Origin of the sequence: Streptomyces sp. Ag109_O5-1 (assembly GCF_003814875.1) — a bacterium.
Classification (GTDB): Bacteria; Actinomycetota; Actinomycetes; order Streptomycetales; family Streptomycetaceae; genus Streptomyces; species Streptomyces sasae.
Genome location: NZ_RKQF01000001.1, coordinates 1,532,387 through 1,590,057 on the forward strand (window position 1 = coordinate 1,532,387; position 57,671 = coordinate 1,590,057).

At 70.2% G+C, this 57,671-nt stretch carries 44 protein-coding genes and 4 pseudogenes (2 of these 48 running past the window's edge); 24 read left to right on the top strand and 24 right to left on the bottom strand.

The window, feature by feature from the left end; genetic code table 11:
• The 3 genes from EDD90_RS06945 to EDD90_RS06955 all read left to right on the top strand — a co-directional run.
• Nucleotides 1–1,121, top strand: the final stretch of a protein-coding gene (locus tag EDD90_RS06945; RefSeq protein ID WP_123972257.1) for a hypothetical protein. Its footprint begins 1,270 nt before the window's first position; the window shows 1,121 of its 2,391 coding nt (coding positions 1,271–2,391); the start codon falls outside the window, past its left edge; it ends in the stop codon at nt 1,119–1,121.
• Entirely contained in the window at nt 1,118–2,443 is a 1,326-nt protein-coding gene (locus tag EDD90_RS06950; protein ID WP_260327682.1) for a S8 family serine peptidase, read from the top strand. Before EDD90_RS06945 ends, EDD90_RS06950 begins: the two co-directional genes overlap by 4 nt.
• Nucleotides 2,444–2,856: 413 nt before the next feature.
• Nucleotides 2,857–3,690: a PIG-L family deacetylase gene (locus EDD90_RS06955; RefSeq protein ID WP_123972258.1), complete on the top strand. Its 834-nt coding sequence runs from the start codon at nt 2,857–2,859 to the stop codon at nt 3,688–3,690.
• A 42-nt stretch (nt 3,691–3,732) separates the two neighbouring features.
• Here the strand turns inward: EDD90_RS06955 and EDD90_RS06960 are convergent, their stop codons facing one another.
• A complete protein-coding gene (locus EDD90_RS06960; RefSeq protein WP_123972259.1) occupies nt 3,733–3,966 on the bottom strand; it encodes a hypothetical protein in 234 nt (77 codons plus the stop codon).
• Entirely contained in the window at nt 3,963–4,598 is a 636-nt protein-coding gene (locus EDD90_RS06965) for a ParA family protein (protein WP_260327683.1), read from the bottom strand. Before EDD90_RS06965 ends, EDD90_RS06960 begins: the two co-directional genes overlap by 4 nt.
• Before the next feature lie 413 nt (nt 4,599–5,011).
• Between EDD90_RS06965 and EDD90_RS06970 the strand changes: the two genes are divergently transcribed.
• The 10 genes and pseudogenes from EDD90_RS06970 to EDD90_RS07020 all read left to right on the top strand — a co-directional run bounded on the left by EDD90_RS06970 (nt 5,012) and on the right by EDD90_RS07020 (nt 17,854).
• On the top strand, nt 5,012–6,217 hold the full coding sequence (locus EDD90_RS06970; RefSeq protein WP_185148964.1) for an Ig-like domain-containing protein: 1,206 nt from the start codon (nt 5,012–5,014) through the stop codon (nt 6,215–6,217).
• 491 nt (nt 6,218–6,708) lie between these two features.
• Complete coding sequence (locus EDD90_RS06975) at nt 6,709–7,047, top strand: antibiotic biosynthesis monooxygenase (protein ID WP_123972261.1); 339 nt, start codon at nt 6,709–6,711, stop codon at nt 7,045–7,047.
• Nucleotides 7,044–7,931, top strand: coding sequence for an NAD(P)-dependent oxidoreductase (locus EDD90_RS06980; RefSeq protein WP_123972262.1), 888 nt, complete (start codon nt 7,044–7,046; stop codon nt 7,929–7,931). Before EDD90_RS06975 ends, EDD90_RS06980 begins: the two co-directional genes overlap by 4 nt.
• Nucleotides 7,928–8,911, top strand: coding sequence for an amidohydrolase family protein (locus EDD90_RS06985; protein ID WP_123972263.1), 984 nt, complete (start codon nt 7,928–7,930; stop codon nt 8,909–8,911). Before EDD90_RS06980 ends, EDD90_RS06985 begins: the two co-directional genes overlap by 4 nt.
• Complete coding sequence (locus EDD90_RS06990) at nt 8,908–10,149, top strand: cytochrome P450 (RefSeq protein WP_123972264.1); 1,242 nt, start codon at nt 8,908–8,910, stop codon at nt 10,147–10,149. The genes EDD90_RS06985 and EDD90_RS06990 overlap by 4 nt, the downstream gene beginning before the upstream one ends.
• 1,347 nt (nt 10,150–11,496) lie before the next feature.
• Complete coding sequence (locus EDD90_RS07000) at nt 11,497–13,425, top strand: maleylacetate reductase and hydroxyquinol 1,2-dioxygenase domain-containing protein (RefSeq protein WP_123972265.1); 1,929 nt, start codon at nt 11,497–11,499, stop codon at nt 13,423–13,425.
• Between the two features lie 17 nt (nt 13,426–13,442).
• A complete protein-coding gene (locus tag EDD90_RS07005) occupies nt 13,443–15,215 on the top strand; it encodes an FAD-dependent monooxygenase (RefSeq protein WP_123972266.1) in 1,773 nt (590 codons plus the stop codon).
• Between the two features lie 12 nt (nt 15,216–15,227).
• Nucleotides 15,228–15,984: pseudogene (locus EDD90_RS07010) on the top strand (CoA transferase subunit A).
• Nucleotides 15,981–16,667: a 3-oxoacid CoA-transferase subunit B gene (locus tag EDD90_RS07015; protein ID WP_123972267.1), complete on the top strand. Its 687-nt coding sequence runs from the start codon at nt 15,981–15,983 to the stop codon at nt 16,665–16,667. Before EDD90_RS07010 ends, EDD90_RS07015 begins: the two are co-directional and overlap by 4 nt.
• Entirely contained in the window at nt 16,664–17,854 is a 1,191-nt protein-coding gene (locus tag EDD90_RS07020) for an acetyl-CoA C-acyltransferase (protein WP_123972268.1), read from the top strand. Before EDD90_RS07015 ends, EDD90_RS07020 begins: the two co-directional genes overlap by 4 nt.
• A gap of 20 nt (nt 17,855–17,874) precedes the next feature.
• Here the strand turns inward: EDD90_RS07020 and EDD90_RS07025 are convergent, their stop codons facing one another.
• Nucleotides 17,875–18,744, bottom strand: a complete 870-nt coding sequence (locus EDD90_RS07025; protein WP_123972269.1) for a helix-turn-helix domain-containing protein — start codon at nt 18,742–18,744, stop codon at nt 17,875–17,877.
• Nucleotides 18,745–18,927: 183 nt separating this feature from the next.
• Entirely contained in the window at nt 18,928–19,080 is a 153-nt protein-coding gene (locus tag EDD90_RS55150; RefSeq protein WP_185148965.1) for a hypothetical protein, read from the bottom strand.
• Between the two features lie 522 nt (nt 19,081–19,602).
• On the opposite strand from EDD90_RS55150, the gene EDD90_RS07030 reads away from it, so the two are divergent.
• A complete protein-coding gene (locus tag EDD90_RS07030; protein WP_123980980.1) occupies nt 19,603–20,802 on the top strand; it encodes a cytochrome P450 in 1,200 nt (399 codons plus the stop codon).
• A 531-nt stretch (nt 20,803–21,333) separates the two neighbouring features.
• Here EDD90_RS07030 and EDD90_RS07040 read toward each other — a convergent pair.
• The 5 genes from EDD90_RS07040 to EDD90_RS07060 all read right to left on the bottom strand — a co-directional run bounded on the left by EDD90_RS07040 (nt 21,334) and on the right by EDD90_RS07060 (nt 27,365).
• A complete protein-coding gene (locus EDD90_RS07040) occupies nt 21,334–23,079 on the bottom strand; it encodes an amylo-alpha-1,6-glucosidase (protein WP_123972271.1) in 1,746 nt (581 codons plus the stop codon).
• A 66-nt stretch (nt 23,080–23,145) separates the two neighbouring features.
• Nucleotides 23,146–23,961, bottom strand: a complete 816-nt coding sequence (locus tag EDD90_RS07045) for a carbohydrate ABC transporter permease (protein WP_123972272.1) — start codon at nt 23,959–23,961, stop codon at nt 23,146–23,148.
• Nucleotides 23,958–24,941 (bottom strand): carbohydrate ABC transporter permease, encoded by a 984-nt coding sequence (locus tag EDD90_RS07050; RefSeq protein WP_123972273.1) that lies wholly within the window; start codon nt 24,939–24,941, stop codon nt 23,958–23,960. The genes EDD90_RS07045 and EDD90_RS07050 overlap by 4 nt, the downstream gene beginning before the upstream one ends.
• Nucleotides 24,942–24,951: 10 nt before the next feature.
• On the bottom strand, nt 24,952–26,190 hold the full coding sequence (locus EDD90_RS07055; RefSeq protein ID WP_123972274.1) for an extracellular solute-binding protein: 1,239 nt from the start codon (nt 26,188–26,190) through the stop codon (nt 24,952–24,954).
• Between the two features lie 149 nt (nt 26,191–26,339).
• On the bottom strand, nt 26,340–27,365 hold the full coding sequence (locus tag EDD90_RS07060) for a LacI family DNA-binding transcriptional regulator (RefSeq protein ID WP_123972275.1): 1,026 nt from the start codon (nt 27,363–27,365) through the stop codon (nt 26,340–26,342).
• A 327-nt stretch (nt 27,366–27,692) separates the two neighbouring features.
• On the opposite strand from EDD90_RS07060, the gene EDD90_RS07065 reads away from it, so the two are divergent.
• Nucleotides 27,693–30,338 (top strand): cellulosome protein, encoded by a 2,646-nt coding sequence (locus tag EDD90_RS07065; RefSeq protein WP_123972276.1) that lies wholly within the window; start codon nt 27,693–27,695, stop codon nt 30,336–30,338.
• Nucleotides 30,339–30,365: 27 nt separating this feature from the next.
• Nucleotides 30,366–32,189, top strand: coding sequence for an RICIN domain-containing protein (locus EDD90_RS07070; protein ID WP_123972277.1), 1,824 nt, complete (start codon nt 30,366–30,368; stop codon nt 32,187–32,189).
• Between the two features lie 227 nt (nt 32,190–32,416).
• Here the strand turns inward: EDD90_RS07070 and EDD90_RS07075 are convergent, their stop codons facing one another.
• Nucleotides 32,417–34,045, bottom strand: a complete 1,629-nt coding sequence (locus EDD90_RS07075; RefSeq protein WP_260327685.1) for a carboxylesterase/lipase family protein — start codon at nt 34,043–34,045, stop codon at nt 32,417–32,419.
• Nucleotides 34,046–34,081: 36 nt separating this feature from the next.
• A complete protein-coding gene (locus EDD90_RS07080) occupies nt 34,082–36,529 on the bottom strand; it encodes a glycoside hydrolase family 3 C-terminal domain-containing protein (RefSeq protein WP_260327686.1) in 2,448 nt (815 codons plus the stop codon).
• A 186-nt stretch (nt 36,530–36,715) separates the two neighbouring features.
• On the opposite strand from EDD90_RS07080, the gene EDD90_RS07085 reads away from it, so the two are divergent.
• The 3 genes and pseudogenes from EDD90_RS07085 to EDD90_RS07100 all read left to right on the top strand — a co-directional run.
• Nucleotides 36,716–37,867 carry an ROK family protein gene (locus EDD90_RS07085; RefSeq protein WP_123972278.1) on the top strand — a complete coding sequence of 384 codons (1,152 nt, stop codon included), beginning with the start codon at nt 36,716–36,718 and terminating at the stop codon, nt 37,865–37,867.
• 540 nt (nt 37,868–38,407) lie between these two features.
• Nucleotides 38,408–39,313, top strand: a complete 906-nt coding sequence (locus EDD90_RS07095) for a helix-turn-helix transcriptional regulator (RefSeq protein WP_123972279.1) — start codon at nt 38,408–38,410, stop codon at nt 39,311–39,313.
• 179 nt (nt 39,314–39,492) lie between these two features.
• A pseudogene (locus EDD90_RS07100) lies at nt 39,493–39,705 on the top strand (IS1380 family transposase); the annotation flags it as partial.
• 200 nt (nt 39,706–39,905) lie between these two features.
• Here EDD90_RS07100 and EDD90_RS58885 read toward each other — a convergent pair.
• The 3 genes and pseudogenes from EDD90_RS58885 to EDD90_RS07115 form a co-directional block, all read right to left on the bottom strand.
• Nucleotides 39,906–40,067: pseudogene (locus tag EDD90_RS58885) on the bottom strand (TetR/AcrR family transcriptional regulator); the annotation flags it as partial.
• Between the two features lie 24 nt (nt 40,068–40,091).
• Nucleotides 40,092–42,707: a LamG-like jellyroll fold domain-containing protein gene (locus tag EDD90_RS07110; protein WP_123972280.1), complete on the bottom strand. Its 2,616-nt coding sequence runs from the start codon at nt 42,705–42,707 to the stop codon at nt 40,092–40,094.
• A 258-nt stretch (nt 42,708–42,965) separates the two neighbouring features.
• Nucleotides 42,966–43,538, bottom strand: a complete 573-nt coding sequence (locus EDD90_RS07115) for an SMI1/KNR4 family protein (RefSeq protein ID WP_123972281.1) — start codon at nt 43,536–43,538, stop codon at nt 42,966–42,968.
• Between the two features lie 582 nt (nt 43,539–44,120).
• Here EDD90_RS07115 and EDD90_RS07120 point away from each other — a divergent pair.
• The gene (locus tag EDD90_RS07120) at nt 44,121–44,336 is read left to right on the top strand and encodes a hypothetical protein (RefSeq protein ID WP_123972282.1); all 216 of its coding nucleotides are present in this window, start codon (nt 44,121–44,123) and stop codon (nt 44,334–44,336) included.
• A gap of 607 nt (nt 44,337–44,943) precedes the next feature.
• Here the strand turns inward: EDD90_RS07120 and EDD90_RS07125 are convergent.
• Entirely contained in the window at nt 44,944–45,576 is a 633-nt protein-coding gene (locus EDD90_RS07125; protein ID WP_123972283.1) for a type III effector protein, read from the bottom strand.
• Between the two features lie 127 nt (nt 45,577–45,703).
• Between EDD90_RS07125 and EDD90_RS07130 the strand changes: the two genes are divergently transcribed.
• The 3 genes and pseudogenes from EDD90_RS07130 to EDD90_RS07140 all read left to right on the top strand — a co-directional run bounded on the left by EDD90_RS07130 (nt 45,704) and on the right by EDD90_RS07140 (nt 47,064).
• A complete protein-coding gene (locus EDD90_RS07130) occupies nt 45,704–46,141 on the top strand; it encodes an Hsp20/alpha crystallin family protein (RefSeq protein ID WP_123972284.1) in 438 nt (145 codons plus the stop codon).
• Nucleotides 46,142–46,241: 100 nt separating this feature from the next.
• Nucleotides 46,242–46,562: pseudogene (locus EDD90_RS56855) on the top strand (DUF2267 domain-containing protein).
• A 67-nt stretch (nt 46,563–46,629) separates the two neighbouring features.
• Complete coding sequence (locus tag EDD90_RS07140) at nt 46,630–47,064, top strand: DUF2267 domain-containing protein (protein ID WP_123972285.1); 435 nt, start codon at nt 46,630–46,632, stop codon at nt 47,062–47,064.
• A 205-nt stretch (nt 47,065–47,269) separates the two neighbouring features.
• On the opposite strand, the gene EDD90_RS07145 is transcribed toward EDD90_RS07140, so the two are convergent.
• The 6 genes from EDD90_RS07145 to EDD90_RS07170 all read right to left on the bottom strand — a co-directional run bounded on the left by EDD90_RS07145 (nt 47,270) and on the right by EDD90_RS07170 (nt 54,211).
• The gene (locus tag EDD90_RS07145; RefSeq protein ID WP_123972286.1) at nt 47,270–47,974 is read right to left on the bottom strand and encodes a hypothetical protein; all 705 of its coding nucleotides are present in this window, start codon (nt 47,972–47,974) and stop codon (nt 47,270–47,272) included.
• Between the two features lie 152 nt (nt 47,975–48,126).
• Nucleotides 48,127–48,474 carry a DoxX family protein gene (locus tag EDD90_RS07150; RefSeq protein ID WP_123972287.1) on the bottom strand — a complete coding sequence of 116 codons (348 nt, stop codon included), beginning with the start codon at nt 48,472–48,474 and terminating at the stop codon, nt 48,127–48,129.
• Entirely contained in the window at nt 48,471–50,504 is a 2,034-nt protein-coding gene (locus tag EDD90_RS07155) for an acetoacetate--CoA ligase (protein WP_123972288.1), read from the bottom strand. Before EDD90_RS07155 ends, EDD90_RS07150 begins: the two co-directional genes overlap by 4 nt.
• A gap of 16 nt (nt 50,505–50,520) precedes the next feature.
• Nucleotides 50,521–52,134 carry a bifunctional 3-(3-hydroxy-phenyl)propionate/3-hydroxycinnamic acid hydroxylase gene (locus EDD90_RS07160; RefSeq protein ID WP_123972289.1) on the bottom strand — a complete coding sequence of 538 codons (1,614 nt, stop codon included), beginning with the start codon at nt 52,132–52,134 and terminating at the stop codon, nt 50,521–50,523.
• Entirely contained in the window at nt 52,131–53,069 is a 939-nt protein-coding gene (locus EDD90_RS07165) for a fumarylacetoacetate hydrolase family protein (RefSeq protein ID WP_123972290.1), read from the bottom strand. The genes EDD90_RS07160 and EDD90_RS07165 overlap by 4 nt, the downstream gene beginning before the upstream one ends.
• Nucleotides 53,066–54,211 carry a VOC family protein gene (locus EDD90_RS07170; RefSeq protein WP_123972291.1) on the bottom strand — a complete coding sequence of 382 codons (1,146 nt, stop codon included), beginning with the start codon at nt 54,209–54,211 and terminating at the stop codon, nt 53,066–53,068. Before EDD90_RS07170 ends, EDD90_RS07165 begins: the two co-directional genes overlap by 4 nt.
• A gap of 137 nt (nt 54,212–54,348) precedes the next feature.
• Here EDD90_RS07170 and EDD90_RS07175 point away from each other — a divergent pair, with 137 nt between their 5' ends.
• The gene (locus tag EDD90_RS07175; protein ID WP_123972292.1) at nt 54,349–54,984 is read left to right on the top strand and encodes a TetR/AcrR family transcriptional regulator; all 636 of its coding nucleotides are present in this window, start codon (nt 54,349–54,351) and stop codon (nt 54,982–54,984) included.
• 49 nt (nt 54,985–55,033) lie between these two features.
• On the opposite strand, the gene EDD90_RS07180 is transcribed toward EDD90_RS07175, so the two are convergent.
• The 3 genes from EDD90_RS07180 to EDD90_RS07190 all read right to left on the bottom strand — a co-directional run.
• The gene (locus tag EDD90_RS07180) at nt 55,034–55,663 is read right to left on the bottom strand and encodes a TetR/AcrR family transcriptional regulator (protein WP_123972293.1); all 630 of its coding nucleotides are present in this window, start codon (nt 55,661–55,663) and stop codon (nt 55,034–55,036) included.
• Nucleotides 55,664–55,778: 115 nt separating this feature from the next.
• Nucleotides 55,779–56,825: a zinc-binding dehydrogenase gene (locus EDD90_RS07185; protein ID WP_123972294.1), complete on the bottom strand. Its 1,047-nt coding sequence runs from the start codon at nt 56,823–56,825 to the stop codon at nt 55,779–55,781.
• Between the two features lie 162 nt (nt 56,826–56,987).
• A protein-coding gene (locus EDD90_RS07190; RefSeq protein ID WP_123972295.1) for a bifunctional cytochrome P450/NADPH--P450 reductase crosses the window boundary here: on the bottom strand, nt 56,988–57,671 show its 3' portion. Its footprint extends 2,538 nt past the window's final position; only the last 684 of its 3,222 coding nucleotides appear in the window; the start codon falls outside the window, past its right edge — the gene reads right to left on this strand; the stop codon is at nt 56,988–56,990.

Below are 57,671 nucleotides of genomic sequence, written 5' to 3' on the forward strand. Positions count from 1 at the left end.
CCGACCCCTACCGCTACGACCTCACCGGGCACCTGTCCGACCAAGTGGCGGCCGACCAGCGGATCACGGTTACCGGCAGGCAGCTCGCCACCGTCCGGGAACGCTACGTCCGCGACCCGGCGGCCTCCCCGGACGGCATCATCACCAGCGGCGAACTCGGCTCCGGACTCCCGGCCGCCTTCTCCGCGGCCGTGACACAGACCATGCCCGCCCGCGTCACCGACTACCTGAGCAGCAACAACGGCGGGATCTGGGTCCAGCAGTCCTTCCCCGGCACGAGCCTCGCCTTCAACTCGGGCAACCGCACCTTCGCCCCGGGCCGCACCTACACCCAGGACTGGGCCCGCGGTCCGATCGGCCTGGGCCTTGGCCAGTACACGAGCGGTCCGTTCGGCGGCTCGGACTGCGCAGCCTGCCTCGCGGACGGCAAGCTGCTGGTCTTCCTCACCGCGACCGACAGCGAGCCGGACCACAACGGTGACATCAGCGTCTACGACGAACAGCCGCACGCCTTCCACGCCCAGCTGTACCGAGACGGCACGCTCCTGGACGACAGGCCCGGCAACACGGCCGTCTACGTCGACGGCCAGACGGCGTCCGACGCCCGCTACCGCATGGTCGCCGACCAGGACTTCTCAGGCGACACCACCCTCAGCCAGTCCACCACCGCCCACACCGAGCTGACCTTCGGCCTGCCTACGGCGAGTGACACCGACTCCCTCCTGCCGGCCCCGTTCACCTGCGAAGGGCAGTCGCCGACCACGCCCTGCCAGGTCCTGCCGCTGCTCACCGCGCGCTTCCACCTGGCCGCGGACGACGAGAACACCAGTCACCGGACCGCCCAGAGCATGGGTCTGACCATCGGTCACGTGACCGTCGGCGGGGCCGGTTCACGGGCGGCGATCACCTCCGCCGCGGTGCAGGTCTCCTTCGACGGCGGCCAGACCTGGCAGAACACGGTCCTGCACGGTTCCAAGGGCCACTACCGGGCCCGCTGGACCAACCCGGACTCCGCACGCGGCACCAGTCCGGCGATCCGCGTCACCGCCGCCGACGCGGACGGCAACGCGCTCACCGAGACCGTCACGCACGCCTACACCGTCGCCGCCACCACGTCATGACCGCGCCCGCCCCCCATCAGGAGAACCAGGAGAACGATCCCCGGATGACCACCCGCCGGATACACACAAGCCGCCTGCTGCGCACCACCCGGGCCGCCGTGACCGCCCTGCTCGCGGCCCTCGCCATGCCCGCCGTCGGCACCGCCCAGGCGGCCGGCGGCACCACGGCGCAGCCGCATGTCGAACGCGCCTGCGGCACCGCTCCCGCCGGGCATGCCCGGTGCTTGGCCCTCGTACGCACCGACGTCCACGGCGGCCTGGGTGTTCGCGGACCGGCCGGGGCCGCCAAGGTCCGCACCGGTGTGAGCACCGCTGCGACGGACCTCCCGGAGGGCTACGGCCCGGCCGACCTGCGCTCGGCCTACCGTCTGCCGTCGGCCGGCGGCGAGGGCCAGACCATCGCCCTGGTCGACGCCTACGACGATCCGACCGCCGAGGCCGACCTCGCGGTCTACCGCACGACTTACGGACTGCCCCCGTGCACCACGGACAACGGCTGCTTCCGCAAGGTCGACCAGCGCGGCGCCACCGCTCCCCTGCCGCAATCCGGCGCCGCCAGCGGCTGGGCCACCGAAACGGCGCTCGACCTGGAGATGGCCTCCGCCGCCTGCCCCCGGTGCCACATCCTGCTCGTCGAGGCCGACGAACCCGAGATGGCGGACCTGGCCGCCGCGGTGGACACCTCCGTCGCCCTGGGCGCCACCGAGGTGTCCAACAGCTACGGCGGCACCGAAGCGCACGGCACGACCGCCTTCGCCAAGGACTACAGCCACCCCGGCGTGGCGGTGGTCGCCTCTTCCGGCGACTCCGGCTACACCGTCCCGGCCTTCCCGGCGGCGTACTCCAACGTCATCGCGGTGGGGGGCACCTCGCTCACCCGTGCCGACAACGACCGCGGCTGGCAGGAGTCCGCCTGGGCCGGGTCGGGCAGCGGCTGCTCGGCCTGGGTCGACAAGCCGGCCTGGCAGCAGGACACCGACTGCCCCGGCCGCACGATCGCGGACGTGTCCGCCGTCGCCGACCCCGACACCGGCCTCGCCGTCTACGTCACCTCCGTGCCCAGGGGCAGCGGTGGCTGGACGGTCGTGGGGGGCACCAGTGCATCGGCGCCGTTCTTGGCCGGAGTCATCGCACTCGCCGGTGACCCCGCCGCCTTCCCCGACGCCTCGCGCCTGTACTCCGCCGGTGCGGCGAGCCTCAACGACGTGGCGGCCGGCTCCAACGGCACCTGCGACGGCGACTACCTCTGCACAGCGGTTCCGGGCTACGACGCCCCCACCGGCAACGGCACCCCGAACGGACTGTCGGCGTTCCAACGGTGAGAGCCGCAGATCACTGAGTGCAGAAAGTGCTGGCCGGGATCGCTCCCGACCAGCACTCCGTTGGTGAAGGGCTGCGGCGTAGCGCGCCTCCGCGGTGTCATCCTGAGCCGGCACCGCGGCGGTACAAGGGATCGTCGCTGCGGGCACCGGCGCGAGCAGCCGGCGGCTCACCGAGCAACAGTTCCGGTGTTCCCGTGTGCGGCGGGAACAGCAGGTGCGGCCGGCTCTGTTGCACCGGCCGAGGGACCGGCGTCGCGCGGGCGGGGAAGACGGAGACCGACAGATCATCCTCTCCGACGTGATCCGGGGCCCTCGGGTCCGCGGTGCCCCCGATGATCTGCTGTCGAGGGGCGCCCGCTCATGTACCGGCCGCGGACTCGGACCGAGGCCCTATCACGCAGGAGGACTGTTTCATGAACGACCGGCCGTTGACGCTCATGGCGGTACACGCCCACCCCGACGACGAGGCCACCGGAACGGGAGGCGTCCTCGCGCGGTACGCCGCGGAGGGCATTCGCACGGTCCTCGTGACGTGTACCGACGGCGGTTGCGGTGACGGGCCGGGGGGCGTCAAGCCTGGCGATCCGGGGCACGATCCGGCAGCCGTCGCCTTGATGCGGCGTCAAGAACTCGAGGCGAGCTGCGACATCCTGAAGATCAGTCATTTGGAGACGCTGGACTACGCCGACTCCGGAATGATGGGCTGGCCGGCCAACGACGCCCCCGGATCCTTCTGGCAGACACCCGTGGAGGAGGGCGCTGCCCGACTCGCGGAACTCCTGCGGCGCTATCGACCCGACGTGGTCATCACCTACGACGAAAACGGCTTCTACGGCCACCCCGACCACATCCAGGCCAACCGCATCACGATGGCAGCACTGAAGATGACCGCGCCGACACCGAAGGTGTACTGGACGACGGCACCACACTCGATGATGCGACGGTTCGGGGAGACCATGCGCGAGTTCGGTGCGGACGTACCGGAGCCGGACCCCGCTGAGGCCGCCGCCATCGCAGAGATCGGACTCCCCGACGAGGAAATCACCGCCTGGGTGGACACCACCGCGTTCGGCGGCCAGAAGTACGATGCGCTGGCCGCGCACGCCAGCCAGGGCGAGAACATCTTCTTCCTCAAGATGGGCCGGGAGAGGTTCACCGAGTTGATGGGCGTCGAGACCTTCGTACGTGTCCAGGACACCACCGGCGCGGCCACGCCCGAGAACGACCTCTTCGCCGGCCTGCGCTGATTCGTCTGCCCACCGGGGCCCGGGAAGGCTTGTACGACTGCGTCACCCGGGTCCCGACGCACCTCGCAGGGGTCGCAGGGCGGCGGCGCCGGCCCGCATCATCGCGGAGACCGGTGCCTCTGCCCATTGCACGAGGTCACGCGGCAGGCCGGTGTCGAACTCGATGGTCACCCGCACGTATCGGGTGTGCAGCCGAGCGACTTTGACGGGACGCGGCAGGACGGCGTCGGGTCCGCGCTGCAATGCGGCCCGGTAGGTGTCCTTGCGCTGATTCATGTCTTGTCCTGTCGCTTGACGAGTTCTTCTGCGAGGTCCTTGTACGCCGATCCTTTGGCCACCACCGGACTTCCGAATGACTGGGCGTACAGGTCGAGCCGCGGAATGTGGGTGGACAGCACGTCGAAGCCCCGCTCGGTGAGAGCTTCGCGGGCGTCGGCGTCGGGACCGGTCCGCGTGGCGTCGGCCCGGTTCGTTCGGTTCAGCAGGACGGCGGCGTGGGCCGGGTGGGCGCGCAGGGACTGTACGTCGCCCATCTCGCCACCGATGGGCGCCATGCGATCGAGCTCGATGGGAGCCGGAGTCACCGGCACGATCCATTCGCTTGCGTATCTCATGATGCTGCGGGTGATGTGCGCGTGGTCCTCCATCTGCGGAGCGTCGAACACGACGGCCTGCCGGTCGCCCAGGAAGTCGTTCACGCGCCGGTGCACGTCGCCCACCGGCAGAGCGACCACAGGAAACGGGAAGCCACCTGCCAATTCACTCCAGCGCAGCGCGGAGGAAGCGGGGTCGCTGTCGACCAGCAGCGGTGGAACACCCGACTCGTGAAGTGCGTGGGCCAACCAGACTGCGCTGGTCGTCTTTCCCACCCCGGGCTTCAGGTTCACAAAGGCGTAACTCAGCGTCACACGGGTCAACGTAGGGTCGCGAGCGGCTGCCGACCGTCGACCCGGGGCACACCGTGCCGTCGTTCACCCTGCGGAGCCGGTGAATCATTCGTATGGCCCTGTGATGCTCGCCTGCAAACGCGCGGCGATGCAGCGGCAAGGGCACCACGCCCATCGCAGCGTCCCCACCATGGCCCGCGCCGAGCGGCGAAAGCAGATCGGCCACGCGCCATCCGGCCGCCTAGCAGAGCCTGGGGGGAGCTCTCGCGACGCGTGGAATTCGCCACAATTCACTCCCTTCAGGGCAGATCAATGGTTAAAAATAGTTCTTTAATCCAAATTGTCACCCCTCCGGTGAACAGCTCCGGAGATTTCAACGACCAGCGGCATGGGAGAAGCGTTTGATCGCGCTAAGTAAGCGACACACCGGACTGATGGCCATGACCGGCGTGCTCGGCGGCGTACTCGCACTCACGGCCCTCGGAGGTACCAGCAACGCCGCCACCGGCGGCGACGCCGCCGGGAATCAGCCGACATCGCACGCGCGGGGAGCTCAGGCGGGCACCCAGGACGCTTCCGACGCCCGAATAAAGATCACGCCCGGACAAGGTGCCTACGGCGTCGGAATCAACGACCCCGTCAACGTCACGGTCAGCAACGGCACGCTCACCAAGGTGACCATGACCGCCGTCGCGACCGGCGCCGAGATTCCGGGCACCCTGTCCGCGGACGGCACGTCCTGGAAGCCGAACGGCCCGCTGGAGCGGGCCACCAGATACCAGGTCGCCGCAGAGGCCGAGGACGCCAAGGGCCGCTCCGTCACCGCGAACGCCACGATCACCACGGTCTCCCCGGCCAACGACTTCATCGGGCACCTCTCCCCCGAGGACGGCTCGACCGTCGGTGTGGGCATGCCGGTGACGGTCAGCTTCGACAAGGCGATCGGCGACAAGGCCGCCGTGGAGTCGGAGATCCAGGTCAGCACCAGCAGCGGGCAGCGGGTCGTCGGTCACTGGTTCAACGACGCCCGGCTGGACTTCCGCCCCGAGAGCTACTGGACGCCCGGCTCCACCGTCACTGTCAAGCTCACCCGCCACGGCATCCAGAAGACGGTCACGTTCAAGATCGGCCGGAGCCAGATCAGCACGGTCGACGCCAGGACGAAGCAGATGACCGTCGTACGGGACGGCAAGACGATCAGGACCATCCCGGTCTCGTCCGGCAGCCCGGAGCACCCGACGCACAACGGTCAGATGGTCATCTCCGAGAAGTTCGAGCAGACCCACATGAACGGTGCGAGCGTCGGCCTCATGAAGGACGGCAAGCCCGCGTACGACATCGACGACGTACCGCACGCCATGCGCCTGACCGCCTCGGGCACGTTCATCCACGGCAACTACTGGGCGGCCGACTCGGTCTTCGGCAAGGCCAACACCAGCCACGGCTGCATAGGCCTGAACGACGTCAAGGGCGGCGGCGACGGCAAGCAGCCCGCCGCGTGGTTCTTCGACAACTCGATGCCCGGCGACGTCGTGATCGTCAAGAACTCCGAGGACAAGACCGCGCTGGCCCCGGACAACGGCCTCAACGACTGGAACATGGCCTGGAACGAATGGGTCTCGGGCGGCGCGACCGGCTGACACCGCGTCACTCCACGCAGAGGAACCTGAATCCCTTCCGCCGGGCGGCAGCCGACCATCTCGGCCGCCGCCTGCGGCGTCAGGGCGCTGGTCGCGATCTCTGTACCTGCGGCGAGTACGGCATCAGCAGGTTCTTCGTCTGCCGGTCCGAGCCCGGCGCCTCCGTGACAAGGAACAACCCTTCGAGGCCGGGAACCGCTCGCACGCCGGGTAGCGGCCCCACTCGTCCAGCTCCCGCGGGCGGTTGCCGATCCCAGAGGGGCCCCGATCTCCCGACACGCACCGGGGGTTGCAGACCCCCATTCGAGTGCGGCCATTTGAGCCCGGTAGTCGGCCAAAACGCACCGCCTCGTCACTCACCCGTACAGAGCAATCACGGACCGTTGTCCCCTTGTCCCCATTGGCCCGTGCCCCATTCGGAGTTGCGTCCGCACGGGGGGCATGAGGCCGTGGAAGTCGTGTCCTGCCGGATCTCACCCTCAGGAGGAGACATGGGCACGAGGAACAACGGACGGCCGGCCGACAAGCTGAGCGTCGTCTTCACCGTCCGAGTGATCGAGGGCGGCGAGCAGGGGTTCCTGGATCTGTACGACCAGCTCCGCAAGTCCGTCGCCCGGACCCCCGGCCACATCGTCGAGAGGCTGGGAGCACCCGTGGACGACTCCCGGCAGTGGGTCATCACCAGCGAGTGGCAGACGGCCGAGCACTTCTTCGCCTGGCAGCAGAGCGCGGAGCACCGCGCACTGGTGGCTCCGCTGCGCGAGTGGGTCGACTCGACGCAGTCGCTGCGGTTCCGGGTCGTCAAGGAGACCAAGGGAGTGACGTCATGACGCGCACCGCCAACGGCCCCGTCGCCGTACTCGGGCTCGGCACGATGGGCGCCGGCCTGGCCACCCGCCTCCTGGACCGGGGAATACAGGTCCGGGTCTGGAACCGTACCGCGGAGCGGGCCGAACCGCTTGCCGAGGCAGGCGCCTTCGTCGCCGCACACCCGGCCGACGCCGTCGAGGGCACGAGCGCCGCCATCTGCGTCGTCGCCGACGGCGAAGCCCTCGGCTCCCTGCTGCGCGGACCGGACGGCGTCCTGTCCAAGGGCTCCTACCCCGGGGTCCTCATCTGCGCCAGCACCGTCTCCCCCGAAGAGGTCCTCCAGATCGCCGGGGACATCCCCTCGGTCGTGGACGTCGGCATGCTCGGCAACCGCGACCATGCCCGTGACGGCGAGCTCCGGCTCTTCGTCGGCGGCGAGGAGCAGACGTTCGACGCCTGCCGCCCGCTGCTGGAGGCGCTGGGCAAGGAGGTCGTCCATCTGGGCGCACTCGGTTCCGGCATGCGGATGAAAATCTGCCTCAACCTCCTGATGGGCATCGAGGTGCAGGCCCTGGCCGAGGTCACCGAACTGGCGACCGCCTGCGGCCTCGACCGGCAGCTGGTCCTCAAGACCATCGCGGGCAGCGGCTTCGCCTCTCCGGTCATGGCATTCAAGTCGAGGCGCCTGGGTTCCGGTCGCTTCGAAGAGCCGGACTTCCGGCTGCGGCTGATGGCGAAGGACCTCATGCTCGCTACCAAGCAGGCGGCGGCAGTCGGCCTGAGTCTGCCGCTGGCGACCGCCGCGGCAGAGACCCACGTCCATGCCACCGAGCAGGGACTGGGCGACCAGGACTGTGCCGCGGTCACCCGCGCACTCACACCGAAACCGGGTAGCGACACGTGATCATCGACATCCACGGGCATCTCTCCCCGCCGGAGGCGGCCAAACGCTTCCCCATGCCCCCGAGCCTGACCGACGTCGACGGCATGCTCGCCGCTCGCGCCGAGGCCGGCATCGACCTCACCATCATCGGCAGCCCCGTCGGCGCCGGAGCCATGGCGCGGGTACCGGGCGTGGACAACTACGCGCAACCACGAGACCGGCTGCGCAGTTTCCACGCCTGGATGTCGGGGCTGATCGCCAGGTTCCCCGACCAATTGCGCGGCTATGTGTACGCCAACCCGTTCGGTGACGACGATCACCTCGATGGGGTGCGGGAGACCTTGGAGGACCCGGCCTTCGTCGGTCTGATCACCACGTCCAGCGTCCACGGGGAGCTGCTCGGCTCCCCGCGCGCCGACTCCTTCTTCGCGCTGGCCGCGGAGGCGGGAGTTCCGGTCCTGGTACACGCCCCCGCCGAACCGGTCGGCACGGAACGGGTCGACGAGATCGGCTTCGTCGAGCAGATCGGCCGGTTCGGCGACGTCACCATGGGCATGGCCATGATCGCCTTCGCGGGATGGCTGGACAAGTACCCGGATCTACGGCTGATCGGCGCGACCGGCGGCGGCGCGATGGCGCTGCTGCCGGAGCGCCTGCAGACGGCGGCGCGCCCCCGGCACTGGGCCGGGGCCGCATCGCCCTCCGGCCGGCCCGAGGCGGCCTCCGCCCCGCCGGCGGGGCGGAGACCGGCGGCCGACCCGGTCGCCGCGCTCCAGCGCATGTACGTCGACACGAGCCCGTGCAGTCCGGCGCATCTGAGCCTGAACGCGGAGGTGCTGGGGCCCGAGCGGATGCTGTTCGGTACCGACTCCCCGCCCTTGGCCGTGCCGCTGGAGGAGCAGATCCGCATGATCGAGAAGCTGCCGGTCGACAGGGCATCGCAGCAGCTCGTCCTCGGTGGCAACGCCGAGGCCGTCTTCGACCTCAGGAGTCGTCCGTGACCACCACGCAAGAGGCCGTCACCGCGGCCGAACGCTGCACCCCGGAGTTCCGGCGGGACCCTCACCCGGTCTACGCCCATCTCCGCGACGCGGCCCCGGTCTGCCCCATGAGACCGCCGCACGGCAACGAGACGTATCTGATCACCCGGTACGAGGACGCGCGGGCCGCCCTGGCGGATCCGCGGTTGAGCAAGGACATGTACGGGGCCATGGACGCCTACCGGAGGATCTTCGGTGATTCGTCCGTCGCGCTGGACGACAACATGCTCAACTCCGACGGGCCCAAGCACACGCGGCTGCGCCGGCTGGTCAGCTCCGCGTTCACCCCACGGCGGGTGGAGGCTCTGCGGCCGAAGATCCAGGACATCGTCCGGGGCCTGCTCGACGAGTGCCCGACCCGGGAGCCCTTCGACCTGTTGCCGGTCTTCGCGTTCCCGCTACCGATCATCGTGATCTGCGATCTGCTGGGTGTACCGCCCCGGGAACGGTCACGGATGCAGAACCTGTCCTCCGCGGTGGCTCAGAGCGGATTCAACGAGGAGGCCAAGAAGGCCCAGCAGAGGGCGGAGGAGGAGCTGCACGCGTACTTCTCGGATCTCATCGCCGCCAAGCGGAGGCGTCCGGGTGACGATCTCCTGAGCGCGCTCACCGCGGTCCGGGACGACGACGGCGGGCTGACCGGGAACGAGCTGGTCTCCACTGCGTTCCTGCTGATGTTCGCGGGTCACAAGACGACCGCGTACCTGATCGGCAACGCCGTGCGTCATCTCCTGTCCCATCCCGAACAACTGCGCGCCGTGCGGGAGAACGGGGAGCTGATGCGTGCCGCGGTCGAGGAACTGGTGCGCTACGACGGCTCCGTGGAGAGCGGGACGTTCCGTTACGCGACCGAGGACGTGGAGTACGGCGGGACCCGGATTCCCAAGGGCGCCCTGGTCCAGGTCGCGCTCAGTTCGGCCAACCGCGATCCGCTGAAGTTCGACGCCCCGGACGAGTTGAACGTGATGCGTCCGGGCAACGCGCAGGACGCGCATCTGGGGTTCGGGCACGGCAGCCACTACTGCCTGGGAGCCCCGCTGGCCCGGCTGGTGACGCAGCTGGCGCTCACCGCCCTGTTCGACAGGTTCCCGAGGATGACTCTGGCCGACCCTCGCGCGGAAACACTGTGGCTGGAGGTTCCCTTCCCGGCCTTCCGCGGCCTCGCGGAACTTCCGGTCGTGCTCGATCCTGCCGGGTGACCGACGCGCAGGGGGAGGACTACTTGGTGGTCGGCCCTGTGCGCCCCCAGGCTCCGGACTGTCCTGAGTCGGGTGGAGTCGAGTTGCTTGGTTTCAGGCTACCGGCGGGGTGCGAAGTTCGTACTCCACCGGGTCGAGCATGCCCAGCGCAGAGTCCGCGCTGTCGGTGTGCCAGCCGCGTCCGCCACCGTCTGCGGACCGATCCCAACCCGGCCTGAAGTGGGCCCCGACCTGCATTCAGGGCGGTGAGCGGCGTTGGAGAGCGGGACGATGCGCACCCGATGGAGACGAAGGGACCGACGAGCGAAGGAGCGGTGGGGTTGGTGAACATCCGCCCCGCCCTCTGGTGCGCGATGCGGTAGACGCACGCGCCCTTCACCATGCCCAGCGGGCATATCCGGCACGCGAGCTCGCCTGACGCCCGCCCGCTGGACTCGCAGGTCACCGCGCGCACGAACAGGCGGGCACAGTCGCGCGGCAGGTTCGCCCGGAAATCAGAGCATGAGCAGGGTGAGGGACATGCCCACCGCCGACAGTGGCGACGGCCGAGGGGGTACCCCGGGCGTCGACCGTGGGCTGCTCGACTGGTGGATGCTGGTCATGCAGGGTTTCCACGCCACTCAGGACGTACTCGCCAGCGAGCTGGCCGAGCGCTTCAACCTCCGCCAAGGCTCCGCAGAGGTGCTGGTACGCCTGCTCGCCGCCCCCAAGCACCGGATGCCGATGACACGCCTCGCGTACGAGGCCCGCATGTCCAGCGGCGGGTTCACCAAGGTTGCCGACCGACTCTGCGCGGCCGGTCTGACCCGGCGCATGTCGGGCGGACGAGGACCGACGCCTTACGTAGCTCGAACTGACCGACCAGGGCAAGGACACCGCGCGGGCCGTCTCCCAGGCGGTGACGGAGATCCTGCGTGCCCGCGTCCTCACCCCCCTCGGACGCGACGGTCTGGGCACGCTCGCCGATGCCATGCGCACACTGCACGACGCCAACGGCGATCCCGGGAAGTGCGGGCGGCATCTGCAACGCCCCCACGTCTTCTGCCGGTTGACACCTGTGGGGCGTGCGTGCCGTCCCGGCTGCTCGGCCACAGCCGGGAGAGGCGACGTCCGGCTGACCGGTCCGCCAACCCGGTCAGGCCCCGTCGGCACTTCCGTGCCGCCCCGACACGCAGTGTGATGCACACGCCGGATGAGACGACCGCTCCCCCGGCGGTCCGGCCCAGCACACATGCGCGTTTCGTGCAGTGGAGCGCCCGGATCGTGCAGGAATTCACGCGGATGTCATTCGCATACTCGGTGGCACAAGAGACCGACGCGACCCGATGACACGCGGAGGCAGAGTTCATGCGGACGTTCGTCTACACATCCCACCCCGCGCGGGTGGTCTTCGGTGCCGGCACCGTCGGGCGCCTCGGCGAGGAGGTCGAGCGGCTCGGCTGCTCCCGGGTGCTGCTGTTGTCCAGCGGGCCCCTTGCCGCGGCCTCCGCGCGGGTTCGCCAGGCGCTCGGCGGCCTTCTCGTGGCCGAGTTCGGCGGCGCGGCCATGCACACCCCGGTGGAGGTGACCCAGCGCGCCCTCGACGTGCTCAAAGAGGCCGCCGCGGACTGCATCGTCGCCGTCGGGGGCGGTTCGACCACGGGTCTGTCGAAGGCGCTGGCACTGCGCACGGGGCTGCCGCAGGTGATCCTGCCGACCACGTACGCCGGCTCCGAGGTGACCCCCGTCCTCGGCGAGACCCGGGACGGGCGCAAGGTCACCAGGTCGTCTCCGGACATCCTGCCCGAGACCGTCGTCTACGACATCGACTTCACCCTCACCCTGCCGCTGCCCCTGACGGTCACGAGCGGCGTCAACGCGCTCGCCCACGCCGTCGAGGCCCTGTACTCGGCCGACGCGAACCCGATCACCGACGGGCAGGCCCTCGACGCGATCTCCCGCATCGCCCGGGCGCTGCCCCGGCTCGCGGCCGACCCGGCCGACCAGGAGGCGCGCGCCGACCTGCTGCACGCGGCCTGGCTCGCCGGTACCTGTCTTGCCACCGTGGGGATGGGCCTGCACCACAAGCTCTGCCACACCCTCGGCGGAAGCTTCGGGCTGCCGCATGCCGAGACGCACACCGTCGTCCTGCCGCACGCCATGGCCTACAACGCGCCCGCGGTGCCCGGTGTGATGCGCCGCATCGCCGACGCGCTGGGCGTGCCCGACGCCCCCAGCGGCGTGTACGACCTGGTCGCCTCCCTGGGCGGCCCCACCTCGCTGCGCGACCTGGGCATGCCGGAGTCCGCGCTGCCCCGCGCTGCGGAGCTGGCCGCCTCCACGCCGTACCCGAACCCGCGTGAGCTGACCCGCGAGGGCATCGCGGAGCTGCTGGCCGGCGCCTGGCACGGGCGTCGCCCCGAGGGTCCCCCCTCCACGCAGGCCCGGCTGGCCCGTCTCACCGAGCGGGTCGTGGCGAGCTTCGAGCAGGCTTCCGACCCGCGCGTGCGCACCCTGCTGAGCGACCTGGTCCGGCATCTGCACACCTTCGTCGCCGCCAATGACGTCACCGAGGACGAGTGGCAGTACGCCATCGACTTCCTGACCCGCACCGGCCAGATGTGCAGCCCGACCCGCCAGGAGTTCGTGCTGCTGTCGGACACCCTCGGCGTCTCCAGCGCCGTGGATCTGCTCACCAACTCCCGTACGCCCGACACCACTCCGTCGGCGGTGCTCGGTCCCTTCTATGTGGAGGGCCCGCCCGAGACCGCCCACGGCGGGGACATCTCCGCAGGACTGCCCGGCGTGCCGCTCTGGGTGGACGCGCGGGTCACGGACACCGCCGGCGAGCCCGTCAAGGACGCGGTCGTGGACGTGTGGCAGTCCAACGCGGACGGCTTCTACGACGTCCAACTCCCGGAACTGGACGGGCCGGTGCTGCGCGGCCGACTGCGCACCGACGCCGAGGGACGGATCGCGTTCTGGTCCATCCTGCCCTCGGAGTACCCGATCCCGGGAGACGGGCCGGTCGGGCAGATGCTCGACGCGATCGGGCGCCACCCCTACCGCGCGCCCCACCTGCACTTCATGTTCGACGCGCCGGGCCACCGCCGACTCATCACGCAGCTGTTCGTGTCAGGCGGCGCCTACATGGACAGCGACACCGTCTTCGGCGTCAAGGACGAACTCATCGTCGACTTCGCGCCGCAGGCCGGCCCCACCCCCGACGGCCGCCAGGTCGACGGCGAGTGGCGCCGGCTCGAATACACCTTCCGTCTCGCCCCCCTGGCCGGATGACCGAGGAGCACCCGCCCATGACCACGACCGAGGCACACGACATGTACGACACCGACGTCCTCGTCGTCGGCAGCGGCCCCGCCGGGGGCTCCGCCGCACTGCTGCTGGCCACCTATGGTGTCCGCACCCTGCTCGTGACGAAGTACGGCTGGCTGGCGAACACACCGCGGGCACACATCACCAACCAGCGCACCATGGAGGTGCTGCGCGACCTCGGAGTGGAATCCGAGGCGCTGGCCGTCGGCAGCCCGTCCCACCTCATGGGCGACACGGTGCTGTGCACGTCGCTGACCGGGCCGGAGATCGGCCGCATCCGCAGCTGGGGCACGGGGCCAGCGACGGCCACCGAGTACGCGTCGAAGAGCCCCTGCGAGATGATCGACCTGCCGCAGACCTACCTTGAGCCGATCCTGGTGAACAACGCGGCGGCCCGGGGGGCCAAGGTCCGCTTCGACACCGAGTTCGTCAGTTTCACGCAGGACGCCGACGGCGTCACCGCGCTGCTGCGCGACCGGGTGCGCGGCGACGAGTTCACCGTACGCGCCCGCTACCTGATCGGCGCGGACGGTGGGCGCAGCGCGGTCGCGGAACAGCTCGGCCTCCCCTTCGACGGCCGCATGGCCAAGGCCGGCAGCATGAACATCGTCTTCAAGGCCGACCTCACCCGGTACTGCGCCCACCGGCCGAGCGTCCTGTACTGGGTGATGCAGCCCGGCGCCGAGACCGGCGGCATCGGCATGGGTCTGGTGCGCATGGTCCGGCCGTGGAACGAGTGGCTGCTGGTGTGGGGGTACGACATCGAGCAGCCGCCGCCGCAGGTGGACGAGGAGGCGGCCCGGCAGATCGTGCGCGACCTGATCGGCGCCCCCGAGCTGCCGGTGGAGATCACGTCGACCTCGCTGTGGACCGTCAACCACAGCTACGCCTCGGAGTATTCGTCCGGGAGGGTCTTCTGCGCGGGCGACGCGGTGCACCGTCACCCGCCGTCCAACGGACTCGGCTCCAACACCTCCGTCCAGGACGCGTACAACCTCGCGTGGAAGCTCGCGATGGTGATACGCGGCGAGGCCGGCCGCGAACTTCTCGACACCTACTCCGCCGAACGGGCCCCCGTCGGGCGGCAGATCGTCGAGCGGGCCAACCTCAGCCGCGACCAGTTCGGTCCGATCTTCGATGTGCTCGGCATCGGCGGTGGCGGTGACGAGGCGGCCATCGCCGACGGGCTCGCGGCGCTGGACGCGCCGACTCCCGAGGGTGCCAAGAAGCGGCGCCGGCTCGAAGAGGCGATCCAGCTCAAGAACTACGAGTTCAACGCGCACGGCGTCGAGATGAACCAGCGTTACGTCTCCTCCGCGGTGCTGCCCGACGACAGCCCCGCCGAAGTCTGGGAGCAGGACCAGGAGTTGACGGCCCGGCCGACGACCCGGCCCGGCGCGAAACTGCCGCACGCGTGGCTCGTCGACGCCGACGGTGAGCGTCTGTCCACGCTGGACGTCGTGGGCGACGGCACCTTCACCGTGCTGACCGGTCTGTCGGGCGGCGTCTGGGACACCGCCGCGACCGCGTGCCGGGCAGAACTCGGCGTGCCGCTGCGGGTGGTGCGCATCGGTGACGGCAACTTCCGTGACGCGTACGGCGAATGGAGCCGGGTCAGCGAGATCGCCGAGGACGGCGTGCTGCTCGTGCGCCCCGACGGCTACATCGCCTGGCGCCGTGCCACCGCCCCCGAGGCCGCGCAGTCGGCCCAGGACGAGCTGCTCGGCGCACTGCGCCGGGTGCTGGCCCGCTAGGAGAGAACCAAGATGGACAAGGTGGTGGCCACGGCCGCGCAGGCCCTGGCGGACGTGACGGACGGACGGTCGTTCGCCGTCGGCGGTTTCGGGCTGAGCGGCGTGCCCGAGGTGCTCATCGGCGCCCTGCACGAGAGCGGGGCGAGCGGCCTTGCCATCGTGTCGAACAACTGCGGCGTCGACACCGTGGCCTCGGCATCCTGCTGGCCGCGGGCCGCATCGCCCGGGTCACGGGGTCGTACATCGGCGAGAACAAGGAGTTCGCCCGCCAGTACCTGGCGGGCGAGCTGGAGGTGGAGCTGACGCCGCAGGGCACGCTCGCCGAGCGGCTGCGGGCGGGCGGCGCCGGGATCCCGGCCTTCTACACCCCGGCCGGCGTCGGCACCCAGGTCGCCGAGGGCGGACTGCCGTGGCGCTACGCCGCGGACGGGTCCGTGGCCGTGGCTTCGCCGCCCAAGGAGGTCCGCAGCTTCGACGGCGTGGACCACATCCTGGAATACGCCATCACCACGGACTACGCGCTGGTCAGAGCGGCGCGCGGGGACCGCCACGGCAACCTCGTCTTCCGCCGCCCGGCGCGCAACTTCAACCCGCCGGCCGCCATGGCCGGGCGCGTCACGATCGCCGAGGTGGAGGAGCTGGTCGAGCCGGGCGTTCTGGACCCCGACGAGATCCATCTGCCGGGGTGTTCGTGCAGCTTGTCGTGGCGCTGACCCCCGAGCAGGCGGCCGACAAGGGAATCGAGAAGAGGACGGTGCGCGAGCGATGAGCCGGAGCAGGGACGAGATGGCGGCGCGCGCCGCGAGCGAGCTGAAAGACGGCGACTACGTCAACCTGGGCATCGGGCTGCCCACCCGGGTGGCCGACTTCCTGCCGCCGGACGTCGGTGTCGTCCTGCACTCGGAGAACGGGCTGCTCGGTGTCGTCCTGCACTCGGAGAACGGGCTGCTCGGCGTCGGTCCGTACCCGGCGCCCGACGAGGTCGACGCCGACCTCATCAACGCGGGCAAGGAGACCGTGACCGTACGGCCGGGAGCGTCGTTCTTCGACTCCTCGCTCTCCTTCGGCATGATCCGCGGCGGCCACATCGACACCGCCGTCCTGGGCGCACTCCAGGTCTCGGTCCGCGGGGACCTCGCCAACTGGGCGGTCCCCGGGAAGATGATCAAGGGGATGGGCGGTGCGATGGACCTCGTCCACGGCGTCGGCCGGGTCGTCGTGCTCATGGAGCACCTGACGAAGGACGGCAATTCCAAGATCGTCCAGGAGTGCACCCTGCCGCTCACGGGCCGTGGCTGCGTGGACCGGATCATCACCGACCTGTGCGTCCTCGACGTGACCCCGCACGGTCTCGACCTGGTCGAGACCGCACCGGGCGTGACCGCCGCCCAGGTAGCGGCCCACGCACCCCTGGCCATCCCTCATGAGCAAGTTGCCGGGAGCAACCCATGATCGAGCAACCCCGTGACGTGTACGTCGTCGACGCCGTCCGTACCCCCGTCGGCCGCTACGGCGGTGCCCTGGCCGGCGTACGACCGGACGACCTCGCCGCCGGAGTGCTGCGCGCCCTGGTGGGCCGCAGCCCCGGCCTGGACCCCGCCCGCATCGACGATGTGCTGCTCGGCAACGCCAACGGCGCGGGCGAGGAGAACCGCGATGTCGCCCGCATGGCCGTCCTGCTCGCCGGACTCCCGGTCACCGTGCCCGGCGCCACGGTCAACCGGCTCTGCGGATCCGGTATGGAGGCCGTCATCCAGGCGGCCCGCGCCATCGCGCTCGGCGACGCGTCCATCGCGGTGGCGGGCGGTGTCGAGTCGATGAGCCGCGCGCCCTGGGTGCTGCCGAAGCCGGAGCGGGCCTTCCCTGTGAAGGATCAGCAGCTGTACTCGACGACGCTCGGCTGGCGGATGGTGAACCCGCGGATGCCCGCGGAGTGGACGATCCCGCTCGGCGAGAGCGCCGAGCTCGTCGGCGCCAAGTACGCCGTCACCCGAGCCGCTCAGGACGAGTTCGCCCTGGCCAGCCACCGCAACGCCGCCCGCGCCTGGCACGAGGGCAGGTACGCGGGAGAGGTCGTGCCCGTCGAGGGGGTGGCCCTGGACCGCGACGAAGGCATCCGGGACGACACCTCGCTGGAGGCGCTCGCCCGGCTCAAGCCGGCCTTCACGGCGGACGGCACGATCACGGCCGGCAACGCCTCCCCGCTCAACGACGGGGCGGCCGCGCTGCTGCTCGCCGACGCGGACGGCCTCGCGGCGATCGGGCGCGAGCCCCTGGCCCGGATCCGGGCGGCGGCGGTGACGGGCATCGAACCGCAGTACTTCGGACTCGGCCCGGTCGACGCCATCCGCAAGGTGCTGGCCAAGGCGGCGGTGGCCCCCGGCGATCTGCACACGGTCGAGCTGAACGAGGCCTACGCGGCCCAGGCGCTGGCCTGCCTGGCCGCGCTGCCGGAACTCGACCCGGAGGTGGTGAACCCGCGCGGCGGCGCCATCGCCATCGGTCACCCGCTCGGTGCGTCGGGCGCCCGTATCACGGGAGCTGTGGCACACCAGCTGGCCGCCGCGGGCAGCGGCACGGGCCTGGCGGCGCTGTGCATCGGGGTGGGCCAGGCACTGGCCCTGGTGCTGGAACGCTGAGCCGTGACCGTGAGGGCTCCTCAGCCGGACCGGCGCAGCGCGGCCGGGGTGGTGCCCAGCCGGGCGCGCATCACCCGGGTGAGGTGCTCCTGGTGGGAGAACCCGCAGGCGGCGGCCACCTCCGCGATCGGGGTGGAGCCGGTGCGCAGCAGCCGGCACGCGGCGTCCAGCCGCAGGCGGAGCAGGAACTGGTGCGGCGACTGGCCGGTGCTCGCCCGGAACCCCCGAGTGAACTGGCTCGAACTCAGCGCGGCCGAGGCGGCGAGGTCCGCGATCGGCAGCGGCTCGGCGAGGCGCTGCTCCATGAGCTCTCGGACGGCGGCGAGCTGCCGGTCGGACAGGCCGGACCGGACGGGCGGGGGTGTGGTCGTTCCGACGCCATGACGGCGTACGAGCTGCGCGGCGAGCATCCCGGTCAGCTGGTCGATGTACGTGCGGGCCGATGGTTCCCAGGAGCGGAGCGTGCCCTCCAGCGCGAGCATGAGCTGCTCGGCGAGTGGATCGCTGGCCCCGAGCTCCTCGGTCAGCTCCACGGGCCGGCCACCGTTCGCCTCGCGCAGAGCGTCGTCCGTGAGGTAGGCGTGGATCGTGTCCAGCCGCCCGCGGAGCTCGACGGCGAGCCTCCGGCCGGCCGGCTGCAGGAAGAGCCCACCGGCCGGAATCGTCCGTGACCGCCTGTCCCCACCCTGCCCCCGCCGTACGGTGACGGGGCCGCTGAGGTGCAGGATCAGCACATGGGTGGGGGCCGGATCGAACGCCGCGCGGTAGGGCTGCTCCACCTGCGCGGAGAGGTACAGCCGCTCCCATCCGAGCCCTGAGCTGCTGTGTCGCGCCCGCACACCGGGCTGCCGCAGGATGCCGACCGTGTCATCCAGGCCGAGTTCCGTCATGGCGCGGCCTCCTCACGACGACCCTTATAGTTGAAGAGTAAACCAGGCGTCGCGATATCGAGAAGCAACCGGATCACCCCGGAACGGAAAACCCCGGCCGGGACCCGGACACGTTCAGCTGTCCACGTTCGACCTTGGGGTGTTTCGCGTTTCGGGGGCCGACTGGTCGCCGGTGCCGACGTGTCAGCCGAACCCGATCCCGGAGAGCAGCGTGCCGATGGACGCCGGCGTGAGGCCGAGCGGGATCAGGCTCACCCCGATTCCCACGCCAAGGCTCTTCCTCTTCGCCAGGTACCACGGCACACCCAGGGAGAGCAGCGCCAGCAGGAGCAGCACCAGGGCCGCGCCGATGCCGCCCTCCGTGCGCCCGCTCGACGACCTCGGCCAAGACGGTCATGTCTGTCCTCAGGTGTCACTTCCCGGTCGGAGTTCCGGCGTCGGCCGTACCGACCCCGCGCCGGGCCCTGCCATGTGCGCTCGCCCTCGCGGGCTCCGCAGCGATCACCGCGGAGACCAGCTCCGCTCGACGCCCAGCGGATCCGGGAGCTCGCTCCCTCATCACCGGATCGCCAGTGTTGGTGTCCGAGGGATGAGTTGACCACCGACGATACGGTCGTGATGACGCAAGGATGGCTCCGGGTACAAGGGTCACCCGGCTGGCCGGAACTCCCCATGCCGCGAGGGGATCGGCACTCTCATCCCGCTGCCGCCGTGATCTTCACGCTCATCGCGGTCGGCGTGCTCCTCTTCGTCGTCCGCGTCGTACCGATTGTTTCCCGCCCGGTGCGGCTGGATGCGTCCTTCGCCGAAGCGCCGCCCACTGCTAGCGTCGAAGCGAACCGGGAGACGGGGTGGGCGATGCCGGCCGAGGTGATCGATCTGGTGGCGATGGGCGAGGACTTCGTCCGCGATCCGTATCCGGTTTACGCGGCGCTGCGTGAGCGCGGCCCTGTGCACAAGGTACGGATCCCGGAGGGTACGGAGGCCTGGCTCGTCGTCGGGTACGAGGCCGGCCGGGCCGCGCTCGTGGATCCGCGGTTGTCCAAGCAGTGGAAGAACGCCTCACCCTCCTTTCCGCTCCCCAGTCCATCTGCGGGGCCACACATGCTCAACTCCGACCCACCGGACCATGAGCGGCTGCGCAAGCTGGTCGTCCGCGAGTTCACTCCCCGCCGGATCGAGCAGCTCGCCCCACGCGTGCGGCAGATCACCGACGAGTTGCTCGACGCGATGACGGCGCTTCCGGAAGGGCGGGCCGATCTGGTCGAGGCACTCTCGTTCCCGCTGCCCATCTCGGTGATCTGCGAGCTGCTCGGCGTCCCGATGCTGGACAGGGCCGCGTTCCGCGCCTGGACCGGCACGATACTCACCGACCCGGACCCGGACGCGCGGCTGGCGGCGACCGGTGAGGCGGCCACCTACCTCGCCGAGTTACTGGAGCGCAAGCGCCTGACGCCGGGTCAGGACCTGATGAGCGCACTGATCCGGGCGACCGACGAGGACGGCGACCGGCTCTCCGAGGACGAACTGCGGGGCACCGCCTGGCTGCTGCTGGTCGCGGGACATGAGACCACCGTCAACCTGATCTCCAACGGCGTGCTGGCGCTGCTGACCCATCCCGACCAACTCGCCGCGCTTCGCGAGGACATGACGCTGATGGACAACGCAGTGGAGGAGATGCTGCGCTACGACGGGCCGGTGGAGACGCCGACGTTCAGGTTCACCACCGAGCCGGTCAAGATCGGCGCCACGGACATCCCCGGCGGTGGTGAACTGGTCCTCGTGGCTCTGGCGGACGCGAACCACGACCCGGCCCGCTTCCCCGACCCGGGCCGCTTCGACGTCCGGCGGCCCGCGGGCGGTCATGTCGCCTTCGGCCACGGCATCCATTACTGCCTCGGAGCGCCGCTCGCCCGCATGGAGGCCCGGATCGCGATCCGGGCCCTGCTGGAGCGCTTCCCCGACCTCGCCCTCGACGCCCACCCGGCCGCCCTGACGTGGCGCCACGGCATGCTCATCCGCGGCCCACGTCAACTGCCGGTCCGCTGGAAGTCCTGACCTTACGCTTGCCAAGTACCTATCGGTCAGGTCCCGTTCCGGTGGTCTGCCGGGTTCGGCTGCGCCCGCGACCGACCCCCGCCCGCGATCCGCCGGCAGGTCGGCACGCGATGAGATCGGGGGCTGCGGAGACGCAGGAGCGGCTGTGGATCACCACTCGCCGAGCGGGACGAACTGGCGATCGCGGAAGGAGTGCTGAACCGCTTGGCCGTGTAGGCCCGGGCCGACGCCGAAGCAGTAGCTCCGGTATCCGCGACGGTGGCCGGACGGGGCGGTGCTGCTCATCCCGCACCGCGCCGCAGCGACGCGGCCGACGAGGACGCGTTGCCCGGCGACCACCGCAAGATCCTGGCGATCGTGCGGGACTCCCTGACACCACGGAGAACCTCTTGCGCCTGTGCCCGAACTGCCATGTGTGGTTCGACTTCGGAGCGCGCGTCCTGACTGACGATCTCAAAGTCATCGACACCTCCGCCGGGACGCAATTGGCTCCGTTCGAGGCCACCACGCACCGCATTCCGAAATGATCAGCTAATCGGCCGGGGTCTCCCGGCGTGTGTGGCCCTCGGCGAGCAGAAGGTACGCTGCGGCGGTCCAGGTGTACGCGCGGTCTCTCAGGCCTGTGCCGGTCAGGGCGTCGAAGTTCTCCGCGAAACCGTGCGTCTCACACAGGGCCCGGAAGCGGGCGCCGATCTCGTCGGCGAGCCGGTGGTGGCCACTGCGGCGCAGGCCGTCCTCGATCAGGACGGTGGCGGGGGCCCAGATCGGTCCGCGCCAGTAGCCGTCCGGGCGGTAGTGCGGCGAGGTGGGCAGTTCGGTGGCCAGTCCGTACGGGGTCAGGTGGGTCTCGATCCGCGCGGCCAGGCTCTTGGCAACGTCATCCGGCAGGTACTCGCCGAGAGCGATGGGCATCAGGTCGAGCAGGCTGGAGCTCACCCAGGTGTCACCGCTGTCGGCGCCGCGCGCGACGAAGCGCTCTCCTGTCCAGAGCTCGTCGAGCATGGCCGCCTGGACCGTCTCCGCGGCACCGGTCCACTCAACGGCGTCGTCCGCCCGGCCGAGTTCTGTCGCGAGGGCCGCGAGTTCGCGGAGTTGAAGCGCGAGGAATGCCGCGAGATCGGCGGTGACCACGACGCGTTCCGGATCGAAGGTGGTCGCGTTGTCCCAGCCGCTGTCGTTGCCGTGCTGGTAGTGGGGCAGGGTGGCGCGGGGTGCGCGGCGTGCGGAGAGCCAGAATGTCGTCCAGCGCGTCAGCTTCTCGTAGGTGTCGGCCAGTTCGGTGCGGCCGGGGGGTCGGGGAAGCCGTCGTCGCAACCGGCCCAGACTCCAGCCGTGGATGGGCGGCTTGACGAAGTTGTAGAGGACCTCCGAGTGGGTCACCGAGTCGGGCAGGGCCCCGCTCGCGTCCTGGTGGTCGAACGGCAGAAGGTACTGGTCCCAGGCGAGGGCAGGTGCTCCCGGTGCCAGGGCAAGGGCGTTGAAGCAGTGGTCCCAGCTCCAGACCTTGTCCATCCAGTGCTTGGACATGAGCGTCGCGTGCCGGGTGACCAGGCCGGCCGGCTCGACCGTCGCCGACCACAGGACGTACGCGGCGAGTTCGGCGGCCGGGGTCTCGGCGGAGCGCCAGGGTGCCACCGCGTCGACGAAGCCCGCGAAGCTCCGCTCGGCCGTGGCCACAACCTCGTCGAACGTCGCTCCTGTGGTGTAGGGGGCACGCGCGGTGTCGAGTTCTTCGATCGCCGCCTCCCACGTACCGCCCGCCTCCGCGGTGACGGTGAGACCGCGTTCGGTGCGCCCCAGGGCCTGGCTCCCGCGTACCTCACCGACGGTCCCGGACAGCACGGTGACCCGATAGCGGCGGCCCGTCTCGTACGAGGTGAAGACATACCCTCCGTCCACGGGGTCGCGGAAGAAATATGTGCCCGAGAACGGTGTCAGTGTCTCCGCCGCCGCGCTGATACGCAGGCCCGCACCGGTCCCCCGCACACGTACGGTGTGAGGCGACTCGTAGGCGAGACCGATCTGTCGTCCCTCGCGTGTCGTCCAGGTGAGCAGACTCGGGATGGCCGTCGCGCGGGCCTCGTACCGTTGCAGGGACGTGGGATGCACAGGGACGAACTGCAGGACAGCGTGCATGCCGTTCTGGTGGGACACGAGGTGAAGGTCGTCGGAACGCTGCTTCTCCGCCAGTACGGGCGAGATGCCGAACCAGGAGCCGTGCGTACTGAACGGGATGTCGTCGAGGGAGAAGGCCGGGCCGGGCCGGGCGTCGGGCATGCAGAACTACTCGATTCTTCGAGAGGGGGTGTCACCGGAGCTGGACGGGGACGCGGGTGACGGCGGTCAGTCCTTCACGGCTCCGGCGGTCACGCCTGCGGCGACGTAACGCTGGGCGAGGACGAGGATGACCGTCGCGGGCAGGGAGGCGACGACGGCGGTGGCCATGATGGCGTTCCACTGCTGGTTGTTGTTGCCGATGTAGTGGTAGATGCCGAGGGTGATCGGCTCGTGGGCGCCGCCGCCGTCGAGGGTGCTGGCGAAGACGAAGTCGGACCAGGACCACAGGAACGCGAACAGCGACACCGTGACGATGGCGTTGCGGCTCATGGGCAGGACGATGGACCAGAAGGTGCGCGCGGGGCCGGCGCCGTCCGTCTTTGCCGCCTGGAGGAGCTCGCCGGGGATGCCGGACATGAACGCGGTGAAGATCAGCACGGCGAAGGGCACGGCCAGCGTGGAGTCGGCGACGATCAGCCCTGGCACGGACTGGAGCAGGCCGAGGCTGAGGTAGATGGCGTAGAAGCCCATCGCCATGATGATCCCCGGGATCATCTGGGCGACCAGGAAGAGGAAGCTGAGCACGCCGCCGCCGCGCGGGCGCAGTTTGGCGAGTGCGTAGCCGGCGGGCGCGGCCAGGGCCACGGTGAGCACCACGGTGCCGAGACCGATCACGAGACTGACGCCGAGGTAGGGAAGCTGGTCGTCGAGGACGGCCCGGTAGCCCTCCAGCGTGCCGTGTACCGGGAAGAGGTCGGGTGGGCTCTTGCGCATGTCCTGGTCCCGGGTGAAGGACACGTTGAGCATCCAGTAGACCGGGAAGAGCATGAGCGCGGTGAGGACGACGCCAAGGGCGGTCTTCCAGGGTGACCGGCGCGTCATGACAGTGCCTGCTTCCGCTGGACCCTCAGATACAGCAGGCCGAAGACCACGGCCGCGGCGACGAGGAGGTTGCCGACGGCCGCACCGGGGCCGAAGGCGGGCAGCAGATTGCCGAAGCCGAGCCGGTAGGACCAGGTGGCGAAGGTGGTGGACGAGTCGGCCGGGCCGCCCTTGGTCATGATCCAGATGATGTCGAAGACCTTGAGCGTGTAGACGAGGCCCAGCAGCAAGGTGACGGCGGAGACCGGGCGCAGCAGCGGGAAGGTGATGTGCCAGAACCGCCGCCAGGCGCCGGCCCCGTCCAGCGCGGCCGCCTCGTGCAGGCTCGCGGGGATGGACTGGAGGCCGCTGTACAGCACGACCAGGTTGAACGGGATGCCGATCCAGACGTTGGCGATGATCACCGAGGCCAGGGACCACGACGGTGAGGTGAGCCAGTTCACCGGCGCGATGCCGACGGCGTGCAGGACGGCGTTGACGACTCCGGAGTCGCTGTTGAGCATCCACGACCAGGTGGACGCCGACACGATCAGCGGCAGCAGCCACGGGACGAGGAACAGCGCGCGCAGGGTCGCCGAGAGCCGGAAGTTCTGGTTGAAGAAGACCGCGAGAGCCAGTCCGAGGGCGTACTGGAAGAACAGGCACACGGCGGTGAAGACCACGGTGTGGGTGAGCGCGGGGCCGAAGGTGGGGTCGTCGAAGACGGTGCGGTAGTTGTCGAGGCCCGCGAAGGGCGCGTCTCCCTGGACGAAGGAGCGGACGGTGTAGTGACGCAGGCTCAGGTCGAGGTTGCGGTAGAGGGGATAGGCGTAGAAGAGGCCGAGGTAGAGGGTGACCGGGGTGAGGAAGGCCCAGGCCGCCCATTGCGGTGAACGGGGGCGCCGCGGGGGTGCGGAACGGTCCGGCCGCGGGCCTGCGGGGGCCGTGCGGCCCCCGTCCTGCACCGGCCGACGCTCCGGCGGATGCGTCGTCTGCTTCATCGGGCTCACGTCACTTGACCGCGGCCTGCGCCGATGCCAGCGCGCTCTTCGGTGACGCGGCGCCGCTGAGAGCGGACTGCACCGCCTTCCACATCTGCTCCGAGATCTTGGGGTACTTGGTGCCGAGGTCGTCGCTGGTGCGCCCCTTGGCGGCCTTGACCGCCTCGACCCAGGGCTTCAGCTTGGCGTCGGACGCGACCTGCTTGTCCTGTACGGCGGCGGTGGGGGCCACGTAGGAGAGGGTCGTGTCGGTTTCGAGCAGGTTCTGGGTGCTGGTGAGGCAGGACACGAGCTTTCGGGAGGTGGCGTAGCGGCCCGTGTCGCCCTGGACCGGGACGGTGACGAACTCCCCGCCGGTCGGTGCCGCGGCGGTGCCGCCGGTGGCGCCGGGGATGGGCAGGACCCCGTAGTCGAAGCCGGCCTTCTCGGCGTTGGCGAGCTGCCAGGTACCGTTCTCGGCGAAGGCGTAGTCGCCGGTGGCGAACTCCTGCCAGCTGGTGGTCTGGGTGTTGTTGAGGACCGAGTTGGGGGCGTAACCGCTCCCCAGCCAGTCCTTCCACAGGGACAGGGCCGACACGCCTTGCGCGGAGTCGAGTTCGGTGAGGTTCGCGCCGGCGCCCCAGAACCAGGGCAGGAACTGGAAGCTGCCCTCCTCGGTGCCGATCGCGGAGAAGGTGATGCCCTTCTTGCCCGCCGCCTTGGCCTTCGCCAGCGCCGCAGTCAGCGACTTCCAGTCCTTGACCGAGGAGATGTCCACCCCGGCCTTCTTCAGCACCGCCTTGTTGTAGTACAGGGCGAGGGTGTTCGCGCCGATCGGCGTGCCGTACGTCTTGCCGCCCGCCTGACCGGCCGCGAGCAGGTTCGGGTCGGCCTTCGAGGTGTCCAGCTTGTTGTCGGCCGTCGTGGTGAGGACTCCCGCCTCCGCCAGGGTCGACACCACCGGATTGTCGACGATCAGCACGTCCGGGGAGTTGTTCTGCTGCGCCGCGAGCAGTGCCTTGTTCGCCAGGTCACTGGTGTCGAACGCGGTCCGCTTGATCTTCACACCGGCCTCGGTGCCGCAGCCGTCGAGCAGCTTCGCCCACGCCGAACCCGCGGTGAACTGCGGGTAGGGGTCCCAGACGGTGAAGGTGCCGCTGCCGCCCTTCGCGGACGAGTTCCCGCCGGACGAGCAGGCGGTGGTCGTGGCGGCGAGGGCGACGACGGTCAGGGCCGCGGCGGTCAGCCGCCGTCCGGTGGGTCTGTTCATGATGCGTTCCTTTGTGTTTTCGGCAAGGGGGTGCCGAAGCTGCGGGTGTGGAGAGAGCCCGGCCGGGCAGGGCCGGTGAAGGACGGCACGCCGGTGAAGGACGGCAGTCCGGTCGCGACGGCCGCCGGAAGAGAAGAACGGTCCAGGTGTCAGTCGCGGGTGGTACGCCCGTGGGCGGGTCCGGTGCTGGCACGCAGGGAGATGGGCGGGGTCAGGAGGTGGTGGCGCGGTGCGGCGTCGGGGTGATCGAGCCGCTCGACGAGCAGGTCCACGGCGAGGCGGCCCATCTGCTCGGCCGGCACGTCGGCCGCGGTGAGCTGCGGGGTCACCGTCTCCGCCCACCGGCCGGCCACGACCCCGGTGACGGAGAAGTCGCGCGGCACATGGCGGCCCGCCACGGCGAGGCCTCGGTAGAGCCCGCCGAGCGCCGCCTCGTTGAGGGTGACCAGGCCTGTGGTGGCCGGGTCGTCCTGGAGGATCCGCTCCAGGCACCCCTGGCCGGAGGCGGCGTCGTCGCCGCAGGTGTAGGTGCGCGTGGTCAGCCCGCGCTCCGCCGCGGCCTTGTTGAATCCTTCGAGGCCCCGGTGCGCGGACTCGTAGCCGGACCGCAGCAGGTGCTCGGGCCGGTTCACGAAGGCGACATGGGTGTGTCCCAGGTCGGCGAGGTGGTGGACGCACGCCTCCACGAGCGCGGTGTGGTCGAGTCCGACCCACCAGTCGCCCTCCGGATGTGCGGTGCGGCCGATGCACACGGCGGGGAAGTCGGCTTCCACGAGATGGTCGACGCGGTCGTCCTGGAGCCTGATCTCCATGAGGATCGCGCCGTCGACCCGCCGCTCCGCCAGCAGTCGCTGGAACGAGCGGTCGCTGTCCACACCGCTCGGCGAGAGCAGCACGTCGTAGTCGTAGGCCGCCGCGGCCTCCACCACGCTGCCGATGAAGTCCAGCTGCATGCCGGTGTAGTGGCTGCCGGCTGGCGGGAAGACCAGACCGATCGTGCTGGTCCGGCCGTTGGCCAGGGCGCGGGCGCTCGCATTGGGGATGTAGCCCAGTTCGTCGATGACCTGCTGGATCTTGCGGCGGGTCTCCTCGGAGACCGAGCGCTTGCCGCTCAGAGCGTAGGACACGGTGCTCCGCGAGACACCGGCCCGCTTGGCGATCTCACCGATGTTCACGGCACTCCTTGGTCGAACCGGTTCGAAAGCGAGCCGTCTGTCGAACCGGTTCGCGTGAAGGGAAGTTAGGAGCGGCGGAAGCCGCTGTCAATGCCTGGCGCGGACTTCCGGGAAACCGGCTACTTTCTGCGCTCCGGGTATTGCTGCCCCTTTTCCGGCGGTGCTAGCTTCCGGCGAACCGGTTCGACACAGCCGCACAAACCCTCGACTGACCCCGGTACGGACCTTGCTGTTCCAGGCCGAGCCGGCTCCACGGTCATCGAACCGGTTCGATTCCAGGGCCGTATCACCCCACGGAGACCTCAGTTGCGACGTATCCGCAGACCCATGCGTATCCGCAGCAGAACAAGCGCGGCCGGCGGTACGACGGTCCGTGCGGCGGAACCCGAGCGGCTCACCGTCGACCTCGCCGACGACACCGGTGCCTTCCACGGCGGTGCGTCCGGCTCGCTGTACGGCGTCTACGGCGACGGTGTGCCGAGCCGCAACGTCCTCGAAGGCATGCACGTCCGCACGGTGTCGACGAAGGCACAGGACGGCCCCCAGCATCCCGGGGCGGACGCCCTGGAGATCCTGCCGTCCTTCGTGGACTCGGGCGGCAGGGACGTCTACGTCTACATGACCGACATCTACCGCGGTTTTCCCTACCAGTGGCCGGGCGCGGACGGTCCGGCGCGGCTCGCCGACTTCAAGGAGAGGATCCGCAAACAGGTCCGGCAGGTCCTGACCATGGGCGACTACAAGGACCACGTCGTCTTCGTCCCCTTCAACGAGCCCGAGGGGAACATGTTCGGGACGGGAGAGTGGAGCTACAACAAGGTCTCCTGGCTGGACGACCCGCAGTACTACTTCGCGGCCTGGAAAGAGGTCTACCGCCTCATCAAGGACCTCGATCCGGACGCCCGCGTCGCCGGCCCCAACACCAGCGTCCTCTACGACCAGGTCAAGGGCTTCCTGGCGTACGCCAAGGCCAACGACGTGGTCCCGGACGTGATGACCTGGCACGAGCTCTCCAGCCCCGCCGCGGTCCGCACGAACGTGGCCAGGTACCGGCAGATGGAGAAGGACGTCGGGATCGGCCCGCTGCCCGTCAACGTCAACGAGTACGGGCACAACTACCACCTCTCCGTCCCCGGCCAGATGGTGCAGTGGGCCTCCGCCATCGAGGAGTCCAAGATCGACGCCGATCTGGCGTACTGGAACATCGACGGCAACCTCAACGACTCGGCCGTGGAGGCCAACCGGGGAAACGGCCAGTGGTGGCTGTTCAACGCCTACGGCCAGCTGTCCGGTCACACCGTTCGCGTGACCGCCCCGCACCCCAACGAGCAGTACACCCTCCAGGGCCTGGCCACCGTCGACGAGGACAAGCGGCAGTCCCGGACTCTCTTCGGCGGCAAGAGCGGGGACGCGGACATCGTCTTCGAGAACATCGACCCCGGGCTCTTCGGGAAGACCGTGCACGCCACCGTGCAGGAGATCCCCTGGACCGGCCAGGTCGGTGACTCGGCCCAGCCGCTCCGCCTGGCCGACGAGGAGCTGAAGGTCGGCGCGGACGGCAGCGTAACCCTCCCCATGACCGGCATGAACGAGATGTCGGCGTACCAGGTCATCCTCTCCCCCGGCGGCCACGGCGCCGCCCCCGACACACCCTCGGTGAGCTGGCGCGGGACGTACGAGGCGGAGAACGCCGTCTACACCGGCGGCGGCTACTCGAAGAACGGACCCGAGGGCACCCCCTCCAACGTCGGCGGCTTCGCGACCTCCGGTACCTACAACGTGGGCGGACTGCGCACCGGCTCCGACGGCGCCCTCGGCTTCGACGTGGACGTCCCGCAGGACGGCACGTACGACCTCAGCGTCTTCGCCAACTCCTACAACCTCTACGACCTGGTGAAGGAGCAGGGGCCGACCAACGTGTTCCTGCGCGTCGACGGCGAGCAGCCACAGGAACTGCTGCTGCCCCTCGGTTACCAGTGGGTCGTGTGGGGCCACACCGACACCCGGGTGCAGCTGACCGCCGGCCGGCACCGCATCACCCTCGCCGCCGCGGACCCCGATCTCGGTGTCACCAAGGGCGACGCCATCATCGACAAGATCGACCTGGCGCTGCGGGACGCACGGGCGACCGCACCGGCGGTCTACGAGGCCGAGTACGCGACGCTGGCCGGCGCCCGGCCCGTCTACACGCAGCGGGGCGCCTCGGGACCGGGCGCCGTACCGCTGGCCGAGGGCGACTCGGCGACCTTCTGGGTCCACTCCCCCACGGACCGGGAAGCGACCGTGTCCGTGGATCACCTGGGCGGCGGCCGCGCCACGGTCGCCCTCAACGGCGAGACGCTCGACGTGCCCCAGGTCGGCGGGGACCGGAAGGGCACCGATCGGATCCACCTGTTCCTGTCCGGCGGCATCAACAAGATCACGGTGACCGGGACGTCGCGTGCGCCGGTCCTGGACCGGCTGCGGGTCGGGCCGTCCAGCGGTGTCCTGGCCACCAGGGTCTACCAGGCCGAGGAGGGCGCGCTGACCGGCGCCGCCAAGGTGACGGACGCCTATCCGCTCGCCTCCGGTGGCCGGGCCGTCACCGATGTCGGCGGCGGAACGGCCAACGCCCTCACGCTCGACGTGGTCGCCACGCGGTCCGGGCGGCACGCGGTGACCATCCGCTACTCCAACGGCGAACAGGCACCCGCCACGCACTACAACCCCGACCCGATCGTCCGCCACGCCGACCTCTCGGTGAACGGCGGCCCGGCCCACCGGGTGCTGTTCCCGACGACCTTCCACTTCGACGACTTCCGGGAGCTGACCGTCCCGGTGACCTTGAAGAAGGGCACGAACCGGCTCACGTTCACCGCGGACGAGCTGCCCGACTTCGACGGCGGCACCCACAACCCGTACGGCCAGCGGTCGCCGTACGCGCCGGTCATCGACCGGCTCTCGATCACCCCCCTCGCACACAAGCAGCACTGACCCGCCCAACCCCTCGGAGAGCCGCACATGCACACCCGATCACCACGCCTGCTGTTCAGAACCACCGTCCTCCTGACGGCGCTCGCGGCGAGCCTGCTGCCCGCCACCGCCTCGCACGCCGCCGACACGAGCGTGACGGTGGACTTCGCCACCGCCGGAGGCGCCCCGGCCTACCACGCGTCCGGCATGATCTACGGGATGACCCCGGACGGGTCGCTGCCGCAGGACCACTTCTTCAAGGACATCAAGTGGCACTTCATGCGGGCCGGCGGCGCGCAGCTCAACAGCGGCGGCTACGCCACCAGCCTCGCCGACTACCAGACCCGCTGGAACTCCACTCTCGCTCAGTACAAGCGGACCGCCGCCCTCGGCGGGACGTTCGTCATCCTGCCGCACGACCTGTGGGGCGCCGACGGCACCACGAGCCAGGGCTGGCCCGGCGACAACGGTGACTGGACGCAGTTCGACAACTTCGTCACCCAGCTCATCGGCGACGTCAAGGCAAACAACATGACCGTCGAGTGGGACCTGTGGAACGAGCCCGACGGCAGCAATTTCTGGGGCGCCTCGCAGAGCCAGTACCTCCAGATGTGGTCGCGGTTCTACGCCAAGGTCCGGGCCGCCTTCCCGAACCAGCTGATCGTCGGCCCCAGCACCGCGGGCCAGCCGAACTCCTCCAACACCTGGTGGACGACGTACCTGAACTACGTCAAGGCCAACAACGTCGCCCCCGACATCTACAGCTGGCACGACGAGCCGGGCGACCCGGTCACCGACGTCGGCCGCGCCAACTCCACCCTCGCCGCAGCCGGGCTGGTCAACACGCGCCCGTACCAGATCAACGAGTACGCCACCCTGTCCATGCAGTCCCCGGGCGGCGGCGCGTGGTTCATCGGCCGTCTGGAGCGGGCCGGCGCCGACGGACTGCGCGGCAACTGGGCAGGGGGCACGAACCTCCACGACTACGAGGCCAACCTGCTCACCAAGAACAGCGCCGGGCAGTACCTGCCGCTGGGCGAGTGGTTCATGTACCGCTACTACGGCTCGCAGACCGGCAACATCGTCAACCTGATACCGGGCACCGGCACCGACGGGCTCGCGACCAAGGACAACACCGCCAAGAACGCGAAGATCCTGCTCGGCAGCAGCGGCAACACGGGCAACGTCACCGTCAACCTCACCGGCCTCAACACCACCTCGGTGGTGGAGAACAGCCAGGTCCGCGCGATCGTCCAGCGCGTGCCCTACGACAACGGCGCCGCCGTCACCGGACCGACGACGGTCTCCGACACCACCCTGACCGTCAGCAACAACGCCGCCTCGGTCAACGTCCCGTTCGGCAACGCCAAGGACGGCTACACCGTCACCCTGCTGCCGCCGTCCGACACCACCGTCCCCACGGTCGCCGTCAGCGAGAACAGCGGGCTGTGCCTGGACGACACCAACCTCAGCACCGCCAACGGCACCCAGTACCAGCAGTACAACTGCGAGGGCGGCTACCAGCAGATGCTCGACCTCAAGCCGGTCTCCGGCCGCACCAACACCTACACCGTCGTCAACGAACTCAGCGGCAAGTGCCTCGACGTCTCCGGCGCCTCGACCGCCGACGGCGCCGCGGTCATCCAGTACACCTGCAACGGCGCCACCAACCAGATGTTCGTCCTCAACCCCGTCACCGCGCTCGGGAACAGCCAGGACTACCAGCTGGTCGCCGTACACAGCGGCAAGTGCGTGGACGTCTCCGATGTCTCCACGTCGCCCGGCGCCCTGATCCACCAGTGGACCTGCGACCCGGCGAGCGCCCTGAGCACCAAGAAGAACCAGATCTGGCGCCTGCAGGGCAAGGTCTGACAGCGCCCTTCCCCGGCCGACGGCCCGGTTCTCCCACTCCCCTGGTGGACCGGGCCGACGGCCCTGCCCCGGCTTCACCCCCGAGCGGAGAAGAGTCCGCGGCTCCCGCCACGTCGCGGGCGGGTGGCGCCGCGAGACGACTCCCCAAGCCACCTCGCGACCAATCCAACAGCACGATCGCGACGCACGCGCTTGACGCGATCGGTCGCGTCGAGCGTGTCGTGTCCTCAGAAGCTGCGTGTGACCGGCATGGTGTCCCAGAGCGAGCACTGGTGTTCCACGGAGAACCGGGTGTCGTCGATCAGGACACTCCTGCCCCCCACCCGCAGCGACAGCGTCAACCCCTTGCCGCCGTGGTACGCGGGCCAGACGGTCTGCCGGGCGACGTGCGGTCGGCCGGTCTTCGTGAAGGCGCCCCAGTACTGCGTCATCTCGCGGGCGAGCCGGCGCTCGTCGGCGTTGAACAGCGGGGCGATCGGTGTGCCGTTGTCGAAGCTGGGCCAGATGTAGGCGAGTTCCGCGGCGTGGCCGGCTCCCCAGACGTAACCGGGTATCTGCGTCAGGCCGGGCCCGGTCCGGTGGTCGAACTCGTAAGAGTAGGTGGGGGTGTAGCGCTCGAAGGTCCGGACGAGCGAGCGTTGCCCGCACCCGCCGATCCCGCCGATCATCCCCGAGTCGGTCATGATCGCGCCGACGAGGTACGCCGCGGTGTACGCGTCGGACGTCTCGGGCCAGGGGTAGCGGGCGAGGACCTCGCCGGCGCGGTCCCCGGCGACGCCCTGGACGAAAGCGAGGTAGGCCTCCTTGCCCGCCCCCGTGTAGCCCTGGGCGAAGGTGCGGCCCTCGTCACGGTTGGCGCCGACGAGCAGGGGCACGCGGGCGAACCGCCCGCTGTCCACCGCCTCGCGGACGTTGACCGGGAACGTCGGGGTCCCGTCCACGAAGGCGGCCGAGAAGCTCCGGCTCGCGTCGAGGAGGGCGCCCGCCGTGGCCGACCGCAGACAGCCGAGGACGGCCGCCTGGTCGGTGCCGTCACAGCCCGCCTGCCGGGCGAACGCCGTTCCGGTGGTCTCTGCCCGGTCCTGCGGCTCGCTGGGGCAGGAGCCGCTCTGGATCATCGCGCGGGCGAACAGACCGCGTGAGCCGGGCGACACAAGGTGTCCGCAGACGGACCAGCCGCCCGCGGACTCGCCGTCGATGGTGACCGCGGCGGGGTTCCCGCCGAAGGCCGCGATGTTGCGCTGCACCCAGCGCAGCGCGGCCTGCTGGTCCATGAAGCCGTAGTTGCCGGACTCGCCACCCTCCTCGGTGAGGGCGGGCAGGCCGAGGAAGCCGAAGACGCCGAGCCGGTAGTTGAGCGAGACGCCGATGACACCCGTCTCCCGTACGAGCTTCGACTCGTCGTTCTGTGCGCCGCTGCCGTTGGTCAGGCCACCGCCGTGGATGAACACGTGCACGGGAAGCCGCGCGCCGGCCCGCACTCCCGCCGGCCGCCACACGTTGATGTCGAGGCAGTCCTCGGTCTCGCTGCGCGGGCCGTTGCCGCTGGGCAGTACCGGGCAGGGGTTGCCGAAGGCGGTGGCCTCCCGGACACCGGTCCAGCGCGCCGCGGGCCGCGGCGGCTTCCAGCGCAGGGAGCCGGTGGGGGCCGCCGCGTAGGGGATGCCGACGAACCGCTCGACGCCTTGGGAGACGGCGCCGCGCACGGCGCCCTTGTCGGTGGGTACCACGGTCGGTGCACTCGCGGACGCCGTCACGGACGCCGTCGCGTTCGCCGTCGCGGGCAGCAGCCCGACGGCGGTCATGGACACGATCAGCGCGCCGCCCAGGACGGTACGGATTCTGCTCACAGTCATGGGGACCTCTCTGGCGGGATGCGGGGAACCGGGCGGTCAGCGGGTGACGCCGACACTGCCGCGCAGGGGCAGCGTCCGCGACGAGGAGCCGACCCACACGTCCCGTTTCCCGGTGCCGAGCACCCAGGCGTGGGAGGACGTGTTCCAGTACTTCAGCTGCTGGGCGTCGACCCGGATGCGTACAGTCTTCGACTCACCCGGGCGCAGACGCACCTTCTGGTAGCCGCCGAGCGAGCGCACCGCCTGCGGCGCGGTGGTCCCCGGGCTCGCGCCGACGTAGACCTGGGCGACCTCGGCACCGGCGCGGGTGCCGGTGTTCTTCAGGGTGAACGAGACGGTCAACGCGCCGTGACTCTGCCGTACCGCGAGGTCGCGGTAGGCGAAGGAGGTGTACGACAGTCCGTAGCCGAAGGGGAAGAGCGGGGCGGCCTGCTCCTTGTCGTACCAGCGGTAGCCCACGTAGACGCCCTCGGAATAGTTCTCCTGGTTGTTCACTCCCGGGTACCTGAGCGGGTCGCCGGCCACCGGTGTGCCGGACTCGTTCGCGGGGAACGTCTGGGTGAGCTTGCCCGAGGGGTTCACGTCACCGTAGAGCAGCCCGGCGGTGGCCTCGGCGCCGTTCTCCCCGGGGTAGTACATGTCGAGGACCGCCTTGACCTTGGACAGCCACGGCATGGTGATCGACGATCCGGTGTTGAGGACGACGATCGTGTTCGGGTTGGCGTCGGCGACGGCGGAGATGAGCCCGTCCTGGTCGGCCGGCAGGGAGAGGTTCTTGCGGTCGAAGCCCTCGGTGCCGTCGTCGTAGGCGAAGACGACGGGGGTTTTCACCTGGCGGGCAAGGGCCACCGCCTGCTCCCGCGCGGCCTGCGCGGCCTGCGGGGTGACCCAGTCCAGCCGGATCTTCGTCGGTCCGCCCTGGATCGCGAGGGCACCGGCCGCGAAGCTGTGCGCTCCCGCCGTGAGGTGCACCGTGGCGCTGCTGGAGCCCAGGAAGCCGGTGATGACGCTGTTTCCGTCGATCTTCAACAGGCCGTAGGCGGCGGGGAGATCGAAGACGAAGGAGTAGTCGCCTTCGGTCGGCACGGTGAGGGTACCGCTGTAGTCGAAGGAGGCGTCCGGTGTGACGGGGATCGTGCCGTCCGCGTCGACCGGCAGGGCGGGGCTGAGGGCCGAGGCGGGAATGGGGTCGCCGGTGTCGCCGCCGGCCGCGTAGCGCACCGTGGTGTGCCGGCCGGCCCGCGCTGTGATGGTGTCCAGCGGCGAGGCCGCGGAGTCCGGTACGACGTTGGAGCTGCCGCCGCCGGTGACCTTCGGTGTCTTCGCGGTCGGGCCGATGAGTCCGATGCTGCTGTCCTCGCCGGTCAGCGGAAGCGCTTCGCCGGTGTTCTTCAGCAGGACCGCGCCGGATTCGGCCACCTTCTGGGCGACTTTCGCGCCGCCTTTCGGATCGCGTACCGGCCGCCGGGTCGCCGCACCGTCGAGGAGGCCGAATTTCGTCATCTGCTGCAGAATGCGCGCGACCGAATCATTCAGCTCCGAGACCGGAATGGTGCCGTCGGTAATCGCGGTCTTCAGTTCCTCGCCCAGATAGACACCGCTCGGCATCTCCTGGTCGAGGCCGTTCACGATGTCGGTCGTCGCGTGGGTCGCGCCCCAGTCCGACATGACCCAGCCCGTGAAGCCCCACTGCTCCTTGAGGATCGAGTCGAGCAGTTCGCCGCTGCCGCAGCCGTGGCTGCCGTTCACCGAGTTGTAGGAGCACATCACCGCCCCGGCACCGGCCTTGACGGCGGCCTCGAAGGCGGGCAGTTCGATCTGCCGAAGGGTCTGCTCGTCGACGTTGACGTTCACCCCCATGCGGTTGTCTTCCTGGTTGTTCTCCGCGTAGTGCTTGACGGTGGCGATCAGGCCCTGGCTCTGGACGCCCTCGACCTCGCCGGCCACCATGCGGGAGCTGAGCAGCGGGTCCTCGCTGAAGGTCTCGAAGTTCCGCCCCGCGTACGGCACCCGGATGGTGTTCGTCATGGGGGCGAGGAGGACGTCCTGGCCGAGCGCACGGCCGTCGCGTCCGACGGTCCGGCCGAACTCACGGGCCAGCCGGTCGTCGAAGGACGAGGCCAGGGCGACCGGTGCCGGCATCGCGGTGGCGTGCTCGTTGACCCGGACGCCCGCCGGGCCGTCGGTCAGCCGCAGTTCGGGGATGCCGAGGCGGGGCACCCCCGGGATGTATCCGGCCTGCCCGAGCGCCTTCGGATCGGTGCCGCCATGGACGAAGGACAACTTCTCGTCCAGCGTCATCCGGCCGATGAGGGCGGCGACGCGGGCAGACACCTTGACGGTCACGCCCGCGCTGCCCGCGCCCGAGGCACCGGGAGCCACGGCCGCGCTCCCGGCGAGGAGCGCCGCGCTCACTCCCGCGATCAGCGCCGTACGACGTAAACGGCTGCCGCGGCGTCGTACCGATCTCCGATCGAGTTCCATGCGGACCCCTCACCACTGAAGTGCTCGACGATTTATGTCTCCGCTGGACAGAATTCGAGTCAAAGCAGGTGGCTCTATAAAAGATCGAACGCTCAAGGAAGTTAAATCCGCACATTCGATGCGTCAACCCTCTGGAATTCCGCTCTTGCCAGACATAAATTGACGCCCTCACGACGGAGGTGACACGTGTCGGCACGTGACGAGGTCCTGGCCCATGTCCGGCGGCACGGGAGCGCGTCGCGACCCGAACTGCAGACGGCGCTCGGCATGAGCCGTCCGGTCGTCGCGGCCGCCGTCCGCGACCTCCTCGCCGAGGAGCTCCTGACCGAGCACCAGGGGGAGAACAAGGGCGGCCGTGGGCGCCCCGGGCGCCGCCTTCGGCCGTGCTATCCGGCGGGCGCGGTCATCGGAGTGGACGTCAGCCACCGGCATCTCACCGTCGCCGCGGCCACCCTCGACCTGACCATCCGGGCCGAGCGGCGGGTGGCGATAGATGTGGACGCCCGGCCGACCGCGGCCCTGGACATCACGGCCGACATGATCCGGCAGACGGTCGAGGAGGTCCGGCTCACGGTCGACGGGCCCGTGAGCGCGTGTGCCGTCGGCATACCGGGGCCGCTGGACATGAGCAAACGGGCGATCGCCTCGCCCACCATCCTGTCCAGCTGGTCCGGACTCGATCTGGCGGCCGAACTGGGCTCCCGGACGGGACTGATGGTCTCCCTCGACAACGACGCGAACCTCGGAGCCCTCGCCGAACACCGGCACGGTGGCGCCGACCACCGCGGCAACCTCATCTACGTCAAGGCGTCCGACGGCATCGGGGCGGGCCTCATCGTCCACGGGATCCCGGTGAGCGGCAGCTTCGGGGCCGCGGGCGAGATCGGGCACACCCAGGTGATCCCGGACGGAGACTGGTGCCGGTGCGGCAACCGCGGCTGCCTGGAGACCATCGTCTCGGTCCGCCAGGTGCTCCAGCAGGTCCGGCACTTCTACCCCGGCGACACCGACCTGCGGTCCCGGCTGCCGGAGATCGCCCGCCATCCGGTGGCCCGGAAGATCCTCGCCGAGTCCGGCCGTACCCTCGGCCGCGTCCTGGCCAACCTGTGCGCACTGCTCGACCCCGCGGCCGTCGTCATCGGCGGCGAGATGAGCCAGGCGGGCGAGGCGTTCGTCGACGGCGTCCGCGACTCGATCGAACGGCTCGCCCAACCGGGCTTCGACAACCGCGTCCTGGTCGTCGCGTCCGCCCTCGGCACCCGCGCCGAGCTGATCGGGAGTCTCACGCTCGCCCGGGACATCGCCCTGCGGGGCGGAATCCGGCGAGCCGGGGGCTGATCGGAGGCGGACGGGGCGGCGAGGCGTTCTCCGTTCCGGGCCTGCCCTTGCCGAATACCTCATCCATGCAGGTGGGAGCAGCTGCCACGGGTGCCCGAGCGTCGTGACGCGGTGGACGTCTATATGCCCCCGCGTGAGCACGGATCACCGCGACATGACGGGTGGTCGTGCTGTTGCGACTGCTGCCGATGAGTGACCGGGAGAAGGATGCAGAGATCCTGGCCTTACGCCACCAGGCCGCTGTGCTCGAGAGGCAACCGAGCGGGCAGCGGGTGCGATTCGATGACGCGTCAGGCGTCGCCGTCCAGGTCGGTCCGGTGGCGCAGGACGCGGAGTGTGGAGCCTTCGAAGGCCATCTCGTCTGCTCAGCGGCGGTGGCCGCCTCACTCCTCGGTGATCCCTGTCGAAACCGTGCCCTCTGCGGCGGCCACGCGGCAGGGCGAGTTGCTCCGGGGAGCGCGAAGGGGGGTGTGGCACGGGGGTGTGGCGCGGCCCCCCTCGCCCGCGGCAAGCACGTCATGCGCGGGCCACACTGGTGCCATGGCACCCGAACGGCAGCAAGACGGCGGAGGTACGGAACTGGGGCGCTTCCTGCGCGCCCGGCGCACCCAGATCACCTCGGCCGAGGTCGGCTTCACACCCGGCACCGGCGTGCGCCGCACCCCCGGGCTGCGCCGTGAAGAGGTCGCCGCGCTGGCCGGCGTGAGCATCGACTACTACACCAGGCTGGAGCGTGGCAGGGAGACCCGTCCCAGCCTGGCCGTCGTCGAGGCCCTCGGACGCGCACTCAAACTGGACGAGGACGAGCAGGGCCACCTGCGCGACCTCGCGATCCGTGCCGCCCACCACGCGCCCGTCCCCCCGGCCGCCCCCAGCCGCGCCGTGAGCCCCAAGGTCAAACTGCTGCTGGAAAACCTGCGGCCGAGCCCGGCCCACGTCACCAGCCGCACCCTGGACCTGCTCGCCGCCAACCCCGGCGCGCTCGCTTTGTACGCAGGCATCGAGAAGTGGCCGGTCCGGCAGCGCAATCTCGCCCGCTACCTCTTCCTCCACCCCCGGTCACGTGACCTCTACGCCGACTGGAGCACCCAGATCCGCGGCTGCGTCGCCCGCCTACGCGCCCTGGCAGGCACCGACCCCGACGCCCCCGACCTGGCCGGACTCATCGGCGAACTCCTCCTGAAAAGCCCCGACTTCGCCAAACTCTGGGAACGCTACGACGTCGCCCGAGCCGGCCACGCCCAGAAGCCGAAGACCTTCCACCACCCCCAGGTCGGCGATGTCACCCTCGCCTTCCAGGGCATGCAACTCGAAGGCACTCCCGGCCACCGCCTGGGCATCTACGTCGCCGAACCCGGCACCCCGGACCACGACGCCATGATCCTGCTCGGCATGACCGCACCCCACGCCGGCGCACATCCCGCCTCCGGAAAGGCCCGCACCTAGCCTCGCGCTTTCATGAGGCGGGCTGTCCGGGAGTTGATCAGAAACACGGACAGTGCCCTTGAGCTGCAAGGACAGGACTTGCTGAGGGTCCTGTTGGCTGCAAGGGAAAGTACGCTTCCCAGCCGAGAGAGCCTGTCTCGTCGTACCCGCGTGTCCGTGTCGGGCGAGACGGTCGGCAGGTGGTCACGCAGGCCGGTGCGGCCCTGCTACCGGAGACGGTCCGTAAGACGGGCCTTGACCAGACGATATCCGCGGCACTGGCGCCCCGGCGGAAGCCCTGGGCCGTCCACGATCCCGGGAAGATCCCCTTGGACCTTGCTCTGGCGGTCGCGTCGGGCGGTGACCGCCTTGCCGATATCGGCATGCTGCCGGCCGATCCGGCCGTGTTCGGGTCGGACGTCGAGGGCTTCGCGATGGTCGAGGCGACGACCACCCGGACGGCACCCTGCCTGCGCAGCACCGCCCGGCCGAGGATCTCCGCGGCCTGACCGATCCGTTCGACCGGGTCGTCGCCGCGGGTCGCCGACCGCAGGACCGCGACCAAGTCCTCCGTCATCACGGCGGCGCGCAGGAGTAGGTCGGGGAAGTAGCGATAGGCGGTCGCTTCGGAGACCCGCGCCTCGGCCGCGACTGCCGGCGTCGTGATCTCCGCCCCGGTGTCGGCGAGATCGCGGGCGGCCGCGACGATCGCCGACCTGGTGCGTTCCATCGTGTTGCTGAGCCCGTTCGGGCGACTCCGCTCGGCCATGATCATCCTTCCGCGCCGGCCAGTGGCCGATCAGGTCAGGACGAGTTCCAGTACGGTGACCGAGAGCGGCGGCACGGTGCTGGTGAAGGATGCTGCCGCGCCGGTCACGGTGCTCGTCCTGGGCACCAACGTGTCCGGGTCTGTGAGCGTGTTGGTCGTGGCGCGCGAGGGGCCGGTCAGGACCGTCGCGGTGGCCCGCCTCTTGACCCCCTTCACCAGCCCCTTCAGCTCGACCGGCACGTTCACCTTCTCCGTGCCGCAGTTGACGACCGCCAGGTAGAGGCGGTTCCTGGAACGGGTGGCCACGGTGGCCAGACCGGGCAGCGCACGCGCGGTGGCCGGCAGCACCGTGTTGCCTACCCTGTTCGTCAGCATGTGCTGTGCCCAGTAGCTGGGCGACACGTAGCTGGTCAGGTTGTCGTAGGCGATCAGGTTGGTGGCCCAGACGTTGTTCTTGACGTGGGAGAAGAGCGGCGCGTAGCACTCCATGAGGACCTGGTCCGAGTTGCGGATCAGCCCGGCCAGCCAAGCGGCGTCGCCGAGTGCCGCGTTGAGGTCGGGTGTGGGGCGGCCCTCCTGCGCGGCCCACTCTCCGACGAACACCTTGGTCGAATTGCGGTCCCGGTTGTCGTACTTGTGGGTGGAGGCCTGGGCAGCGGACGGCGCGAGGTAGTAGTGCTCGTCGATCAGGTCCGGGGTGCGGCTCGTCACGGACGTCGTGGCGATCAGCTTCAGATGCGGGTACTTCGCCTTGATCGCATCGTAGAAGGCAGCGAACCGCTCGTTGTAGGACCCCGAGGAGTCGAACCAGTCCTCGTTGCCGATCTCCACGAACTCCAGCGGGAACGGCTCCGGATGTCCGTCGGCGGCACGTCGTGCGCCCCAGGCGCTGGTGACAGGACCGGTGACGTACTCGATCTCGTCGAGTGCGTCCTGGACGAACGGCCCCAGCGCGTCGCCGGTGACGTGTTCACCCTTGAGCGAGTAGCCGGCGTAGACGGCGAGGACCGGCTGGGCGTGCATGTCCTCGACCCATTGCAGGTATTCGAGGAGTCCGAGGCCGTCCGTGGACCAGTAGCCCCAGGCGTCGTCCATGTGGCCGGGGCGCTCCCAGACCGGACCGATGGTGTTCTTCCAGTTGAACCGTGTCGCAATGGTGTTGCCCTCGACGAAGTTTCCGCCGGGGAAACGCAGGAACTTCGGCTTCAGAGCGACCAGTTTGTCCATCAGGTCGATGCGCAGGCCGTTGGGCCGGTTGTTGTACGTGGGCGGGAAGAGGGACACGTGCTGGAGCCACAGGGTCTCGCCCGCGGCCTCGGGGTCGGCCGTGGTGACGGTCAGCCTTGCGTCACCGACCACGGGGGTACGCGAACTGGTGCGCAGGGTCAACTCGAACGGGCGGCCCGGGAAGACGGTGCCGATGCGGGGCACGTGGGCGGATGCGTACACCGTCGCGCCGTCCGCCGACTCGATGGCCACCGTGAGCGGGCCGATGCGTCGCGACGCCTTGGCGAACAGACGGGCGGTGTAAGTGGTTCTGGGCCGCACGGGTATCCCCCAGAAGCCGTCGTTGGCGACACCGGCCCGGTTTCCAGCGCCGGTGCTGCTGGACAGCATCACCTTGAGGGAACGGTCGAGTGCGGCGTTGAGCGGGGCGGCGGTGTCGAGGGCGAGGGTCGTTCCGCCGACGGCGGACCAGTGGACGGGCGACGTGTCGCCGGCCATCATCGAGCGGTTCTGCACCAGCTCCGCGTAGATGCCGCCCTCGCCTGAGTGGTTGATGTCCTCGAACATCAGGCCCGGAAGGATCGGCGACACGGCATGCGCGGGGGTGCCGACGTCCACGCTCAGCAGCGGCGTCGTGGTCTCCACCGGGACGCCGGCCAGTGCCGCGATCTGGTCGGAGGTGAGGACGGAGGGGAACATCCACACGTCGTCGATCAGGCCGTGCCACTGGTCGACCTGCCCACCGCCGTAGAGCGCACGGCCGATGGCGGTGTCGCCGTTGCCGGCCCAGCCCGCGGCGTAGGTGGTCTCCCCCTCCAGAACGCCGTTGACGTAGAGGCGAATGACGCCGGCGGTCGGGTCGCTGACGCCGACCAGGTGGGTCCAGGTGTCGGTGGCAGGCGCTGAAGCGGCGGCCGCCACCGCGGCACTCTGAGTGGCGTCCGAGTCGAGCCGGGCGAAGGCGAAGGTACCGGTGTCGTCGCGCAGCCCCAGGTAGAAGGCGCTGACGACCTTGCCGTCGATGCTGACGGCGGTCTGATAGCCGCCGAGTTGAGCGAGGTTGACCCAGGCGCCCACCGAGAACGCCTGGGAGGTGTCGAGGGCCGGCCCGGACGCCGTGGCGTTGCCGCCCGCCTTGAGGCTCAGGCTGTGGGGGCCGACCTTGCCGGTGTCCCAGCCGGCCGCGCCCTGGATCGCCGCGGTGCGACCGTTGCCGGAGGAGTCTGCGGCCAAGGTGCCGGTGCCTTCGTCGAAGGTCCAGTGGGCGGCTGCGGCGGGGAGGTCCGCGGCAGTGGCGCTCGGGGTTGTGCCGGTGAGTTCGGCGGCCCCGGCGGGATCGGCGGCGAAGGTCCCGGCGAGGGAGGCGGCGCCCAGGACAGTGAGTACGGTTCTGCGCGGCACTCCGGATTCTGCAGGCATGCGGCTCATTCCTTTGTGACAGACCGTTGGGTTGCGTACCGGCCGGAACAGGGCAGCCCGTCGAAGCCGCCAACCGACCTTGTTCGACATCTCGTACAGCGATCGGTACTTCGAGCAGCAGTGATCTTAAGGTGTCGGCGAGGTCCGTCAATACCCCTCGTACGACTTGCCGGGACACGGGAGCTTGAAGCTGTCGACGCACTTCCCCGCTGCGTCGGCATTGCCGCTCATCGGCGACCTGCCGCGTCCGCCGACTCCTCAGCGGGCATTCACTTCACAGCTCACCGACGGTAGCCCCCACAGCTCCAGCCTGCCGCCGACCAGGTCCGCCATGAACTGGGCCACCCCGCCCTCGTAGTGCCACCAGTCGCCGTTGCGTGAGGCAACCGTGACCGTCCACTCCTCCGGCCCTTCCCCACCGGTGCTCCACAGGAAGATGTCACCCTCGTTCGACGTCGACCACGGCAGCAGGCCGCCCGGCGCGGGATACGTGTGCATGGGTACGGTCAGGTCGGCGTACCCGAGCCACTCGTCGATGATTTCAAGCTCCTCGCGTGCGCCCTTCAGCCAGAGATGCTCATGGCCGGGGTCAGGTCCTCCGAAGGCCATGAAGTTGCCGAGTTCGAACGCCGGGAACAACTCGCAGAGCAGCTTGTAGTCGGCGGGCAGGGCCAGACCCAAGTTCGCTTCCAGCCTTGTCCAGTCGAGGTCCAGTGGTACCGCGAAGCGGAGTGCGGCAAGGCCCGGCACAGCGCGCTCCAGCTCCGCAACCGCTTCAGCAGCCTCCGTCAGACGGCGGAGCGGCTTCTGAATACCGACGAGATCATCCACGGCATCAGACTGCCAGAGCAGCACCTCGCACCCCGCAGACTCCCACAACTCAGGGTCGAGAGAGCCTCGTCCTTGCCTCGAGATGCAGGGGGTCCCTCCCGCCCGGACCAGCGCACGGCGAGGTCGCTGGTGGGGCATATCCTCTCGCGCATGCGCACCACCCCGCCTCGCCCGGTCGATGTCACCGTTCACTTCCCCGAACTCGCGCCAATGGCTCGCAGCGCTGTACGGCTGCACCCTCGGGCCGGTGCCCCGGCGTCGACCGACAGTTCGATCGGCGGACCGATGTTGTGGCCCGCACGCGAACCATGGCCCACTTGTCCGGAGCACAGTGGTCCGTGGCAACACGGCGTTTCACCCGAGGATGTACGGCTGCGGCGCAGCATTCTCGCCGAGGCGTGGCGCCGCCCCAGAGAAGAAGGTGCCGAGCTGTTGAGCGTGCAAGAGCGCGCAACAGTGGACCGCGCCAGTAAGAACTCGCGGATACTCCTGGACGGCCCGGTCCCGATGGTGCCAGTGGCCCAGCTCTATGCCGCAGAGGTACCTGATCTGCCGCCCGGACGGCGCTGACTGCACACACCGGTGGAAAATCTCATCGACGTCACCTCCATGCACGTCCCCGTCCGCGATGCCACCGGGCAGGTCGTACTCGCCCTGCACCTCATCGGGTTCACCGGCCACGAGACCCCGGGCCGGCTACATGCCTGCCTCGACCGCCTCCGCTCAGGAGGCCGTTCAGCCGACGCGCTGTTGAGCCGGAGCACCCGGGCCGGGGAGTCTCTGATCAACGGCGGATGACCTTCTGGTGGCCGTCGGGGACAGCGGCGGCCGGCCGGGCGACTCCCGGCTGGTTCTCGTCGGTGACACATCCAATGGCCCGGTGCGAGGGTCGGCGACTTCGATGAAGCAGGCGGCCAGTTCCCGTCGACACCGGGGACGGGCCGCCATCCCAAGGTCCGGACGGCCCCGCACAGCGCAGGCCTCCGGGGACGACATGCACCACGTCACAGGCCACGAGCCCGGTCACATGGCCAGAGTCACGCCGGTGACCACGCCCTCAAGTACAGGCAGTACCGGGGCGTCGGCCTGTCAGCCCGCGGACGGACATGTCGAATCGTGAACAAAGTCAGAGAGAGAAAGCACATGCGGGGCGCCGACGGAATGCGCTGGTCAGGGACTACACGGCGCCGATAGAGATCGTTTCCCGCGACGGGATTGACCGTTTCCCGCGCCGCACGTCGCCTCGGCTCGGATCAGACGGGAGACAGGTCCGCATGCCCAGGCGTCCCGCTGACACCTGCCGCTCCAGCACGGCCAACCCGGGCAGCCCGGAGGGGAATGAGGCCAAGACGATCCCCGCTCGCCGGCTCCTCGTGCCGCCCACGCCCTGAGGCAACCGGCGGGTTCATGGGGGTGTGAGGGTGTCGAGTCGTGCCACGAGGTGGGGGTAGGTGGTGGCCAGGTGGGGGCGGGTGGCGTGGAGGGGGCGGATGAGCTCCGCGGGGTCGTCGTGGGCCAGGGCCGCGTGGAGCTGGCTGAGCGGGAGGCGGGCCGCGGTGGGCAGGTCGGTCAGTGCGGTGATCTGGCCGGCGATACGGCGCAGGTCGGCTGCGTTGCGGCGGGCCCAGGTGGCGGTGGTGCGTTCGGCGGCGCGGCGTTCGCGGGTGGCCTGGACGCGTTGCTCGCCGGTGGTTCCCGCCGGGCCGGGACGGTTGCGCAGATATCGGCGTTCGGCGGCCTGCCTGCTGGCGACGCCGAGGGGCTGGGCAAGGTCGGCCCAGCTGGCGCCCGCGTGGCGGGCGGTCTCGATGAGGCCGGTTTCCCATCCGGCGAGCTGCTCGCGTACCTGCCGCAGCAGCAGGAGCGAGGCCAGGGCCTGCTCCTGGCCGACATCGTGTGTCTCGGCAGCGTCCGGGGCCTGGTGCCGGGCGGCGTGCAGGGCGTCGTCTATGGCGTGCAGGGCTGCCGCGGCGGCGAGGAACGACGCCGGACTGTTCGCCTCGGCGCTGGGTGAGGCCGGTTTGTCGGCCGGGGTCATGGGCACCTCCCTCAACATGTCATCCTGTGGACGACATCATGTTTGTCATCCATTGGATGACATGTTACAACGGATTCAGCGAAGCGCATTGGCAGCAACTGCCCGACCTTCCTGGAGGTGTTTTCCGATGTTGATGCGCACCGACCCCTTCCGTGAACTCGACCGGCTGGCCCAGCAGCTCATGGGCCCCGGCACCTGGTCGCGTCCGTCCCCGATGCCCATGGACGCCTACCGCGAGGGTGACCAGTACGTGGTGGCCTTCGACGTTCCCGGCGTCAGCGCGGACGCGATCGACATCGACGTCGAACGGAACATGCTGACCGTCAAGGCCGAGCGCCGGCCGGTGGCGAAGGCCGACGACGTACAGATGGAGCTGTCGGAGCGGCCGCTGGGCGTCTTCTCCCGCCAGCTGGTGCTGGCCGACACGCTGGACACCGAGCACATCCAGGCCGACTACGACGCGGGCGTGCTCACCCTGCGCATCCCGATCGCCGAGCGCGCCAAGCCCCGCAAGATCGCCATCAGCGCCGGCTCCGGGCCCGGCCGCAAGGAGATCTCCGGCTGAATCGGACGGACTTGGGCTGAGCAGCGGCGGAGGACGGGTATCCGATCGCCCCTCGCGCCCGTCCTCCGCGCCCGTGGAACCGCAGAAGGGGGCGGCCGACGTGACAGTGCGACGCGAGGCGTTCCTCGACCATGCAAGAAGCGCGGCGAGTACGCCACCCTGCAGGAAGCCGACTGCGCGGCCCGCGCGGTGGTCGCCCTGCTGGGCGCACACCTGGCCGACGGGGTGCGCGCCCAGCTGGCGGCGCGCCTGCCGGAAGACTTTTCCCTGACCCTGCACATCCCGCTGCAGAGCGGCCCGGGACGTCGGCGCCGTCCTGTCCACCGTCACCGGCGCAGCCGGTGACGACCGCCTCGGACAGATTCTGCTCCAGCTCCCCACGGGCCACGACCTCCTCTTCGGCCGCCCTCGGCCCACGTGACCACCCACCCCGGTGGCCGTGTACCGGCCACCACGATCCTGGTGACAGAAAGGCAACCACCGCAGTGATGTCCGACCGACCCGCACCGTTCCAGCAGCCCTACAACAGGGCTTACGAGCAGATGCTGGAGAAGGTCCGCTACGACGGCGCCTACCCCACCCGCGAGAAGGCCGAGGAAGCCGTCCGCCTCGTCCTTTCGGGACTGGGACGCCAGCTGACCGGCGACGAACGCGTCGAACTGGCCGCCCGCCTGCCCTTCGAAGCAGCACGCATCCTCACCGCCCAGATCCCCGACACCCAACCCCTGACCGGCTGGGCCTTCGTCAAGGACCTCGCCGCCCGCACCGGCGCCTCCCAGGCCACCACCCGCTGGGACACCGGATCCGTCTTCTCCGCCGTCGCCGCCTGCGCCGGTCCCGACCTGATCACCCGCATCCTGCGCCGGCTCCCCTCCGGCTACGCCCTGCTGTTCGGCCGCGCCGAACTCACCCCCGCCGCCTAGCCGGCAACGTCCGTCTCGGGGCGGACACGACGACCGCCGCGTCGCTGTCCGCCCCGTGCCCGGGGCGAGAGGTGACCGAGATCGTCTGCTCGGGACGAGCGGAGGCACGCGCGAGACCCGGCCCGGATTTCGGTATACGGCCGGGGGCGGAACGTCACGGTTCACCGTTCCATCCCCGCTTCGACGTGCCTTCGTCCTGGCTCCTCTAACGACTCGTGCCGGTGGTCCCGTCGTCATCGGAGGAGTCCCGCTGGTTCCTCCCGCTCGGCGGCGAAGCATCTCCTTGCTCGTCCAACAGTTCGAGAAGCGCAGCGTCTGCCCTCTTCCGGTCCTCCTTCGTCAGTTCGATCGGGGCGTTGTTGTAGACGGTGTAGCGATCGGGATCCACGATGCTGGCGGCCCTCAAGGTGAACGTCAGCAAAGGGCGCCACCCCTTGCGGTGGCCGACCCTCGCCTGTACCTGGACCCGGTAGTCACGAGCCTCCGGAAGGAATCCGGAGAACGGTGCCTCGAACTCGATGAAGAGTTGCCGCGCTTCTCTGCCTGCCACGACGAAACCGGCCGGCAGCTTGGCTTCCTCGTCCGGTCCCGGCTGGAGACGAGACGGTGAGGACACCCACAGCAGTGGCAGATGAGAGGCGGGCTCGTCAGGGAAGGTCAGTATGAGGTCCTGCACGACTATCGGCTTGGGGCCGGTGTTGTGAAGGACCAGCGGAAGCCGCAGGCGGGCCATGGAGGAGTGGACTATCGCTGCAAAGGAATGGGGCTCCCACGCCTTCAGGCGCCCCTGTCTGGCGTTGAGCCACCAGAACGACGCGACAGTGAAGAGCAATGCGCAGGCCGACACCACGCTCGCGCCCGTGAGTGACGAGGACGCGTTCTGTGCGGCCGCGGCCGTCAGCGGAACCACAGATTCAGTGTGCCAGTCCCGGCATGGGCCCGCTCACAGCACTCAGTGACAGCCACGCGCCCGGACGCGAAGGGCCTCCCGGCCTGCCGGCAGCAGTCGGTGAACGCGACGGGTCGGGTCCCGCAGTGGCCGCCGACAACGCCCGGGGCGGATCACACGTCGGTGAGGAGCACGAGATACCAGGCGACCAGCGCGGCGCACACCACCGCGGGGACGAGCTTGGGCAGCCCGTCCCGCTTGCGCACGTGCGTGGTCACGGCACCGGTGAGCAGTATCAGGAGTCCGGCGCCGGCCAGGCCTCCGTACAGCGGTAGGGCAGGGCCCAGGGCCACTCCGACGGCGCCTGCCAGCTCGAGAGTACCGATCATCCGGTAGGCCGCGGTGGTGAAGCCGGCGTCGGCTGCCAGCTCGGGCATCGGACCGAGCGCCAGGATCTTGGTCACGCCCAGCAGGGCGAAGATCAACACGATGGGGCAGGCCAGTGAGGCGGAGAGGCTCATGAAACGTCCTTGCCGGTATGCCCGTGACGGGCCTGACGGCGTTCGGCTCCAAGGCCGGCGAAGTAGGCGATCAGATCCGGGTTGTCGACCGCCGATGGATTGAGGACTTGTTCCGGGGCCGCGCCCTGGAGCAGGCGCTTGACCGGGACCTCGAGTTTCTTGCCGGTCTTGGTGTGCGGGATGGCGGGCACGGCGAGGATCTCGTCGGGCACGTGGCGGGGTGAGGCACCGGTGCGGATGGCGGCGCGGATCCGGTCGCGCAGGGCGTCGTCCAGGGTGACGCCGGGTGCGGGGACGACGAACAAGGGCATCCAGTAGCCGCCGTCGGATTCCTCCGCGCCGATGACCAGGGCCTCGGTGATCTCGGGAAGGCGTTCGACGACGTCGTGGATGTCGGCACTGCCCAGGCGTACGCCGTTGCGGTTGAGGGTGGCGTCGGAGCGGCCGTGGACGATCACCGAGCCGTGGGGGGTGCGGGTGATCCAGTCGCCGTGCCGCCACACGCCCGGATAGGCGCCGAAGTAGGCGTCGCGGTAGCGGCTGCCGTCGGGGTCGTTCCAGAAGTACAGCGGCATGGAGGGCATGGGACGGGTGACGACGAGTTCGCCGACCTGGTCGACGACCGCCCGTCCCGCGCCGTCGTAGGCCGCGAGTGCCACGCCGAGGTTGGGGGCGGACAGCTCGCCCGCCCAGACGGGTGTCGTGGGGGCGCTGCCGGCGAAGGCGGAGACGACGTCGGTGCCGCCGCTGGTGGAGGCCAGCTGGACGCCTGCGCCCACGTGCTCGCGGACCCAGGGGTAGGCGGAGGCGGGCAGGGTGGAGCCTGTACAGCCGATGGCGCGGATCGCCGACAGGTCGTGCACCGAGGGGTCGATGCCCAGCTTGGCCATGGCCAGCAGGTACTGGGGGCTGGTGCCGAAGACGGTGACCTTGTGGCGGGCCGCCAGTTCCCACAGGACGTCCGGGCGCGCCTGCGGTGCGGGGCTGCCGTCGTAGGTGCAGGTGGTGGCGCCGGTCAGCAGGGTGGAGACGACCAGGTTCCACATCATCCAGTGGGTGGTGGTGTACCACAGCAGACGGTCCCCGGTACCCAGGTCGGTGTGCAGTCCAAGGGTTTTGAGGTGTTCGAGCAGGACCCCGCCGTGCCCGTGGACGATCCCCTTGGGCAGGCCGGTGGTGCCGGAGGAGAAGACGACCCACAGGGGGTGGTCGAACGGCACCGGGGCGATGGTGAGGTACTCGGTGCGGGTGACCGCGTCGTCCCAGGGAACCGTCCCCTCCGGGTGCTGGTTCTCGGGCCAGGCAAGGCCCACGTGGTCCACGAGCACCGTGGCCTTGAGGCTGGGCAGGGCGTCGGCCAGTTCGAGCGAGGCGGCACGGCGGTCGTGGGTGGCGCCGTTGAAGAGGTAGCCGTCCGCGGTGACGAGCACCGTCGGTTCGAGCTGGGCGAAACGGTCGGCCGCGGCCTTGGGGGCGTAGTCCTGGCCGCACACCGACCACACCGCGCCCAGGCTCGCGGTGGCGAGGAAGGCGATGAGGGCGTGGGGCGTGTTGGGCAGGTAGCCGACCACCCGGTCGCCCGTTGCCACCCCGAGGTCCCGCAGGGTGGCTGCGACGGAGGCGACCTGCGCGCGCAGCTGCCGGCCCGTGATCTCGTAGCCTGCTCCGGTCTCGTCCAGCGCGGTGATCGCCGGGGCGTCCGGGTGCAGGTTGCGCAGCGCGTGGTGGGCGTAGTTGAGGGTGGCGCCGGGGAACCAGCGGGCGCCGGGCATGGTCTCCTCGGCCAGCACTCGCTCGTAGGGAGTCGCCGCGTCGATGTCGAAGTACTCCCACACCGCGGCCCAGAAACCCTCCAGGTCGGTGACGGACCACTGGTAGAGGGCCTGGTAGTCGGTGGGTTCGTGGGCGTCTTCAGCGCCGCGGTGCCGGGCGGCCCAGCGCGCGAAGTCCGCGATACGGCTGCCGGCGGCCGCCTTCGAGTCGGAAGGGAGGAACGGTTCCGGATACGGAGTGGGGTGCGGTGTGGTCATGATGTGGTGCTCCTGGTCAGGGGGCGGGCCGGGCGGCGGTGGTACGGCCGGCCGCGTGCAGCAAGGAGGCCCAGGCGGCGGTATCCGGGAAGGAGCCGGTACCGGCCGGGGCGGTGTCCAGCACGACGCGATCGGGGCGCAGCAGGACGGCGTCCGACCGGCCTCGTGCCAGCCAGGCGGCCAGGGTGCCGTCGTCGCCCAGGTCTCCGACGTGGATCGTGGGCGCGCCCAGTGCCGTGGCCACCGCCGTCATCTGCGGGGTGGCAGGCACGGCGGTCAGGACGGCGAAGGAGTCTCCCAGTACGTCGTCCAGGCGGACTCGCCTGCCGTCGACGATCACCCAGGGCTGTGGGCAGAAGGTGCCGGCGAGCACGCGGCCGGGCAGCCCGGGGCGGCGCCGTACGAGCGGCCCGGCGGTGAGTGCGGGGCTGAGGTCGCGGCCCACCGCCGAGGCGACACCGGGGATGCGGCAGACCGCGCCCACGAGGGCCCGGCGGAGCGCCGCGCCGCGGTCCTGTCCGCCGGTCATGGCCCAGCCGAGGGCGACCGCGAGCCGAATCATGTGGCGGGCGTGCGGCCTGCGCTCGCGCTCGTAGGTGTCCAGCAGTCCGTCGGCTGCGCCCTGTTGGAGAACACGGGCGAGTTTCCAGGTCAGGTTGTGGGCGTCGCGCAGGCCCGCGCACAGACCCTGCCCGATGAAAGGCGGGGTGAGGTGGGCGGCGTCGCCGAGCAGGAAGACGCGTCCCCGGCGCCACCGGTCGGCGAGGCGGGCCCGGAAGGTGTACTGCGCCTGCCGGATCACCTCGAAGTCGTCGCCCGACGGAGCATCGGACGGCAGGTCCACCCAGGGGGCGACCAGCTTGCGCAGGCGCTCCAGCCCGCCCGGTCCGTCCAGGGACTCGTCGTCGGCCAGCCGGAACTCCCAGCGGTAGCGGTCCTCACCGAGGCGCATGAAGGTGGCGGGCTGGTGGGGGCAGCAGATCTGGTCGACGCCTTCCCAGGTGCGCACCGGGCGGCTGGTGCGCACATCGATGACCCGCCAGCTCTCCTCGAAGTGCAGGTCCTCCCACACCGCGCCGATGGCGTCACGAGTGAGACCGCCCGCGCCGTCGCAGCCGAGGACGGCATCGGCCCACAGGTGCTCGTCCTCGTCGCTGCCGTCGCGACGGAAGGTGACGTGGACCGGCCCCGCCGGACCGTGTGACACATCGGCGCCCTGGGCGACGGACACGACCTCCACCCCCTGCCACAGCTCACACTCGGGGCGGCGCACCAGGGCGGCGCGGAGCAGGCGTTCCAGCTCTGGCTGGTCGAACATGCTGGTCTGCGGGAAGCCGTGGTGCCCGTGCCGGGATCGTGCGAATTCCGCGATCACGCGGTGCCGGGCGTCCAGCAGCCGCAGCCCGCGAGCGGGACGCGCGACGGCGGCGAACTCCTCGTGGATGCCGACGCTCTGCAGGATCCGGCGCACCTCGTCGTCCACGACGACGGCGCGCGGCAGGGGGTAGACGTCCCGGTGGCGTTCCAGGACGAGGCTGCGCACGCCCTGCCGGGCGAGCAGAAGCGCGGCGGTGACTCCCACGGGTCCCGCACCGATGATCACCACCGGTCTCCGGGATGCGGCGCTCACCTTCCGTCCGCCACGGCGTTCCGCTGCTCGCCGAGGTCGATGCGCCCGTCGGAGGTGGCGATCGTGGCGGTGACGAGGTCGCCGTCACGCAGGTATCGGGGGTTCTTGGCCTGACCCTTGAAGAACGCCTTCCACTTCAGCGCGGGCGGCAGCAGCGCACTGATCTTCGCGACCGGCGCGGGCGGAGCCTTCAGGGCCGTACCGCCGGGGGTGCCGGTCAGCAGCAGGTCGCCCGGATCGAGGGTCTGGAAGCGGGCGAGCAGGGTGAGCGCCTGTGCGGGCCGTACGATCATGTCGGCGAGCGTGCGGTCCTGGCGCGGCACGCCGTTGACCGACAGCCGCAGCCGCAGGTCGATCAGACGGGCGAAGTCCTCGGGCTCCAGCAGGGCCAGGTACGGCCCGGTCGGTGTGAAGGTCGGATAGGACTTGCTCTCGTAGAACTGGGTCTTGGTCAGCTGCACGTCGCGGGCGCTCACGTCGTTGGTCAGGACGAGCCCGGCGACATACGAGGGCAGGTCATCCTCCTCCACAACGGTGCCCACCGGCAGCCGCGCACCCATGACGAGGCCGAGTTCCACCTCGTAGTCGAGGAACTCCACGTGCGCGGGGCGCACGATCGTCTCGTGGGGGCCGCTGACCGAGCCGGATGCCTTGCGGAAGAAGGTGGGCGGAATGTCACCGGTGAAGCCCGAGTCCTTCGCGTGGCTGCGGTAGTTGACCATCTGGGCGACCACCCGGCAGGGGGTGGTGACCGGGGGCAGTGCCACCAGGTCTGTGACGGGCGCACCGCTCTCGGTGGAGGCGGCGGCCTCGCGGACCGCGTCCCGGTCGGCCAGCAGTTCCGCGGTGGTGACGGCCTTGGTGTCGATGCGGACGGCGCGTCCCTCCCGGACGACCCACCACCCGTCGGGGGTGCGCAGAACGTTGGTGCTCATGAGCTCATCGCTTTCATCAGGCCCAGCAGGCGTGCGGGATCGAGTTCGTTGTCCTCGCGCAGGGCCGTCATGACCTCGCGGAGCTTGGCGGGGGACGGGTTGGTGCCCAGGAAGTCGCGGGTGACGGGCGGCCCCCACTGGGCCAGGCCGCTCGCCGACATCGGCGCCCATCCGGGTTCGAGGTCGCAGGAGAACAGGTCGCCGTCGGCGAAGTGCTCCAGCATGAAGCGGTCGGGGTCGCGCCAGTAGTCGAAGAGCTGGCTGCCCTGGATGTGCCGGCCGATGCCCCAGCTGCGCTGGTAGCCGCGCTCGGCCAGGTACTCCCCGCCGGCGGCGATCGAGTCCAGGTCGGTGACCTGGTAGGCGGAGTGGACGTAGCCGTTGCCGGGGCCCAGGTGCAGGGCGAGGGTGTGGTGGTCCACGGGCGTGCCGCCCTGGTCGCAGCGGACGAACGCCATGGTCGGCCCGCGCCCGCGCTGCCCGTCCAGGAACAGGAAGTCGGACACGATCATCCCGAGGGTGTCCAGATACCAGTCCAGCGTGCGGGCGAACGTCCGTGTCTCCAGCACCACATGGCCCAGCCGCTGGATACGGGACGGCTCGCGGGGCGGTCGCTGGGGGGCGTTCGTACGACGGGGTTCGATGCCGGTGTTGAGGGTCAGCGGCGGCTGTCCGGGCAGCGCGGGCAGCGGTTCGGCACAGTGCACGACCCGGACCGGCAGGCCCGAAGGATCGAACAGGGTGACCGACCGTCCGCCGCCCGGTACGTCGATGTCCCGGACCGTGTGTCCGACGGCGGCGGCCAGCCGGTCCACATCGGCCCGCTCGGCCGCGCGGAACGCCGGTCCGAGGAAGCGGGAGGCGCGCCCACGCCGGATGACCATGCAGGGTGAGCCCGCGAACGTGCCGCGCAGCCACAGCTCGTGCTCGGTGCGGGCGGCGATCGCGAAACCGAAGTCACGGGCGAACACCTCGGCCCGGTCCAGGTCCGGCTTCTCGAACTCCAGCCAGGCCAGGTCCGCCACCTTGATCACGGGATTCCGGGAACGTCCGGGGTGCTCTCCGCGCAGGGCCCCCTGCTCGCTGTGAAGGTCCTGGTGGGGCGTCTGGTGAGCGCCCCTGTTAACAGAGGTGTGGGACATGGTGTCCTCCAAGCAACACTGCCGTAATGAGGAAATCATCAACTCTGTCGTTTCTCTTCGTCAATAGGAGAGGGGTAGATAATTGAGGATCTCATCAGTAATGGCGGGGTTATCGCAGCGGTGGTTACACTGGCCGTATGCCGACGTCAGCCCCGCCCATGAACCGTTTCGAGCGGCGCCGCGCGGAGACCCGTCAGTCGCTCGTCCGTGCGGCTCGGCAGATCCTCGCGGAGACCGGGGACACCAGCGCCAGCATCCAGGCCATCGCCGAACGCGCGGACGTCGGTTTCGGCTCCTTCTACAACCACTTCGAGTCCAAGACGGAGCTGTTCGACGCCGCGGTGACGGACGCCCTGGAGGAGTTCGGGCAGGTCATCGACGAACGCGTGGAAGGCATCGACGACCCGGCCGAGCTGGTCGCCGCCGGCTTCCGGCTCACCGCCCTGATGGCCGACTCCCACCCGGAACTCCTGCGGATCCTGCATGACCGTGGGCTGGCCCACATCCACTCCGACCGCGGCCTTGCCCCGCGGGCCCTGCGCGACCTGGAGACCGGCATCGCCTCCGGCCGGTTCGCCTGCGGCAACGCGACCACGGCCCTGTCCGCCGTGGGCGGCACCCTGCTGTCCCTCGTGGCGCTGCGACTGGCCCGCCCCGACCTCGACGGCGATGAAGTCGCCTCCGACCTGGCCGAAATGGTCCTGCGCATGCTGGGCGTCCCCCCGGACGACGCCCACGAGGTCACCCGGCGTCCACTGCCGGGCCACGCCTGACAGCTCGGCAGCGACGTCACGCGGACCGCGAAGGGGCCCCGGGAGGGCGTCATTCATTCATCACGTCCCGCACCTGGCGTGCAGCGGCCTGCGGTGCCACCCCGGCGGCCACGAGGAACGCGGTCGCGGCGGCCTCGCCCGAGGGATCGGCCCAGGTACCCGCGCCGTTCTCCTCGGCGAGGGCCAGCATCAGTGCTTCCAGCGCGTGGGCGAGGACCGGCGCTGGGACGTGGGCCGCGAGCACACCTCCCTGCTGACCACGTCGGATGGTCGCGATGGCCTCCGCACGGGCCGGCGCCAGGATGGCGTGGACCGCGTCCCCTCCCGGACGGCGACGCCCCAAGGAGATGAGCATGCGGAACCGGTCGCCCACCGCCCATGCCGCCAGGGCCATCCGTGCCATCGCCTCGAGCGGATCAGCACCCGGCGTACGGGCTGTGGCAAACGCCTGCTGAAGCGCTTGGCCTGCTTCGTGCGTCAGCTCGTCGATCAGCGCTTGGCGGCCGGGGAAGTGTCCGTAGAGGGTGCGCCGCGTGACGCCGGCCGCCAGCGCGATGCTGTCGAGACTCGCGTCGGGGTCGTCCCGCAGTGTCCGTCGAGCGGTTGCGAGGATGCGTCTGTGGTTCGAGCGGGCGTTACTGCGCTGCAGGGTGCGGCCCGGGACATCGGTCCTCTGCATGGCTCCGTCTCTCCGAGTTCTTGGCTGCCGGAAAGCCGTGGGCGCCGCTGCTCCCTCACGCACCGGCGCCCACTCACCCCTGCCCGAGGTGGCTTTGATGTCCTGCTGACCGGTGTCAGGGGACGAGGATGAGGCGGATCGGGTCGCCGATCTTGTTCTCCAGGCGGTTGACCGCGTCGGCCGCGTCGACGAGCGGGATGTGGTCCGTGATGGAGGGGGCCAGGTCCAGGCGCCCGGCCGCGGCCAGCCGCACCAGCTCGGAGACGGACTCGGGGAAGCCTCCGTAGTGACCGCGCACCTGCTTCTGCAGGTAGTTGAAGGTCAGGCCCTCGGTGATGGTGAGCGGCTTCGGCGTGATCCCGACCAGGATCAGGGAGCCGCCCAGGCCGAGCACGGAGGCGGCCTGCTCGCGGACGGCGGGCACGCCGGCGCAGTCGAAGGCGAAGTCCAGGCCCCGTCCGTCGGTGGCCGCGCGGACCTGGTCGGCGAAGTCGGGGGCGGCCGGGTCCAGGGCGTGGTCCGCACCGAAGGCCAGGGCGCGTTCGCGGGCGCTGGGCAGCGGGTCGACGGCGATGATCGGTGCGGCGCCGGCCAGGCGGGCGAGGCGTACGTTGTGCGCGCCGACTCCGCCCACGCCCCAGATGCCGACGGACTGGGCGGGGCGGACGCCCGCGGTGGCGACGACGGCGGCGTAGGGGGTGGAGACCGCGTCGGGGATGATCGCGGCCTGGTCGAAGGGCAGGCTGTCGGGGATGGGGATGAGGGTGTCCTCGCGGGCTGTCACGTACTCGGCCCAGCCGCCGTCGTAGTCGATGCCCGCGGTGAGCATCTGAGTGCAGGGGCGGTGGCGCACGCAGCCGGCGCACTTACCGCAGGTCTTGCCGGCTTCCAGGGTGACGCGGGTGCCGGGGGTCAGGCCCCGCCTGAGGTCGGGGCCGAGGGTGTGGATCACACCGGAGACCTCGTGGCCGACGGTGACCGTGTCGGAGGTGGCGAACAGCGGGACGAGGGAGCCGTCGAGGAGATGTACGTCGGAGAGGCAGACGCCGGCGGCCTTGACCTCGATGAGGACCTCGCCCGGGCCTGGCACGGGGATGGGGACCTCCTCCACGGCGAACTTCTTGCTGTCCAGGTGGAAGCGTCCGGCGAGCATGGTGTCCATGACGATCTGCTTTCTGTGAGCGGCACCGCCCGGCGGTTCGGGCCGACGGGTGCCGTGTGGTGTGTGGTGGGCTTGTGGTGGCCGGGAGGCGTACGGCCGGCAGTGGGGGGCCGCACGCCTCCCGGCGGCCAGGAGGGCGCACGCCTTGACGGCGTGCGGCGGTCAGGCGAAGACGTCCTGCTGGTAGCGCTCGTCGGCCTCGAGTCGGGCGAGCCACTGCTGGGCGGTTTCGTCGTCGCTGCCGGTGTGCTCGCGGTAGACCGCGGCGAGGGCCTCGCGGACGGCGGGCGCCATGCGGCGGCCGTCACCGCAGACGTAGATGTACGCGCCGTCCTCGATGGCCTGCCACACCGTGTCTGCGGCAGCTGCGACGGCGTTCTGCACGAACCGGGCCGGGTGACCGGTCACCGCGGAGAAGGCGGTGTGGATCCGGGCGATCCCGGCCTGCTCCCAGTCCTGCATCTCCTGCTTGTAGAAGTAGTCGTGCTCGGGGTGGCGGCAGCCGACGAAGACCTGCGACAGACCGACCTCGGTGCCGTTGTCGTGCTGCCGGGCACGCTCCTCAAGGAAGCCGCGCAGCGGCGCGATGCCGGTGCCGGGACCGATGAGGATCAGCGGCGTGGCGGGGTCGGCGGGCGGGGCGAACGTCGGGGAGGGCACGCGGACGTAGCCGTACACGACGTCCCCGGGCTTCAGGCCGGCGATATAGGAGGAGCAGGTGCCGCGGTACTGGCCGTCGCCGGACAGGGCCGGGCCCTCCAGCAGGCCGACGGTCAGGCGCACGTGGCGCGGGTTGGCCATCGGTGCGGAGGAGATGGAGTAGAAGCGCGGGCGGATCGGACCCGC

Excerpts from the sequence above, each read along its gene's own strand:
- EDD90_RS07020 (WP_123972268.1), top strand. The coding sequence starts at position 16,664 with ATGATCGAGCAACCCCGTGACGTGTACGTCGTCGACGCCGTCCGTACC.
- EDD90_RS06955 (WP_123972258.1), top strand. The coding sequence starts at position 2,857 with ATGAACGACCGGCCGTTGACGCTCATGGCGGTACACGCCCACCCCGAC.
- EDD90_RS07155 (WP_123972288.1), bottom strand. The coding sequence starts at position 50,504 with ATGACCACACCGCACCCCACTCCGTATCCGGAACCGTTCCTCCCTTCC.
- EDD90_RS07005 (WP_123972266.1), top strand. The coding sequence starts at position 13,443 with ATGACCACGACCGAGGCACACGACATGTACGACACCGACGTCCTCGTC.
- EDD90_RS07110 (WP_123972280.1), bottom strand. The coding sequence starts at position 42,707 with ATGCCTGCAGAATCCGGAGTGCCGCGCAGAACCGTACTCACTGTCCTG.
- EDD90_RS07125 (WP_123972283.1), bottom strand. The coding sequence starts at position 45,576 with ATGACCCCGGCCGACAAACCGGCCTCACCCAGCGCCGAGGCGAACAGT.
- EDD90_RS07025 (WP_123972269.1), bottom strand. The coding sequence starts at position 18,744 with ATGACGGAACTCGGCCTGGATGACACGGTCGGCATCCTGCGGCAGCCC.
- EDD90_RS07070 (WP_123972277.1), top strand. The coding sequence starts at position 30,366 with ATGCACACCCGATCACCACGCCTGCTGTTCAGAACCACCGTCCTCCTG.
- EDD90_RS07075 (WP_260327685.1), bottom strand. The coding sequence starts at position 34,045 with ATGACTGTGAGCAGAATCCGTACCGTCCTGGGCGGCGCGCTGATCGTG.
- EDD90_RS06960 (WP_123972259.1), bottom strand. The coding sequence starts at position 3,966 with ATGAATCAGCGCAAGGACACCTACCGGGCCGCATTGCAGCGCGGACCC.
- EDD90_RS07055 (WP_123972274.1), bottom strand. The coding sequence starts at position 26,190 with ATGAACAGACCCACCGGACGGCGGCTGACCGCCGCGGCCCTGACCGTC.
- EDD90_RS07175 (WP_123972292.1), top strand. The coding sequence starts at position 54,349 with ATGCCGACGTCAGCCCCGCCCATGAACCGTTTCGAGCGGCGCCGCGCG.
- EDD90_RS07030 (WP_123980980.1), top strand. The coding sequence starts at position 19,603 with ATGCCGGCCGAGGTGATCGATCTGGTGGCGATGGGCGAGGACTTCGTC.
- EDD90_RS07170 (WP_123972291.1), bottom strand. The coding sequence starts at position 54,211 with ATGTCCCACACCTCTGTTAACAGGGGCGCTCACCAGACGCCCCACCAG.
- EDD90_RS07015 (WP_123972267.1), top strand. The coding sequence starts at position 15,981 with ATGAGCCGGAGCAGGGACGAGATGGCGGCGCGCGCCGCGAGCGAGCTG.
- EDD90_RS06950 (WP_260327682.1), top strand. The coding sequence starts at position 1,118 with ATGACCGCGCCCGCCCCCCATCAGGAGAACCAGGAGAACGATCCCCGG.
- EDD90_RS06980 (WP_123972262.1), top strand. The coding sequence starts at position 7,044 with ATGACGCGCACCGCCAACGGCCCCGTCGCCGTACTCGGGCTCGGCACG.
- EDD90_RS07150 (WP_123972287.1), bottom strand. The coding sequence starts at position 48,474 with ATGAGCCTCTCCGCCTCACTGGCCTGCCCCATCGTGTTGATCTTCGCC.
- EDD90_RS07065 (WP_123972276.1), top strand. The coding sequence starts at position 27,693 with ATGCGTATCCGCAGCAGAACAAGCGCGGCCGGCGGTACGACGGTCCGT.
- EDD90_RS07165 (WP_123972290.1), bottom strand. The coding sequence starts at position 53,069 with ATGAGCACCAACGTTCTGCGCACCCCCGACGGGTGGTGGGTCGTCCGG.
- EDD90_RS07050 (WP_123972273.1), bottom strand. The coding sequence starts at position 24,941 with ATGAAGCAGACGACGCATCCGCCGGAGCGTCGGCCGGTGCAGGACGGG.
- EDD90_RS07095 (WP_123972279.1), top strand. The coding sequence starts at position 38,408 with ATGGCACCCGAACGGCAGCAAGACGGCGGAGGTACGGAACTGGGGCGC.
- EDD90_RS07180 (WP_123972293.1), bottom strand. The coding sequence starts at position 55,663 with ATGCAGAGGACCGATGTCCCGGGCCGCACCCTGCAGCGCAGTAACGCC.
- EDD90_RS07080 (WP_260327686.1), bottom strand. The coding sequence starts at position 36,529 with ATGGAACTCGATCGGAGATCGGTACGACGCCGCGGCAGCCGTTTACGT.
- EDD90_RS07040 (WP_123972271.1), bottom strand. The coding sequence starts at position 23,079 with ATGCCCGACGCCCGGCCCGGCCCGGCCTTCTCCCTCGACGACATCCCG.
- EDD90_RS06970 (WP_185148964.1), top strand. The coding sequence starts at position 5,012 with ATGGCCATGACCGGCGTGCTCGGCGGCGTACTCGCACTCACGGCCCTC.
- EDD90_RS07140 (WP_123972285.1), top strand. The coding sequence starts at position 46,630 with ATGTCCGACCGACCCGCACCGTTCCAGCAGCCCTACAACAGGGCTTAC.
- EDD90_RS06975 (WP_123972261.1), top strand. The coding sequence starts at position 6,709 with ATGGGCACGAGGAACAACGGACGGCCGGCCGACAAGCTGAGCGTCGTC.
- EDD90_RS07185 (WP_123972294.1), bottom strand. The coding sequence starts at position 56,825 with ATGGACACCATGCTCGCCGGACGCTTCCACCTGGACAGCAAGAAGTTC.
- EDD90_RS07045 (WP_123972272.1), bottom strand. The coding sequence starts at position 23,961 with ATGACGCGCCGGTCACCCTGGAAGACCGCCCTTGGCGTCGTCCTCACC.
- EDD90_RS07000 (WP_123972265.1), top strand. The coding sequence starts at position 11,497 with ATGCGGACGTTCGTCTACACATCCCACCCCGCGCGGGTGGTCTTCGGT.
- EDD90_RS07130 (WP_123972284.1), top strand. The coding sequence starts at position 45,704 with ATGTTGATGCGCACCGACCCCTTCCGTGAACTCGACCGGCTGGCCCAG.